The 57671-nt window shown below is 47.3% G+C and carries 48 protein-coding genes and 1 pseudogene (1 of these 49 running past the window's edge); 41 read left to right on the top strand and 8 right to left on the bottom strand.

What is annotated here, in order from left to right; genetic code table 11:
• The 11 genes from V8Q34_RS24890 to V8Q34_RS24840 form a co-directional block, all read left to right on the top strand.
• A protein-coding gene (locus V8Q34_RS24890) for an EAL domain-containing protein (protein WP_335836520.1) crosses the window boundary here: on the top strand, window positions 1-663 show its 3' end. The gene continues 1503 nt to the left of window position 1, outside the view; 663 of the gene's 2166 nt are visible here — the last part of the coding sequence; the start codon falls outside the window, past its left edge; it ends in the stop codon at window positions 661-663.
• Complete coding sequence (locus tag V8Q34_RS24885; protein WP_335836519.1) at window positions 650-1831, top strand: GGDEF domain-containing protein; 1182 nt, start codon at window positions 650-652, stop codon at window positions 1829-1831. The genes V8Q34_RS24890 and V8Q34_RS24885 overlap by 14 nt, the downstream gene beginning before the upstream one ends.
• Window positions 1828-2499: a response regulator transcription factor gene (locus V8Q34_RS24880; RefSeq protein ID WP_335836517.1), complete on the top strand. Its 672-nt coding sequence runs from the start codon at window positions 1828-1830 to the stop codon at window positions 2497-2499. Before V8Q34_RS24885 ends, V8Q34_RS24880 begins: the two co-directional genes overlap by 4 nt.
• On the top strand, window positions 2499-3407 hold the full coding sequence (locus V8Q34_RS24875; protein ID WP_103731031.1) for a sensor histidine kinase: 909 nt from the start codon (window positions 2499-2501) through the stop codon (window positions 3405-3407). Before V8Q34_RS24880 ends, V8Q34_RS24875 begins: the two co-directional genes overlap by 1 nt.
• 77 nt (window positions 3408-3484) lie before the next feature.
• On the top strand, window positions 3485-4201 hold the full coding sequence (locus V8Q34_RS24870) for an ABC transporter ATP-binding protein (RefSeq protein WP_227210287.1): 717 nt from the start codon (window positions 3485-3487) through the stop codon (window positions 4199-4201).
• Complete coding sequence (locus V8Q34_RS24865) at window positions 4198-6813, top strand: ABC transporter permease (RefSeq protein WP_335836516.1); 2616 nt, start codon at window positions 4198-4200, stop codon at window positions 6811-6813. Before V8Q34_RS24870 ends, V8Q34_RS24865 begins: the two co-directional genes overlap by 4 nt.
• A gap of 287 nt (window positions 6814-7100) precedes the next feature.
• A complete protein-coding gene (locus tag V8Q34_RS24860) occupies window positions 7101-8792 on the top strand; it encodes a methyl-accepting chemotaxis protein (protein ID WP_227210289.1) in 1692 nt (563 codons plus the stop codon).
• Between the two features lie 106 nt (window positions 8793-8898).
• Entirely contained in the window at window positions 8899-9930 is a 1032-nt protein-coding gene (locus V8Q34_RS24855) for an ArsR/SmtB family transcription factor (protein ID WP_335836515.1), read from the top strand.
• A 277-nt stretch (window positions 9931-10207) separates the two neighbouring features.
• The gene (locus V8Q34_RS24850) at window positions 10208-11836 is read left to right on the top strand and encodes an ABC transporter ATP-binding protein (RefSeq protein WP_335836514.1); all 1629 of its coding nucleotides are present in this window, start codon (window positions 10208-10210) and stop codon (window positions 11834-11836) included.
• 142 nt (window positions 11837-11978) lie between these two features.
• Window positions 11979-12659, top strand: a complete 681-nt coding sequence (tsaA, locus tag V8Q34_RS24845; RefSeq protein ID WP_227210291.1) for a tRNA (N6-threonylcarbamoyladenosine(37)-N6)-methyltransferase TrmO — start codon at window positions 11979-11981, stop codon at window positions 12657-12659.
• The gene (locus V8Q34_RS24840; protein WP_335836513.1) at window positions 12656-13291 is read left to right on the top strand and encodes a hypothetical protein; all 636 of its coding nucleotides are present in this window, start codon (window positions 12656-12658) and stop codon (window positions 13289-13291) included. Before tsaA ends, V8Q34_RS24840 begins: the two co-directional genes overlap by 4 nt.
• 21 nt (window positions 13292-13312) lie before the next feature.
• Here V8Q34_RS24840 and asnB read toward each other — a convergent pair whose 3' ends face one another.
• The 4 genes from asnB to V8Q34_RS24820 all read right to left on the bottom strand — a co-directional run bounded on the left by asnB (window position 13313) and on the right by V8Q34_RS24820 (window position 17684).
• Window positions 13313-15163 carry an asparagine synthase (glutamine-hydrolyzing) gene (gene asnB / locus V8Q34_RS24835; protein WP_103731026.1) on the bottom strand — a complete coding sequence of 617 codons (1851 nt, stop codon included), beginning with the start codon at window positions 15161-15163 and terminating at the stop codon, window positions 13313-13315.
• A gap of 127 nt (window positions 15164-15290) precedes the next feature.
• On the bottom strand, window positions 15291-15869 hold the full coding sequence (locus V8Q34_RS24830) for a dipicolinate synthase subunit B (protein ID WP_033143586.1): 579 nt from the start codon (window positions 15867-15869) through the stop codon (window positions 15291-15293).
• Between the two features lie 17 nt (window positions 15870-15886).
• Window positions 15887-16744 carry a dipicolinate synthase subunit DpsA gene (locus tag V8Q34_RS24825; protein WP_148393054.1) on the bottom strand — a complete coding sequence of 286 codons (858 nt, stop codon included), beginning with the start codon at window positions 16742-16744 and terminating at the stop codon, window positions 15887-15889.
• A gap of 94 nt (window positions 16745-16838) precedes the next feature.
• Complete coding sequence (locus V8Q34_RS24820) at window positions 16839-17684, bottom strand: AraC family transcriptional regulator (protein ID WP_148393053.1); 846 nt, start codon at window positions 17682-17684, stop codon at window positions 16839-16841.
• Between the two features lie 238 nt (window positions 17685-17922).
• On the opposite strand from V8Q34_RS24820, the gene dapF reads away from it, so the two are divergent.
• From dapF to V8Q34_RS24745, 15 genes are all read left to right on the top strand, one after another.
• On the top strand, window positions 17923-18768 hold the full coding sequence (dapF, locus tag V8Q34_RS24815) for a diaminopimelate epimerase (protein WP_033143613.1): 846 nt from the start codon (window positions 17923-17925) through the stop codon (window positions 18766-18768).
• Between the two features lie 122 nt (window positions 18769-18890).
• Window positions 18891-19067, top strand: coding sequence for a hypothetical protein (locus V8Q34_RS24810; protein ID WP_156120902.1), 177 nt, complete (start codon window positions 18891-18893; stop codon window positions 19065-19067).
• Between the two features lie 471 nt (window positions 19068-19538).
• A complete protein-coding gene (locus tag V8Q34_RS24805; RefSeq protein ID WP_033143583.1) occupies window positions 19539-20471 on the top strand; it encodes a helix-turn-helix domain-containing protein in 933 nt (310 codons plus the stop codon).
• Between the two features lie 214 nt (window positions 20472-20685).
• A complete protein-coding gene (locus tag V8Q34_RS24800) occupies window positions 20686-22062 on the top strand; it encodes an ABC transporter substrate-binding protein (RefSeq protein WP_033143582.1) in 1377 nt (458 codons plus the stop codon).
• Window positions 22063-22219: 157 nt separating this feature from the next.
• On the top strand, window positions 22220-23107 hold the full coding sequence (locus V8Q34_RS24795) for a carbohydrate ABC transporter permease (protein WP_103731023.1): 888 nt from the start codon (window positions 22220-22222) through the stop codon (window positions 23105-23107).
• A complete protein-coding gene (locus tag V8Q34_RS24790) occupies window positions 23104-23910 on the top strand; it encodes a carbohydrate ABC transporter permease (protein WP_033143580.1) in 807 nt (268 codons plus the stop codon). Before V8Q34_RS24795 ends, V8Q34_RS24790 begins: the two co-directional genes overlap by 4 nt.
• Window positions 23911-24064: 154 nt before the next feature.
• Window positions 24065-27091, top strand: coding sequence for a glycoside hydrolase family 2 TIM barrel-domain containing protein (locus tag V8Q34_RS24785; protein ID WP_335836512.1), 3027 nt, complete (start codon window positions 24065-24067; stop codon window positions 27089-27091).
• A 62-nt stretch (window positions 27092-27153) separates the two neighbouring features.
• Entirely contained in the window at window positions 27154-29181 is a 2028-nt protein-coding gene (locus V8Q34_RS24780) for a beta-galactosidase (protein WP_335836511.1), read from the top strand.
• A 240-nt stretch (window positions 29182-29421) separates the two neighbouring features.
• A complete protein-coding gene (locus V8Q34_RS24775) occupies window positions 29422-29793 on the top strand; it encodes a CidA/LrgA family protein (protein ID WP_033143577.1) in 372 nt (123 codons plus the stop codon).
• Complete coding sequence (locus V8Q34_RS24770; RefSeq protein ID WP_033143576.1) at window positions 29774-30466, top strand: LrgB family protein; 693 nt, start codon at window positions 29774-29776, stop codon at window positions 30464-30466. The genes V8Q34_RS24775 and V8Q34_RS24770 overlap by 20 nt, the downstream gene beginning before the upstream one ends.
• An 18-nt stretch (window positions 30467-30484) precedes the next feature.
• Window positions 30485-31063, top strand: coding sequence for a cytidylate kinase-like family protein (locus V8Q34_RS24765; protein ID WP_244806031.1), 579 nt, complete (start codon window positions 30485-30487; stop codon window positions 31061-31063).
• Between the two features lie 126 nt (window positions 31064-31189).
• Window positions 31190-31777 carry a CDP-alcohol phosphatidyltransferase family protein gene (locus tag V8Q34_RS24760; RefSeq protein WP_054350935.1) on the top strand — a complete coding sequence of 196 codons (588 nt, stop codon included), beginning with the start codon at window positions 31190-31192 and terminating at the stop codon, window positions 31775-31777.
• A 79-nt stretch (window positions 31778-31856) separates the two neighbouring features.
• Window positions 31857-32888: a LacI family DNA-binding transcriptional regulator gene (locus tag V8Q34_RS24755; RefSeq protein ID WP_335836510.1), complete on the top strand. Its 1032-nt coding sequence runs from the start codon at window positions 31857-31859 to the stop codon at window positions 32886-32888.
• A complete protein-coding gene (locus V8Q34_RS24750) occupies window positions 32878-33873 on the top strand; it encodes a LacI family DNA-binding transcriptional regulator (RefSeq protein ID WP_033143572.1) in 996 nt (331 codons plus the stop codon). Before V8Q34_RS24755 ends, V8Q34_RS24750 begins: the two co-directional genes overlap by 11 nt.
• 19 nt (window positions 33874-33892) lie before the next feature.
• Window positions 33893-34183 carry a hypothetical protein gene (locus V8Q34_RS24745; RefSeq protein WP_244806033.1) on the top strand — a complete coding sequence of 97 codons (291 nt, stop codon included), beginning with the start codon at window positions 33893-33895 and terminating at the stop codon, window positions 34181-34183.
• On the opposite strand, the gene V8Q34_RS24740 is transcribed toward V8Q34_RS24745, so the two are convergent.
• The gene (locus V8Q34_RS24740) at window positions 34163-34630 is read right to left on the bottom strand and encodes a GNAT family N-acetyltransferase (protein ID WP_118593825.1); all 468 of its coding nucleotides are present in this window, start codon (window positions 34628-34630) and stop codon (window positions 34163-34165) included. The genes V8Q34_RS24745 and V8Q34_RS24740 overlap by 21 nt on opposite strands.
• A gap of 414 nt (window positions 34631-35044) precedes the next feature.
• Here V8Q34_RS24740 and V8Q34_RS24735 point away from each other — a divergent pair, with 414 nt between their 5' ends.
• The 9 genes from V8Q34_RS24735 to V8Q34_RS24695 all read left to right on the top strand — a co-directional run bounded on the left by V8Q34_RS24735 (window position 35045) and on the right by V8Q34_RS24695 (window position 45421).
• Window positions 35045-36343, top strand: a complete 1299-nt coding sequence (locus V8Q34_RS24735) for an ABC transporter substrate-binding protein (RefSeq protein WP_335836509.1) — start codon at window positions 35045-35047, stop codon at window positions 36341-36343.
• Between the two features lie 98 nt (window positions 36344-36441).
• Complete coding sequence (locus tag V8Q34_RS24730; RefSeq protein ID WP_052099703.1) at window positions 36442-37323, top strand: carbohydrate ABC transporter permease; 882 nt, start codon at window positions 36442-36444, stop codon at window positions 37321-37323.
• 15 nt (window positions 37324-37338) lie between these two features.
• On the top strand, window positions 37339-38178 hold the full coding sequence (locus V8Q34_RS24725) for a carbohydrate ABC transporter permease (RefSeq protein ID WP_052099702.1): 840 nt from the start codon (window positions 37339-37341) through the stop codon (window positions 38176-38178).
• Window positions 38179-38209: 31 nt separating this feature from the next.
• Window positions 38210-39748 (top strand): DUF5605 domain-containing protein, encoded by a 1539-nt coding sequence (locus tag V8Q34_RS24720; protein ID WP_335836508.1) that lies wholly within the window; start codon window positions 38210-38212, stop codon window positions 39746-39748.
• Window positions 39749-39769: 21 nt separating this feature from the next.
• A complete protein-coding gene (locus V8Q34_RS24715; protein WP_033143569.1) occupies window positions 39770-40774 on the top strand; it encodes a LacI family DNA-binding transcriptional regulator in 1005 nt (334 codons plus the stop codon).
• 18 nt (window positions 40775-40792) lie between these two features.
• Window positions 40793-42193 carry an L-fucose/L-arabinose isomerase family protein gene (locus V8Q34_RS24710; protein ID WP_227210303.1) on the top strand — a complete coding sequence of 467 codons (1401 nt, stop codon included), beginning with the start codon at window positions 40793-40795 and terminating at the stop codon, window positions 42191-42193.
• Window position 42194: 1 nt separating this feature from the next.
• Window positions 42195-43025, top strand: a complete 831-nt coding sequence (locus V8Q34_RS24705; protein ID WP_033143567.1) for a transketolase — start codon at window positions 42195-42197, stop codon at window positions 43023-43025.
• Entirely contained in the window at window positions 43018-43947 is a 930-nt protein-coding gene (locus tag V8Q34_RS24700) for a transketolase family protein (RefSeq protein WP_033143566.1), read from the top strand. Before V8Q34_RS24705 ends, V8Q34_RS24700 begins: the two co-directional genes overlap by 8 nt.
• 1 nt (window position 43948) lies before the next feature.
• Window positions 43949-45421, top strand: a complete 1473-nt coding sequence (locus V8Q34_RS24695; protein ID WP_148393044.1) for an FGGY-family carbohydrate kinase — start codon at window positions 43949-43951, stop codon at window positions 45419-45421.
• A 132-nt stretch (window positions 45422-45553) separates the two neighbouring features.
• Here the strand turns inward: V8Q34_RS24695 and V8Q34_RS24690 are convergent, their stop codons facing one another.
• Window positions 45554-47056 carry a GntR family transcriptional regulator gene (locus V8Q34_RS24690; RefSeq protein WP_244806038.1) on the bottom strand — a complete coding sequence of 501 codons (1503 nt, stop codon included), beginning with the start codon at window positions 47054-47056 and terminating at the stop codon, window positions 45554-45556.
• Between the two features lie 162 nt (window positions 47057-47218).
• Between V8Q34_RS24690 and V8Q34_RS24685 the strand changes: the two are divergent.
• The 4 genes and pseudogenes from V8Q34_RS24685 to V8Q34_RS24670 all read left to right on the top strand — a co-directional run.
• Window positions 47219-48253 (top strand): annotated as a pseudogene (locus tag V8Q34_RS24685) (HD-GYP domain-containing protein); the annotation flags it as partial.
• Between the two features lie 62 nt (window positions 48254-48315).
• A complete protein-coding gene (locus V8Q34_RS24680; protein WP_335836507.1) occupies window positions 48316-50880 on the top strand; it encodes a hybrid sensor histidine kinase/response regulator in 2565 nt (854 codons plus the stop codon).
• A gap of 237 nt (window positions 50881-51117) precedes the next feature.
• A complete protein-coding gene (locus V8Q34_RS24675) occupies window positions 51118-51336 on the top strand; it encodes a hypothetical protein (RefSeq protein WP_033143563.1) in 219 nt (72 codons plus the stop codon).
• Complete coding sequence (locus V8Q34_RS24670; protein ID WP_148393041.1) at window positions 51333-52295, top strand: DMT family transporter; 963 nt, start codon at window positions 51333-51335, stop codon at window positions 52293-52295. Before V8Q34_RS24675 ends, V8Q34_RS24670 begins: the two co-directional genes overlap by 4 nt.
• A gap of 74 nt (window positions 52296-52369) precedes the next feature.
• Here V8Q34_RS24670 and V8Q34_RS24665 read toward each other — a convergent pair whose 3' ends face one another.
• Window positions 52370-53236 carry an AraC family transcriptional regulator gene (locus tag V8Q34_RS24665; RefSeq protein ID WP_033143561.1) on the bottom strand — a complete coding sequence of 289 codons (867 nt, stop codon included), beginning with the start codon at window positions 53234-53236 and terminating at the stop codon, window positions 52370-52372.
• A 49-nt stretch (window positions 53237-53285) separates the two neighbouring features.
• Entirely contained in the window at window positions 53286-53870 is a 585-nt protein-coding gene (locus tag V8Q34_RS24660; RefSeq protein ID WP_033143560.1) for a GNAT family N-acetyltransferase, read from the bottom strand.
• 134 nt (window positions 53871-54004) lie between these two features.
• Between V8Q34_RS24660 and V8Q34_RS24655 the strand changes: the two genes are divergently transcribed.
• Together V8Q34_RS24655 and V8Q34_RS24650 are read left to right on the top strand one after the other, a co-directional pair.
• The gene (locus V8Q34_RS24655; RefSeq protein ID WP_335836506.1) at window positions 54005-55786 is read left to right on the top strand and encodes an ABC transporter ATP-binding protein; all 1782 of its coding nucleotides are present in this window, start codon (window positions 54005-54007) and stop codon (window positions 55784-55786) included.
• Window position 55787: 1 nt separating this feature from the next.
• Window positions 55788-57629 carry an ABC transporter ATP-binding protein gene (locus V8Q34_RS24650; RefSeq protein WP_033143558.1) on the top strand — a complete coding sequence of 614 codons (1842 nt, stop codon included), beginning with the start codon at window positions 55788-55790 and terminating at the stop codon, window positions 57627-57629.
• Window positions 57630-57671: the final 42 nt, after the last annotated feature.

Raw genomic sequence — 57671 nt, 5'->3', positions numbered from 1 at the left:
CTGATGGATGAATACTGGATGAATAAGAGCGGCCATGTGGATGTGATGCGGGACATTCTGCCTGAGGACAGGGAGAAAATGACAGATGCGCTTTCCAGGGCAAAAGAGAGCAAAGAGAAGGAAGGCGCTGAGGTATTTGTGAGAAAGAGAAGAGGAAATACGGTTCTATGGCTCCGAATCCGCTTTTTCTGCCTGACTTCCCAATACGGAAACGATATCTTTTATGCGGCTCTCTCCGATGAGACAGTCCGTATGAACAGCATTGAGAGCCTCCGCATCAGTGAGGAACGTTTCCGTCTGGCTATGGAGGCCACCAACACGGTAATCTTTGAACTGGATACGGAGACGCGGACTGCATATTATTCGGAATATGCGCAGAAAGCCTTCGGCCTGGACGCCACGGTTGCCAATGCCCCGGAGGGATTTATTGAACAGGGCACCGTGTGTGAGGGATATGAGGAGACTTTTCGCGAAATATACCGCGCCATTTACCGGGGGGAGGACAAGGCATCCTGTGTGGTCAGGGCAAAAATGGGGGATGGAAGTACGGTACTCAACCGCATTACACTCACTGCGATCAGGGATAAGGAAGGCAGTACGGTGAAGGCGGTGGGAATGGTGGAAAACGTATCCTGCAGTGAGGTGGAAGATGAAGAAAAATAATACGGCACCCGGCTCTTTTAAGAGAATATACAGGGTAGATTTACAGGTTTTCCTTATGACTGCCATCATTGTGGTCATCTCATGCGGGCTTACCTTTGGAGTGAGCTACCGTCTCTCCTATAACGGCATGATACGGGCACTCAGTGTCAGGGCCAACAGTATCTATGAGTATGCGGACGGCAGACTGGATGTAGAGACATTTAAGAGGCTGAACAGCAGGGCTGACGGTACGTCTTATCTTTATCAGGAAGCCAAAAAGACGCTGGAAAATGTGAGAACAGCTACAGGTGTCAGATATCTCTATACAGCAAAGGAAAAGGAGGACGGTACCTTTATCTATCTGGTGGATGGGCTGCCGGTCACGAATAGAGATTTCCGCTGCATAGGGGATATGATTGAAAAAGAATGTATTCCGGATATGAAAAAGGCCATGGCGGGTCAGGTTGTACTTCCAAAAGATATTAACCATACAAGATGGGGAAATGTCTTCATCGCCTATTTTCCCATGCATGAAAAAGATGAAGTAGTAGGTGTGCTGGGAATAGAATTCGATGCCTCCGGACAGTATCATACCTTCAGTAATATGAAACTGGCGGCACCTGCCATCATCTGCATTTTCTGCATCATCGCAGCCATTATCGCTGTGGTTCTGTTCCGCAGAATTTCCAATCCTGCCTATAAGGACATGGCCAATACGGACCTGCTCACAGGCCTGAAAAACAGAAATGCCTTTGAGGTGGATATGCATAACCTGGAGACCATGAAGGTAAAAAGCGGTTTTGCCTTTGTCTCTGTGGATCTGGATGGATTAAAACATATAAATGATACCTTTGGCCATACAGCAGGGGATACATATATCCAGGCAGGCTGCAGAATACTCAGATCCTGTCTTCCGAAACGGGCCGCTCTGTACCGGACAGGAGGAGATGAATTTACAGTCATTCTCCACGAAGTCCCCCGTGAACGCATTTTGGAAATGATAGAAAAATCCTGCAGGAGAAGACGCGTGGAGGGTCTGCCCGCGGATGCGGAGATTCAGATGTCTGCAGGATATGCCTATTATGACGATAAGACAGATACCTCCCTGGAAGACACTTATAAAAGGGCGGACGCGCAGATGTATGTACAGAAAAAGGAAAAACACGGGGAGACGGAGCGGCAGATATGACAAAGATATTGATCGTGGAGGATGACCGGGAACTGCAGGAGGGGCTGGTATTTGCCCTGGAAGGAGAAGGGTACAGCACCAGGGCTGTCTCAGGAAAAGAGGAGGCAGTGCGCGCCGCGGCTTTGGACAATTATTCTCTTATGATTTTAGACTGTAATCTTCCTGACGGCACAGGGTATGAGGTGTGCAGGGAAGTGAGAAAATTTTCCGGCATGTCCATTCTTATGCTGACAGCCCGGGATACCGAACTGGATGAGGTGAAAGCCCTGCAGATGGGAGTGGATGATTATATGTCAAAGCCCTTTTCCCTGGCAGTTTTGAAAGCCAGAATGGGGAATCTGCTGAGAAGGGGAAAAGTGCAGGATATTTTGTGTTCCAATGGGATAACCCTTGACAGGATATCCTGCAGGGCATACCGGCAGGATAAGGAGATCCTATGCAGCTCAGTAGAATTCCGACTGCTGCAGTATTTTATGGAAAACAGGGGACAGGTTTTGTCAAAAGAACAGATTCTGGAGCGGCTGTGGGATAATCAGGGAAAATTCGTGGATGACAATACAGTGTCCGTGAATATCCGCAGACTCCGCATGAAAATTGAGGAGGACCCTTCCAGCCCTCGTTTGATCAGGACAGTGCACGGTCTGGGATATATTTGGAGGGAGGACTAATGACGGGAATACTAGCGGTATTTTGTGCGGTTATGGGAGGCCTTGCAGTCCTTTACAGAAAAAAGTACAAAAATCTGTATCAGACCATAGATACCATGCTGGAGGAGGTGCTGAGTGAAAGAAAAATCACACAGTCTGCCCTCCGGGAAGGGGAAAAGTCTGCGCTGGCAGGCAAGATGCTGCGGCTGCAGGAAAAACTGGATTTGGAAATCAGCCATGCCCAAATGGAGAAGGAGCAGGTGAAAAGTCTGATCTCCAATATGTCCCACCAATTGAAAACACCCCTTGCCAATGTGGTTATGTACGAAGAAATCCTGGAAGCAGGGGTTGAGGAGGCAGAAACACAAAGAGAATTTCAAAGGCGGCTGAAGGAGCAGACAAGGAAACTGGACTGGATTCTTCAGTCCCTTTTTAAAATGGTGAAGCTGGAACAGGGAGTGCTCTCTTTTGAGGCGGAGAATCTGGGCATCAAGGATACCATCCGAAATGCGGTCTCCGGCGTATACGAGAAGGCTGAGAAAAAGGGGATGGAGATTTGTACGGAATCCTTTGAGGACAGATACCTCTATCACAACCGCCCCTGGACAGCGGAGGCCATTGAGAATATTCTGGAAAATGCAGTGAAATATTCGCCTGAGAACAGTAAGATAAGAATTACCCTGGAAGGATTTGAAATGTATACAAGGATAGGGATACAGGACCAGGGGATGGGAATACCGAAAAAGGAGCAGAGCAGGATCTTCCACCGTTTTTACAGGGGGAAGAATGCGGAAAACTTTGAAGGATCCGGTATTGGGCTGTATCTGACACGCCTGATCCTGGAGATGGAGAAGGGATATATCACTGTGGAATCAGCGCCGGGAAAGGGAAGCACGTTTTTCCTTTACTTACAGAACTGTAAGAACTGAATGTCTTTTTGTAGCATTTCCGTAAGAGGCGGGAGTTATGATAATGCCAATAAGACATAACAGGGAGGACAGGGACAATGAAGATATTGGAACTAAAGCATGTATCCAAAGTTTACGGCGCAGGGGAAAATGCAGTGGAGGCACTGAGAGATGTGAGCCTGACAGTGGAAGCGGGAGAGTTTACTGCCCTTGTGGGAACTTCAGGGTCGGGGAAAACCACGCTTCTGAACATGATAGGAGGCCTTGATGTTCCTACAGAAGGGGAGGTCATTATCAGAAACCACAACATTGCCAGTCTGAAACGCAGAGAGCTGACTATTTTCAGACGGCGCAATCTGGGATTTGTTTTCCAGAACTACAGCCTGATGCCCGTACTTAATGTATATGACAATGTGGCGCTTCCGGTGAGCTTTGATAAGGGGAAGCATATAGATCATGACTATATCAAAAGACTGCTTCAGGATCTGGGGCTGTGGGATAAGCGGAGAAAATACCCGGAAGAACTCTCCGGGGGCCAGCAGCAGAGAACAGCAATAGCAAGGGCGCTGGCAAACAAACCGGCTGTGATCCTGGCGGATGAACCCACAGGCAACCTGGATTCCAGAACAACAGCAGACGTCATGGGAGTCCTGCGGGAGAGCAGCCGGAAATATAACCAGACCATATTGATGGTCACGCACAACGAAATTCTGGCCCAGTCCTGCCAGCGCCTCATACATATGGAGGACGGACAGATTGTGGGGGAAGAATTTGAGGAAACGCCGGCAGGGAGATGGGATGGTGAGACCGTATGAGGAATATTATCAGGCTGTCCCTGCATTATATCCGTCATTATAAAAAGCAGGCTGTGACTATTTTATTCAGCATCATACTGTCCATGGCGCTTGTTACTGGCATCAGCTCTTTATTGTACAGCAAAGAGCAGAGCAGCCTGGAAAAGGCCAGGGAACAGTATGGGAGCTGGCATTTCCTTCTGCCCATGACCCCGGAAGCAGAACCGCTTGTCAAAAATCCCCGCGGCAGGGGATATGAGGTGGAGAAAAGCGGCATGGCAGTGGTCAAAGATATGATCTCTGACCCTTATGCCATCCGATTTGTTTATGCGGACACAGGGTATCTGGAACTCCGAAATCGGACCGTGGAGGAGGGGAATTATCCGGAATCTTCTGATGAGATTGCCATGAGCCGGTATGCGCTCAATAATATAAGGGCAGAAGTGCATATAGGGGAATCAATCCATTTGGGAGGAAGAGAATATACACTGAGCGGCATTTTAACAGAGCAGTGGGCATCAGAACAGGATGGAAACGCCATAGAGGCTTTCGTGTGCAGAGATTTTCCGTCTGAATCATCAGAGGAATATTTGTATTTGGAATTTGATGAAAACAGGGATGTGGTCTCACAGATGAAAGCATGTATGAAAGCGTATCATCTGAAGGAGGCACAGATTAAAAACAACAGTGAGGTGGTCCGATATCTGACGAATGGTGATATCAGGGTGATACCACACATTATCAGAACAGGTCTTCTGCTCCCGGAAGGGAAATTCACTTATATTCTGGCGAATTTATATCAGGAGTTTCATTTGGAGATTCACGGGACTATCTTCCTTCTGGGTATATTCAGTATTTTCATTATCTACAGTATTTTTAATGTGTCTGTGACAAAGCGGATCTCCCAGTACGGCATATTAAGGACACTGGGAATTGGAGACGGGGGTATTGCAGGCCTTGTGGTCACAGAGCTTTGGAGTTTATTTTTCATTGGGTATCCTCTGGGATGTCTGCTGGGAAATGGAGCGGCGTGGTTTCTATACGGAAAATACGGGCGGCTGTTCACAGAAGCGGATGCCGCTGTGGGCGGCTTTGTGATCCACTGGAAGGCTATTGCGGATATTGCGGTTTATGTGCTGGTTTTGATGGTGTTTTCTGCTTTTTTGATACTACGGCGGATCAGGAAACTGACCATTATCCAGATGATGAAAAAAGAGAGCAGGAAAAGAAAAAAGCGTTCTGTGATATACAGTCTGCACACATCCGGCCTTACAGGAGTTCTGACTAAGAAATTTATGTTTTCCAGAAAAGGGGCGTTTGCCGGGATACTGGTCTCGCTTTCCCTTGGAGGAATCATCTTCCTTGGGACAACATATGTTGTGCGGAATACGAAAATAAACAATGAGCTGACTATGAAATCAGATGACGGCCTGGCATCGGATTATCGGATTTATGAGGAATCGTCCAGACTTGATGATGTGATTCCTGAATCTGCGGCCGCTTTAATAAAAGAAATAGGCGGGCTGTCAAATGTCTTTCCGGTCAGCTACATGCTGGGGGAAATTCCGCTTGAGGAAGACCGGCTTAAATGGAAAACTATTTATGCGGAACTGGACTATGAAGATGAGAGTCACAGACCTGACCCTGTTGTCATAGAGCGTTATAACGGGGAGGCAGACGGCAGTTACAAAATAAAAACCAATGTTTACGGCTATGACGATGGGATGCTCTCAGGGCTGAACGAGTACATATTGGACGGCGCCATTTCGCCAAAAGAGATGAAAGAGAAAAATACCGTGGCTGTGCAGATGCTCATGGACGGACAGGGAAACTACAATGGGATGGATCTCCATGTGGGCGGCACAGTCCGGGTGAAGGTGCCTGTCTCCCAGGATGTTCCGGATGAAGTGCTGAGATTTCAGGAGGGCGAGGAATGGTATCAGGAGAAAGAATTTACGATTTCTGCGCTGGTCAGCCGTTCCATGGGAAAAAACCAATATTTCATCGGAGACAGTGATGGGGCAAATCTGGGGATCATCATGAGTAATGAGCAGATGCAGCAAAATTTTGGAGTACAGGGTTATACCAGTATCAGTGCGGATAAGAAAGAAGGGGCAGACGGGGAAGCGGTGAAAAAAGAGATTCTCCGATGTACATCCGGCATACCCAGATGCCTTCTGCAGGATTATACCACGGCAATTGACAGACAGAATCGATTCCTGGAGCAGAAAATGGTTTTCTTTTACGGCATTGCAGTCATACTTCTGCTTATCAGCCTGTTTCACATCATGAACAGTATCAGCTATCTGGTTATATCACGAAGACGTGAATTTGGAATCCTGAGGGCCATGGGGATAACGGACAGCGGATTTATGAAAATGATGGTCAGGGAAGGGGTTCGCTACGGCATCTATGCCAATCTTTTTATGCTTCTTATGTATGTGGCTGTGAGAAAAATACTGCTGTATTTTATGGTCCATATCAATCTGTTTCTCAGTCCTCACGAAGAGGTTCCGTTTTCTGTTCTGGCAGTTGTCCTGGCAGTCAATTTACTGGTGAGCCTGACAGCAGTGATCCTGCCGGCGAGAACCATCGTGCTTGGAAATGTGATTGAGGAAATCGGAGAACAGTAAAAACCTATCAACTGTGAGGGAGAAACGGGAGCTGCTGCAAAGACAGAGAAATAATCTGTCGGAGCAGCAGCTCCGTTCTTATTTTGACGGTTTTGACCATAATATGCGTAGGTATCTATTGCATGCTTATACAAAGGATGGTACAATTTAATCAGTACCCAATATGAACAGGGGTATTTTAGAATCAGCCTTCTGATTGCAGAAAATCGAATCATGCCATGCAGAATGGAAGGCACGTGACGGGATTGGTTAAGACAGCGGTAAAATTATCGCTGCAGGAGGGGATTATGTCAGCAAATATACGTAATATGAAACTAAAGTCCAGGATGTCGTTGTCCTATGTGATGATAATAGGAATCTGTATGATCGCCAGTATCGCCGCGTTATTTATGCTGAATAAAATCGGTGACAACCTGTCCTCCTTTTATACGAACAATTATACGGTCACAGTCAATGTGTGGCGTGCTAAAAGGGAAATGCAGGCCGCGCGCGCAGATATTCTGCACGCCATATTAGAACCGGATGCCGATGAGACGAGGGAGTCCTTGGAAGAGGCGAAGGACAGCCTTGCAAATATGCGCGCAGCGTTCCCTGTGATACGTGAATCCTTTAAGGGAGATATTGCATTGGTTGACCAGGTGGATTCCCTTTTGCAGCGGGCAATTGTATACCGGGACCAGGTGTTTGAGCTGATAGAGGCCGGGAAACAGGATGATGCCTATCAGGTCATGAAATCTGATTATATCTCGCTTTTGGACCAGATGGCAGATGCCCTGCAGAAAATAGCAGATACCGCGGGACAGAACGCGCAGCTTATGGTGGAAGAAGGAAAAGAGGCACAGAAATCTGCGGCGCTTGTTATTCTTGCAATTATGGCATTGAGTATTGTGTCTGCAATATGGTTAGGTGTTTATATTTCTAACGGTATCCGCAGACCGGTAAATGAGATTCAGGATGCAGCGCAGAAGCTGGCAAAGGGCGAGCTGGACAATGCGTCGGTAGCCTATACATCGAAAGATGAATTGGGTAAGATGTCAGACAGCATCCGCGATCTGATCGATTATCAGAAGACGATCATTGAAGACATCAGCCGTATACTAGGTTCCATGGCAGAGGGAGACTTCAGGGTCAAATCAGCTGTAAAAGAATATTACCGGGGCCAGTATTACCGTGTCCTGACATCCATGAGAGGACTTCGCGACAAACTCAGCAGCATCCTTCTGCAGATCAGCCAGTCAGCACAACTGGTTGCGGACGGCAGTGAACAGATCTCTTCAAGGGCCCAGGCACTTGCATTGGGAGCGTCAGAGCAGGCAAGTTCGGTGGAAGAATTGGCAACGGCTGTAAATAACATATCGAAACATGTAAAAGCTACAGAGGAAAACGCAGTGGATGCACGTGCGCAGACGAATCAGGCCGGCACACGGGTCACCATGAGCAACCGGCAGATGCAGGAAATGATCGAGGCAATGAAGGGAATCAGCGAAAAGTCCAATCAGATCGGTGAGATCATAAAGACCATAGAGGATATTGCGTTTCAGACGAATATCTTGGCTTTGAATGCTTCTGTAGAAGCTGCAAGAGCAGGGGAAGCCGGAGTGGGATTTGGTGTGGTCGCAAAAGAGATACGCAGTCTGGCTGACAGAACATCTGTATCCTCTAAAAATACGTCTGCATTGATTCAGGAAACGATGGAGGCTGTTGAAAAAGGGGATAAAGCTGCCCACGCAACGGCAGATTCCCTGTCCGATGTAGCAGAAATGACAAAGCAGGTGGTCATGGCCGTGGATAAGATAGCCTCCGCGTCCGAATATCAAAGTGATTCCATCTCACAGATCACAGCCGAGGTGGACCAGATATCTGATGTGGTCCAGAACAATTCCGCAACATCAGAGGAACTGGCGGCCGCCAGTGAAGAATTATCCACGCAGGCGCAGGTACTGGAAAGTCTCATCAGCCAGTTTCAATTACACGAATAGGCACTGCAGACAGGTAAATATTATTTGGGATCATGAGAATCCGGGATTTCTTTTTCATGGATTTTGTGATATTCTATGTACATAGAATATACGGCGGAGGAATTTTATGAGTATCATATTGAAAAGGGAACTGGATCCAATCTATGAAACCCTTGCTTTGCTCAGCATTGAGAATCCTGATAAATGGAGGGAAGAAGTCATCCGGGAACTTGGAAGCTGTGGGCTGGGGGGAGAGATTTTTTATCAGAAGCATTTCACGGTCATTGAAAAATATATCAGGACCTTTCTGAAATATAAAGTGAAGACACCGCAGGAAGAATTTTTTTACAAAGACAAATCCAATGACATGTTTTTCTGGATCACTGCGCTTGCTGTGGAAAACCGTGAATATGTGGAACACCCCGAAACGGCGAATCCTGTAAAGCTGCGCAGAAAAATGGCGTATTATCTTGTGGACACAGAGAAAAACCAGGAAATAAAAACAGAGGACGACCTGCCTGACATTTCGGAGGACGAGGCACTTCTGGATTTTATGGATACCCTGAACATTAAGAGCGAAGAGATGTGGTATGTGCTGAGTTGGCTGAGAAAACCTGTCTGCCGGCTGCAGCAGCTCAGTGATATGCTGAAATGCAACCTTCCGGCATTTGAAAAAGCCAGGGAATCCGTTAAAAAACCTCTGGAAAAGCTTATGCAGAAAAAAGTTGACCCGGAAGAGAACGGATATTCAAAAATCGCGGAATCCTGCGGAAAAGACCATCTTGTCTATATGTCTCTGGGGATACCACTGGCACAGATTATTATGGAAGGACGCGGTTATCAGGGAGTCCTCCTGGGATATCTGAACGCAGGAAAGCGCTCCGGAAATGACGCCAGGGAGATTGTCATCCGCCAGGCAAAGTCACTCAGCGATAAGAGCAAGCTGGATATCCTGTGTGACCTGAAGCGGTCAAAAAAATTCAACTTGGAGCTGGCTGAGAGCCTGGGCCTGTCTCCGTCAACGGTTTCACACCATATGAATTCTTTGTTGATATGTGATTTTGTCACAGTGGAAAAGCGGGATGGGAAAGTATATTATTGTTTACAGGAGGAGTCCATACGGGAATTTTTAAAAAATGTGGAGGAGATGCTTTTATAGTGTCTCCTCCACTTTTTCTATTCCTTCCCGGGAACCATGTTACAGGCCGGTCTGCATTTCATAAAAGGCGTGTGTCTGCAGGCTGCCGGCGTCATGGATGCCGGTTAAGGACGGGAAAAGATAACAGGGGAGGAGTAAGACGTTTTATTTTTTTATATTTGATAAATGTGAAATGTATTTGACAAATATAAAATTGTATGATATTTTATGTGTATGAAATATATTTCAAATACATGAAATGATATTGCTGTAAGATGTAATATCCGAAAGGAACCATATGAAACTGTATAAAACGAAGGACCGTCTGCTCCTGGGCGGAACTATTTTGTTTGGAGGACTGTCCTCGCTGCTGGTGGCGTTTGCCTCTATTTTGATGCAGCAGGTAATAGACGTGGCTGTTGCCGGGGATGTGAAGGGATTTTACAGGGTACTGGCTGTGATGCTGGTTTACCTGGCGGCATTAGGGGGCATCAGTCTGCTGGAAGCTATCATGGGGAAAATTCTTATCAGGAATGTTACCAGGCATCTGCGGGACAGGATTTTTAAAGGTGTGATGAAGCAGAAACCGGTGCGGTTTTCATCAAGAAATACGGCTGATTACCTGTCTGCCCTTGTGAATGATGTAAAGCTGGTAGAGGAAAACTATCTGCTTCCGTTGCTGCTCTGTTTCCAGATGATCGTGCTTTTTCTGGCTACGCTGGGAATCCTGTTTTATCTGAGTCCGCTGGTGACTGTTATTCTGCTGGGATTTCTGGTACTTTTGTTTGCAGTGCCTGCGCTTATGGGGAGAAAGCTCCAGGAGCGGCAGGATGCCTATTCAGAGCAGCTTTCTGTGTTCACAGCGGCAGCAAAGGATTTTCTTAACGGTTATGAAGTGATACGGGGATATTCTGCTTTTCGTTGTATTTTTGGCAGATACCTGAAGGTGAATAAAGAAACCGCAGAGAAAAAGTTTGCGTCAGACAGACTGATGGCAGTAAACGAGAGTTTTTCAGATATCCTCTCTTCTCTTATCACAATTGTGATCGTATTTGTGGCGGCCTGGCAGATGATGCGGGGAACAGTGACGATGGGGACACTTCTGGCTTTGATACAGCTAAGCGGAACCTTTGTCATACCGGTGGTAATGATTCTGCAGAATTTCCCTAAAATTCAGGGGATTCGGCCGGTCATGGAACATTTGGGGGAATGGATGGAGTATGAGGAAGAAGAGGCCGGGGAGACGATTGACAGACCGGAAAATTCCGGTATACCGGGGCAGAAGCGTGGAATATGCTGTTCGGATCTTACATTTGCCTATACGGAAAAGCAGCCTGTGCTGGAGCATGAAAACATGCTGTTTGAGGCAGGTAAGAAATATGCTGTCACAGGCCGGAGCGGATGTGGGAAATCCACGCTGATCAAACTCCTAACCGGATATTCCGGAGATTTTGAAGGGCAGATATACATAGACGGAATTTCTGTCAAAGAGATGACGCAGCAGGAGATTAACAGATGTATAGCAGTCATCCATCAGAATGTATTTCTGTTTGACACGGATATCAAGGATAATATCTGTCTGGGAGAGGATTACACGGAGGAGGAGATACAGGCAGCGCTGAAAGAAAGCGGAATATGGGATTATCTCTCAGGCCTGGAAAACGGGATTTATACAAAAGTAGGGGAAGACGGCCACCTTCTGTCCGGCGGCCAGAGACAGCGGATCGCAGTGGCCCGGGCACTGATCAGAAAAACACCGGTTCTCATATTGGATGAAGGAACATCTGCGATTGATCGGGAAACCGCGTTTGAAATCGAAAAAAATCTGCTGGAAAAAAAGAATCTTACGGTTATCACCATAACGCACCATATGGATGAACGTCTGGCCGGTCAGTACGATGCCGTTGTAAGACTGGGGGCTGCATAGGCGGAAGAAAAATGGCGGATGCAGGTATCTTGATTGTTAACGCAAACTGCTGTATTCTGTACTTGAGTTATTATCCCTGCGGCCGGTCCGGAGCGTGTTTGGCAAAAGGCAGCAGGACAAAGGAAGAAACGGAGAGAAGTTCATGAAGATAAACAGAATCGCCTGCATCCATACAGATTTTCCCACAAAATTCGGCATTCCCCGCCAGAGCGGCCTGGTGAAAGAGCTTGCCGGAACCATTATATTTGAGCCAAAGTACAGAAATCCCGACGCATTCCGGGGATTGGAGGAATTTTCTCATATCTGGCTTATTTGGGAGTTTTCCGAATCAGCCAGGGATACCTGGTCGCCTATGGTGCGTCCGCCAAGACTGGGAGGCAATACGAGAAAAGGCGTGTTTGCCACGCGTTCCCCCTTCCGCCCGAACCCCATAGGCCTGTCCTGTGTCTGTCTGGAAGAGATTGAAATACATCCGGAATATGGCCCCGTACTCCATGTGACAGGGGCGGATTTAATGGACAAGACCCCCATTCTGGATATCAAGCCGTATATTCCCCACGCTGACAGCCACCCGGAAGCGGAAGGCGGATTTGCCTCCAGGCACAAGGAGGACAGGCTGGAGGTAGAGTTTCCGGAGGAGCTGGAGGAAAAGGTGCCGGAAAGCAAGAGAACAGCCCTTAGAGGCGTTCTGGCAAATGACCCGAGACCTGCATATCAAAATGATCCAAAGCGCGTCTACGGATTCGGGTTTGCGGGTCTGGAGGTCCGATTTACCGTCAGGGACGGGTGTCTCACTGTCTGTGAGGTGGTGCCGGAGATATGACACTTCTGGGCATTGACAAGGTTCTGCATCTGTATGAATATGAAGATCTGCCACAGGAGCTTGTATATCAAAAAAACGATGATGAGCTGTCCAGCGGCACTCTTATTCCCGCACCGGTCACCTATGGGCAGCGGCAGATCGCTCTTCCCATTCCCAATCTGATTCAGGGAAAGCTGTGGGCAGACAGGCCGGGGGAACGTTTGAGCGTGGGAATCGGAAAATACGGTACAAAGAAAGACGGCGGCATATACATGTGTGTACTTTTGGATATGTATGACCAGAAGCCGGTCTCCTGTTCCTACGGTGTGTATTACGGTCCGCAGCTTGTACAGAAGGCCCTGGAAATCTATTTTTTCCTTCTGGAGCAGGAAGGACTCGGAAGGCGTAAAAGGAATCCCATTCTCCACAGCAGCCGTAATCCTGTATTCAGAAACAGGACTTACTGCGGCATACTGGGCCGTTTCCCGGTCAGGCCGTCCATGACATTGCCGGGAGAGAGAGGCGGTATTGCCAATATCAGCACTTATTTTTCATGTCTGAAACGGAGGCTGGGTGGCTGCATTTTTGAGGACTGGCAGGATGCGGTAGACTGGCTGGAGAATGACAGGGAGAGACATTCCCAGCCTTTTTGAACATCTGCCGCGCCTGCATATTTATAAAATACGGATTTTATATTTTTCCAGCCAGTAATTCACCTGCAGCATGTAGGCCAGCATCTGCGGGCCTGCCATGAGCTGGCCATAGAAAGGTTTTCCGTAGTCTGAGGGACTTTCCAGAAAAGCATGAACCTTTTTCGTGTCCAGAATCTGCCGGACGGGAGCATTGGGGTCAGCCAGAACTTCTTTTAAGCGGTCACCCAGGAGCTTTTCGTAAGCTGGGTCATAGGTTTTTGGATATGGGCTCTTTTTTCGCCAGAGAATCTCTCTGGGGAGATGACCTTCCCCGGCGTGGCGGAGCAGGCCTTTGACGATACCGTCCGGGCATTTCATGCTCCAGGGGACATTGAAGACATATTCCACGATCCGATGGTCTGCAAACGGAACCCTGGCTTCCAGGCCGGAGTACATGCTGGTGCGGTCCATACGGTCCAGAAGAGTCACCATGAACCACCGCAGGTTCAGATAGGAGATTTCCCGGCGGCGTTTTTCATGGGCATCCTCACCGGGCAGAACAGGGGTTTCCCGGATGGTCTTTTCATAGGCTGCATGGGCGTATTCCTCCATGCCGAGAGAATCGGCAAAGTCATCAGAAAGCAGGATTTTTCTTGGCTCCATGCTCGTGGACCAGGGGAAATGATCACCTTCAAACGCTTCCTTTTTATGGAACCACGGATATCCTCCGAAAATCTCATCCGCGCATTCCCCTGTAAGGGTCACTTTGTTGTGCTCTACTACCTGGGAACAGAAATAGAGCATGGAGGATTCCACATCCGCCATACAGGGCAGATCTCTGGCATCTACAGCCTTGAACAGACAATCCACCTGCGCCTTATTGTCACATTCCAGAAAACGGTGGTTTGTACCTGCATACTCTGCCATTTTTTCCACCCAGGGGCGGTCCTGGCTGGGCTGGAAGGCGTTGGATTTGAAGTATTTATTGTTGTCTTTGAAATCAAAGGAAAAGGTATTCAGAACTTTCCCCTGTTTTTTCAGTTCCCTGGCGCAGATGGATGTGACCAGGCTGCTGTCCACTCCGCCGGAGAGGAAGGTACTTATGGGAATATCGGAGAGCATCTGCTTTTTCACGGCATCCTCCACAAGCCAGGCTGTCTTTTCCACTGTCTTTTCAAAAGAATCCGTATGGGGGCGGCTTTCCAGTTTCCAGTACGCATGTTCAGAGACGCCGTCTTTGCCCAGGGTCAGGCAGTGCCCGGGAAGAATCTCCTGAATCCCTTTGAAGACGCCCTTTCCATAGCTTTTGGCAGGCCCCAGAGCGAATACCTCGCACAGTCCGTCCCGGTCCAGTTCGGGTGTTACGCCCGGATAAGCGAACAGCCCTTTGAGCTCTGAGGAGAATACAAGTGTTGTGTCAGCCCAGGTATAGAAGAGGGGTTTGACTCCCAGACGGTCCCGGATAAGGCGAAGTTGTTTTTTACCGGAATCCCAGAGAGCTATGGCAAAAATTCCGTTTAGTTTCTTGATATATTCCTCCCCGTGCAGCATAAAACCATGGAGGATCACTTCTGTATCGCTGGTGGTCTGAAAGACAACACCTTCCTTTTCCAGCTCTTTTTTCAGTTCAGGCATGTTATAGATCTCACCATTGTAGACAATGGCGTATGTCCCGGAGGCGTTTTTTTGTACCATGGGCTGATGGCCTGTGACAAGGTCGATGATCTCCAGTCTTACGTGGGATAGGCCGCAGCCGCTGTCCAGGTAAGTTCCCTGGTCATCAGGCCCCCGGCGTTTCTGCGTTTGGTTCATTTTGTCCAGAATGTGATTCCATTTCCCTTTCTCCTCAGAAAAATTTCTTTTCGGATTACAAAATCCTGCAATTCCACACATGATAATTCCCCTTTCTGCTATTGGCCCGGCAGGACATTTACCCCACGGCCGGTTACTATTCACAGCCGTGCAGAAAAAGCCCCGCCGGATAAATGATCAGGCTGCGATTTGCGGCAGCAGCGGTTATTTACTGTATAACCGGCTGATATTGTTTTCCGTTTAAAGCTGCCTCAATAGAAGGTATGAGAAGTTCTGTGCGGGCAATCATGGAGTTGGGCTTTTTTTCCGGGTTATCCTGGCCAAAGGGAACAAAATAGATATTCTTGGCATTCAAAAGCAAGCCGATATTTTTCATATTCATTCCCAGCGCGTCATTGGTGGAGATGGATATGAGCAGCGGTTTATCGTTTCTGAGATGTGCCTTGGCTGCCATGAGGGCAGGTGTATCTGTGATGCCGTTGGCAAGTTTGGCTATGGTATTGCCTGTGCAGGGCAGGATAACAAGAATATCCAGCAGGCTCTTAGGACCGATCGGTTCCGCCTGGGGGATGGTGAGCATGGGCTCTTTGCCTGTGATACTGCGGGCTTTTGCCACAAAGTCCTCCGCATTGCCGAAACGGCTGTCAATACTTTTGGCGGCATCGGAAAATATGGTCTGTATTTCGGCGCCTTCGTCCGCCAGCTTCTGTAATTCATCAAACACTTTTTTATATGTGCAGAAGGAGCCGGTAAAGGCCACTCCCACTTTCCTTCCTTTTAACGACATAATTCTTCTCCTTTTATTTATGACGACATATCATTAAATTCCTTTAATATACGAAAAACAGCTTCCGCTATGGCATGGGCGGAGGAACGAGGGGCATATCTCCCCGGAAGTCCCGGGCAGAGATATGCGGATATCCCCAGGTCCCTGGCCGCGGCAAAATCCACGCCGCCGGGAGCAGAAGCGATATCAATAATAAGAGCCTGTTTTCGGAGGCTCTTTAAAAGTGACCTGTCTAGAATCGGCGCGGGAATCGTGTTGAAGATAAAATCAAAACTGTCCGCGTGTTCTTTCAGTGCTTCCGGGGCGATGGCCTTTCCTGTCAGGGTTTCGGCTTCTGCCCGTATACCGGGTCTTCTGGCACATACAGTTACATGACAGAACATGCCTGTAAGATACGAGACCAAGGTTTTTCCGCAGGTTCCGTATCCCAATACGAGACAGCGGCTCCCGTGTAGATTGCGGCTGCTTTTCTGAATGGCTTCCGCAATGGCACCCTCAGCGGTTGCGATACTGTTTTTTACTGTGAGAATCTCATCCTTCATCAGATCAGAGACAAAGATTCCTTTTGAAAAAACTTTTTCCTGAAAGTCTCTGGGTATGCATCCTGCAAAAAAGGACTGGCCCTCCCGGAGCATATCCGGCAGAAGGGACAGGGGAATCTCTTTGCTTTTATTTATGGGAATCGGCGCAAGGACAGTCTCCGCGTTAGAAACTGCTTCCGAAAGAGAGGAGGCAGCATAACAGGAAGAGTCCGGAATATCTGCGCAGAGTGCATATTTACAAACCCTGCAGCCGCATTCCAGGAGATACTCTGCCAGGTAGACCTGGCGCATATCTCCCCCGATCACTGCAAAATCAAATTTTAAGTGACTCATTGCCTGGCTCCTGAATGTCTGAACTCTTATTTACTATATGTAAGAGGAAAAAAAGATGTGCCCCGGTATGGGGGCGGACAGAGGGGAACGCCGTTTATGACGGATTCCGTTCCCCTCTGGCGGAAGTGTGGAACAGCTTTTTATAAGCTCTGGAAAAGGAAGAATAGTTTTTAAATCCGCACTGGTAACAGGCATCTGTGACGGACATACCGTTTTGAATCAGTGCCCTGGCCCGCAGCAGACGTTTGGTAGAGATATAGCTGGCTACACTGTATCCTGTCTCCTGTTTGAACAGGTGCATGAGATAATAACGGCTCATATAGAACCTGGACGCCAGCAGGTCGATGGAAATGTCCTCAGCCAGATGTTCTCCGATATAATCCAGCACAGGAAGGATTTTGGAATTACAGCGGCTGTTTTCTATATACGTGCCTGTGTAGGCATCCATGGAGAAGCGGTTTAAAAGGATCAGAAATTCCAGAAAAAGGGCCTTCTGGTACAGGGCGGCTGCAAAGGCATCCCCGCCAAAGGATTTCTCCAGCTCCTGCAGAACCTGATACAGCCGGCTCTGGCTGAACAGCTCTACGCGCAGTACATTGGAGCGGCTGGTCTGGGCCTGCACAAAGCACCGGTTCAGGGAATCTGCCCCGTCCCGGCAGGCATCCATAAATGCAGGCGAGATATAGAGGATCATGCGTTCATAGACAGATCTGCTGTTGATGACCGGTTTGTGGATCTCACCGGCATTTACAAGGACAATGTCATAGGGCTTCAGGTCAAAAGACTTACCTTCAATATGATATGTGACATCACCGCGTATGAAGATCAGTATTTTATAAAAGTCATGATAGTGGTAGGAAAAGCTGTGTTCCTCCTCATCGGTAATGTGAAAAAGGCGGAAATCGTCTTTCAGATAACCGGTTTTGCTGTAAGAATCCAATTTGGGTCCCTCCTGTGGGCTGATTTTTTTGGTTCAGCATATTTTGCAATGTTTTTAACACGATGCTTATATTATAACATAAAAGTGTCTGATAAACTAGATACAGACTCTAAGACCGATGCTTAAAATTGTTTTGAGCCGCAGAGGTATCTGGGACGGCACTGTGGGCTGTGACATAAAATAGGGTATGGCGCGTCAGATTCTGCAGACGCATCGCAGCAGGAAAGGAAAGAGAGCAGTGAAATTTGAAAAATATCATGGAATAGGAAATGATTATCTGGTATATGACTGTCAGAAAAATACGGAGGAGCTGGATGCTGATAAAATCCGTAAAATCTGTGACAGGAATTTCGGGGTTGGTTCAGACGGTATTCTGGCAGGCCCTTATATAGAAGATGGAGAATTTGCCGTCCGTGTGTTCAATCCGGACGGCAGTGAGGCAAAAAGAGCAGGAAACGGTATCCGTATCTTTGCAAAATATCTGAAGGATGCCGGATATACTTTGAGTGAACGGCTGACGATCCGGACAAAAGGCGGGAAAGTGCAGGTGCGTTTTCTCAATGCGGACGGCACGCGGATTCAGGCGGATATGGGAAAGCTGTCCTTTTCCAGCAAAGACGCGGGACTTGCGGGGGAGGCCAGGGAAGCGCTCAGAGAGAAGATGGTATTCGGGCAGAAGGAATATGACTGTTCCTGCGCATCCATGGGCAATACCCACTGTGTGATCCCCATGGCGGAGATATCCAGGGAGAAGGTCTGCACAATAGGTGCTTTTTCTGAGCGCTCTGCATACTTTGGTGACCGGGTGAATACACAGATCATGAAGGTTTTGGATAAAAATAACATTCAGATAGAGATATTTGAGCGGGGTGTGGGATATACGCTGGCTTCCGGCACCAGCAGCTGCGCAGCGGCAGGGGTGGCCTACAAGCTGGGGATGATCGATTCGGATGTGATGGTACACATGCCCGGCGGCAAGCTCTGGATCCAGATCGATGAGGACTGGCATGTGATGATGACCGGCAGTGTACAGAGTGTGTGCCGGGTTGAAATGACCGAGGATTTCCTTCGGTTTGAGCCGTAGGTCCTCAGGTTGAGTAAAAACCCGTTAATGCGTCCAAACGGTGCTTTTCACTGCGCGGTACCTGCGTTAAAATGAATCTGTGTAAAGAGGAACGGATTCATTGGCAGCAAAGGGAGAGGAAGATGCAGATGGATGAGAGGACCTTCCGTGTGACTGTGAGTTCACAGCAATATCATACCTGGCAGGGAGTTCTGGAATATGAGAATCGGACATATTCTTTTCTCAGCGAGCTGGACCTGGTAAGGATGATGGATGATTTTTTGAGAGACAACAAAGAAAAAACAGATACTGAGGAATAAAAAGAGCAGAAAGGCTTCCGCGCAGCATACAGGCTGAGCGGGAGCCTTTCTGTCTGTTCTGCTGCCGCTGCCTGTAAAACTGCCGGTTTTTCCGCTTTGTTGGGCAGTTTTTTGGGGCTGAGTTTACAACAAACCTGGCATTTGATACAAAAACAATGAGGCAAAGTTGCTAAAAATGATTGAAAATGCAAAAAAACGAATCGATTATGAGTAAAATAACCGGATATATGATGGTATAATTGATGAAAACCAAGGGGCAAAAGCCGAGGTGATTAGGCCGATTGACAACAGGGATCGGAGAAAAATCCTGGACAAGGGGGAATTTCTTATAAGAAAAGTCTGAGAGAGTCCGTGATAACGGAAGTTGTACGTTTTTTTTCAACAGGTTCTTAAAAATTTGACGAAGCCTAAGGGGCTATGATAAGCTAAAGTATAAAGTTATGAGTTTATTATGGAAACGAGGGCTTACAGATGAAGAAGAGAGAAAAAGAATATGTGGAATTCCGATATTATGAGATTCCGCAGCGTGTGCCTCTGATCGCACTCATGGGCGAACGCTGGGTAACAAGGTATGGAAGTGATCCTATGCATTTCCATAACTATATGGAGATAGGCTACTGCTGTTATGGCGAGGGTGTCATGCACCTGGGAAAAGAGGACGTCAGGTACGGGGAAGGCACTGTCACAGTGATCCCCAAGAATTTTCCCCACCACACAACGGGAAGGGACGACGTCTTTGACAGCTGGGAATACCTTTTTATAGATACGGAGCGTTTTTTAAAGAATGTATATGCAGATAAACCTGTGTATGCCAACACGGTGCTTGAACGGCTTCACAGCCGCATGTTTCTGACCAGCAGGGAAGAAGCACCGGAAATCGATGCGCTTGTACGTGTCATTCTGAATGAGATGCGGAACAAAGAGGAGTTTTATCTGGAGAGCGTGCAGGGATGCCTGCTCACACTGCTCCTCAAAATAGCCAGAATGAATCCGGCAGACAGCGTGCCGGAGGCTAAGGTCATAGATGACGGAAGCCTGAACAGTATTCTGGCAGTTCTGAATTACATAGAAAAGCATTATCAGGAAGAGATCAAGGTAGGACAGCTGGCACAGATATGCCATATGAGCGAGACACATTTCAGGAGAGTGTTTACGGAATACATGAATACCTCTCCGGCAGAATATGTGAATCTTGTGCGGATCGAACGGGCCTGTGAATATCTGGCCAAGTCAGATGAACGTCTGGAAGACATTGCCGTTAAGGTTGGTTTCCAGGCATCCGCCACATTCATCCGTAACTTCAAGAAGATTGTGGGAACTGCTCCACACCAGTGGAGAAGTGCGGCAAGGGGAAAAGAAGACAACCCCTCCAACTATAATGTATCGGTTTTAAAGGGCTGGTAAGGCCACGAATACGGGTAAATATCAGAAAAAAATAGGGAATGTACAAATTAGACAAATAAATTATTGGCATATGCGGCGAAGTGATGTAATATACATATATGCTGGACCGTGAAAAAACGGAAATGTGGTCATATTACACAAACAATTTGTCGAATAATAGGACCGTATGTACATTCATGTGTTTGATGCTAATAATTAAAGGGAGGCATTTATTATGAGAAAAAAAATTGTTGCAGCTATGCTGGCTTCTATGATGGTTGTTTCACTTGCAGCCTGCGGAGGCGGAGATGACGGAAGCGGAAGTACCGGCGGAGATACCAAAAAGGAAGAGACTACCGGAACAGACGAGAAAAAAGATGACGCGGCAGATGACGCCGTAGCAGCTACAGATGATGAGAATACCCTGACCGTATGGTGCTGGGACCCGAACTTCAACATCTATGCGATCAATAAAGCAGCTGAGATTTACGCAAAAGATCATGAAGGATTTAACGTTAAAGTTACTGAGATCCAGTCAGATGATATCGAGACAAAACTGACAACTGCTATGTCAGCAGGTGATTTAAGTACATTACCTGACATCTTCCTGATGCAGGACAACTCCTTCCAGAAATATGCTACAAACTACCCGGATATCTTCGTTGACTTAACGGACAAGGGTATTGACTATACACAGTTCTCCGAAGCTAAAGTAGCTTATTCTACCTTAGACGGCAAGAACTACGGCGTTCCGTTTGATAACGGTGCTGCAATCAGCTGCTACAGAACAGATATGCTGGAGCAGGCAGGATATACTGTAGATGACTTTACAGATATCACATGGGATGACTTTATGGAAAAAGCTAAAGTTGTCAAAGAAAAAACAGGACAGCCTCTGCTGACACAGCAGGCAGGTTCTACTGATATTATCATGATGATGATCCAGTCTGTGGGAGCTTCCTGCTTCACAGAAGACGGAAAAGCAAACATCGTTGATAATGAAGCTGTTAAGAAAGCTGTTGAGATTTATTCTCAGATGGTAAAAGACGGCACATTACTTGAAGTAACTGACTGGGATCAGTATGTTGCATCCATCAACAACGGTACCGTTGCAGGCGTTATCAACGGATGCTGGATCATGGCTACTGTTACAGCACAGGAAGATCAGTCCGGTAAATGGGCAGTTACAAACATGCCTAAGATGGAAGGCGTTGGCGAAGCAAGCAACTACTCCAACAACGGTGGTTCTTCATGGGCAGTTACATCTAACTGTAAGAAACCGGACGTTGCTGTAGATTTCCTGAAATCCACATTCGGCGGAAGCACAGAACTGTATGATGACCTGATCGCTAAGGGCGCTCTGGCAACATGGGCACCGGCTGGTGATTCTGATGTTTACAATCAGGAAGTTCCGTTCTTCTCAAATGACAAAGTATATGCTAAGATCGTAGATTTTGCTACAAAGACACCTTCCAACGTTACAGGACCGTTCTACTATGACGCTCGTGATGCTATCGGTGTTGCACTTTCCCAGATCACACAGCAGGGTATTGACATCGGAACCGCACTTCAGGAAGCTCAGGATACTGTAGACTTCACAATGGGCGGCTGATAAATAACAGACCCCTGAATTGATTCTTTATTTCTAAGAAATGAAAGGTCTGCTGCTGCTCATCAAAAGCAGCGGCAGACCTTTTTGAATCGGGTACAGAGGCGGAAAGCGCACTGTATCTGTTCACAATTAAAAATGAAAAGGAGGGTGCATATTTATGAGTGGTCCTAATAAAAAAGGGATGTCTCTGGAAAAGAAACATAATGTGACAGGCTGGGTCTTCCTGATTCCGGCAACAGCCCTGATCTGCTGGATGAGTTTTTATCCCATGATCAAAGCGTTCATTATGTCAATGCAGACAGGTATTGGTATTAATTTAACCTTCGGAGGTGCTGCGAACTATCTCCGTATTCTGAAAGACCCTACATTCAAACAGTGTTTGTTCAACACATTCTTCTACCTGATCATTCAGGTACCGGTCATGCTGGTATTGGCGCTGGCACTGGCTTCTATGCTGAACAACAAGCATCTGCGGTTCAAAGGACTGTTCCGTACAGCGATTTTCCTTCCCTGTGCAACATCCCTTGTATCCTATGCTATGATTTTCCGTTCCATGTTTGCAAATGATGGTTTTATCAACACAGTCTTAAGAGGCTTTGGCATGAACCCTATTATGTGGTTTGCAAATGCATGGACCGCAAGAGCAGTTATCATTATCGCCCTGATCTGGAGATGGACAGGATACAACATGGTATTCTATCTGTCAGGCCTGCAGAATATTGAATATTCCGTTTACGAGGCTGCCAAGATTGACGGTGCTTCACCGGTACAGTCTTTCTTCAAAATTACAGTACCGCTTTTGAAACCAACGATTCTTCTGACAACTATCATGTCCACAAATGGTACACTGCAGTTGTTCGATGAGTCCCTGAACCTGACAAACGGCGGACCGGGTAAATCAACAATGACTCTGTCCCACTACATATACAATACGTCCTTTGTACAGAGCCCGAATTTCGGCTATGCGGCTGCAATGTCCATCATTGTACTGATCATGGTTGCGATTCTGGCAGTTATTCAGATGAAAGTAGGTGATGAACGATGAATAAAGGCCAAAAAATATTCCAGTATGTATTCCTGACGATCGTTTCCCTGTTATCTGTATTTCCGCTGTACTACATGTTCTGCGGAGCAACAAATAAAAGTACAGACGTAGTTGCCGGCAAGCTGATTCCCGGAGGTTATGTTGCAGAAAACTTCAAAGCCCTTCTGGCAAATCAGGATCTGGCAAGAGCTATGTGGAACTCCTTCAGAAATGCTGTTATCCTTACAGCTTTGGCTCTGCTGGTATGTTCCATCGCAGGCTACGGCTTTGAGATTTACCATGACAAAGGCAAGGATGTGGTTATGACACTCCTTCTGACAGCTATGATGATTCCTTTCGCAGCGATCATGATTCCTTTGTTCAAGATGTTCTCCACTTTGAAAATGGTTAACAGCATGGCAGCCTTCATGCTGCCCACCATATCGACACCGTTTTTGATCATGTTGTTCAGGCAGAGCGCGCGTTCGTTCCCACATGATATCATCGAGGCAGCACGTCTTGATGGTTTGAGTGAGACAGGAATTTTCTTCCGCATGTTCTTCCCGACCATGCGCTCCACTTATGCGGCAGCCATGACCATCACTTTCATGAACGCATGGAACAACTATCTGTGGCCAAAGGTAATCTTACAGACAGACAGCTCCATCACCATGCCTATGCTGGTAGCCAACCTGTTAGGTGGTTATACGGTTGATTATGGTATGCTGATGCTCGGTGTACTTATCTGTACCTTGCCTACCGCAATTGTATTCTTCTGTCTGCAGAAGAGCTTTGCCGAAGGTATCACAGGTGCTGTTAAATAAAAAAGAGACAGTATTCGGTCTTGTGCCGGGCTGTTGAAAATAAGTAATTTACAGGCGGATATTTTGTTTTCATGAGATATCCGCCTTATTTTTTAATCATACGGCAGATAAAAAATAAAGGATTGTCCGCCGGATAACGAACAGGAGGTAAAAAATGAAAGCATTTCAGTACGAGAAAGTAAAAGACCCTGCCTGGTTCCAGGAAAACAGGGCAGCGGCCCATTCGGACCACAGATATTATGGTTCCATGGAAGAGATGGAGCAGAAGCAGGAGAATTTCAGGTACAGCCTGAATGGTCTGTGGAAATTCCACTATGCAAATAATTACCACAGCACAATTCCGGGGTTTGAGTCCATGGATTACTGCTGCAGGTCCTGGGATGACATCCATGTGCCGGCTCACATCCAGATGGAGGGATATGACCGTCCTCAGTATGCCAATGTGCAGTACCCCTGGGAGGGCTGGGAAGAGCTGGAGCCAGGTCAGATCCCTACACGGTTTAATCCTGTGGCAAGTTACGTGAAATATTTTGAAGTACCTGAGAACATGAAAGGAAAACGTGTGTTTATTTCCTTCCAGGGTGCCGAGAGCGGCATTGCAGTCTGGCTGAACGGCAGTTATGTGGGATACAGTGAGGACACATTTACACCGTCCGAGTTTGAACTGACACCATACCTGCAGGAGGGAGAGAATAAACTGGCAGCCCAGGTCTTCAAATTCACAAGCAGCAGCTGGTGTGAGGACCAGGATTTCTTCCGCTTTTCAGGTATTTACAGAGACGTCTATCTCTATGCGGTGCCTGAGGTACATGTGGAGGACATGAGGATCCGTACTCTGCTGGATGACACCTTTACAAAGGCAGATCTGGAGATTGTGCTCAAGGCCACAGCAAAGGGCAGCGTAAAGATTGCTCTGTCAAAGGATGGAAATGTGCTGATGACAGAGGAAAGTGCTCTGGGCAGTGACACAAGACTGGTGATGAAAGTGGATAACCCCGCGCTTTGGAGTGCGGAGTCACCGGTGCTTTATGACCTGCTTTTCCAGGTGTTTGACAATGCAGGTACTCTGACGGAAGTGATTCCTTACAGGGTAGGCTTCCGCAGATTCGAGATGAAAGACAATATTATGATGCTGAACGGCAGAAGAATCGTGTTCAAGGGCGTGAACCGTCATGAATTCAGCTCTGTAAGCGGCCGTCATGTGTCGAGAGAAGAGCTGGTGAAAGATATTGTCACCATGAAGAGAAACAACATCAATGCCATCCGTACCTGCCATTATCCGGACGGTTCAGATATCTATGATCTGTGTGATGAGTACGGGCTCTATATGATCGCAGAGAACAATCTGGAATCACACGGCTCCTGGGATTCCCAGGCGGAGAAGAAGGAACCGGATCTGAACAAGGTAGTGCCTTGTGACCATCCGGAATGGCTGGGCATGATGCTGGACCGCGTAAATTCCATGTATCAGAGGGACAAAAACCATACGGCTATCCTGATCTGGTCCTGCGGAAATGAATCCTTCGGCGGCAAAGACATCTATGAGATGTCAGAGTTCTACCGCAAAGAGGACCCCACAAGGCTGGTGCACTATGAGGGGGTATTCTGGGACCGCAGATATAACGGATCCAGTGATATGGAAAGCCAGATGTATCCTTCTGTGGAGAGCATCAAGGCATTTCTGGAGAAAGACAGGAGCAAACCGTTTATCTGTTGTGAATACACGCATGCCATGGGAAATTCCTGTGGTGCCATGCACAAATACACAGATCTGACAGATACAGAGCCATTGTATCAGGGCGGATTTATCTGGGATTATATTGATCAGTCCATTTATAAAAAAGACCGTTACGGAAAAGAATTTCTGGCATACGGCGGAGATTTTGATGACCGCCCCTGCGATTACAATTTCAGCGGCAACGGTATTGCATACGGCGGAGACCGCATGCCATCCCCGAAGATGCAGGAAGTAAAGTTCAATTACCAGAACATTACGGCTGTTGTGGAGAAGGATAAGGTGCGGGTGGTCAATAAAAATCTGTTTGTAAATACAGACAGCTTTGACTGTGTTGTTCTGGTGGAAAAGGACGGACATCTGCTGAGAGAGGCAGGCCTGGAAACACATGTGGCACCTCTTTCTGAGGAAGTCTACGAGCTGCCGGTCAGTGTCCAGACTCTGCCGGGAGAGTATGCCGTCACGGTATCTTTCCGTCTTAGAGAGGATACACTCTGGGCCAAGAGAGGGCATGAGGTTGCCTTCGGACAGGGTGTGTATGAGGTTCCGGCACCTGCTGCACTGCACAGGGGAAAGATGGAGATCGTAAAGAGCGTACATAATATCGGCATTCACGGAGATGGATTCCGTATACTCTTTTCCTATCTGAACGGCGGCCTCGTGTCCTATGTGTACGGCGGTGTGGAGATGATCAAGGCAATACCGAAACCGAACTTCTGGAGGGCACCTACAGACAATGACTGCGGCAATCTGATGCCCATGCGCTACGGACAGTGGAAGCTGGCCAGCATGTATCTGAACCACAAAGACCCCCAGGGCGGATACCGCATTCCGAAGCTGGAAGTCCTGGAAGACAGTGCTGTGATCACATACACATATTATATGCCGTCCATTCCTTCCGCAGAGTGCAGCCTTGCTTACAGGGTATACGGTGACGGGACCGTGGAGACCACATTGTCTTATGACCCGGTAAAGGAACTGGGCGATATGCCGGAGTTCGGCGTGATGTTCAAGTTCGACGCGGATTACGACAATGTGGCATGGTACGGCATGGGGCCGGAGGAGACCTATGTGGACCGCTGCCTCGGTGCAAAGCTGGGAATCTACAAAAATAAAGTGGCTGACAACATGGCAGAGTACCTGGTTCCGCAGGAATGCGGCAATAAGGTGGGCGTACGCTGGGCCAGCGTCACAGACAGAAAGGGCAGGGGAATGCTCTTTACAGGAGATAAGATGGAATTCTCCGCACTTCCCTATACGCCGCATGAGATTGAAAACGCTATGCATCCCTTTGAGCTTCCGGAAGTACACTACACGGTTGTCAGGGTATCTGCAAAACAGATGGGTGTTGCGGGAGATGACAGCTGGGGTTCCAAAACCCATCCGGAATATCTTCTGAACACAGACGGCAGAATGGAATTTACATTCAGCTTTAAAGGGGTATAAGATTACAGAATAGTTTAAGAACAGGGCCGGCCTGCCACAGACCGGCCCATTGGAGGACAGATATGGGCAAAGACGTAAATTTCGGTAAAATGATTCACGGCGGGGACTACAATCCGGAACAGTGGCTGGATTCCCCGGATATCCTGGAAAAAGACATCGAGTATTTTAAGAAAGCAAAAATCAATGAAGTTTCCCTGGGGATTTTCTCCTGGGCAGTTCTGGAACCCCGTGAAGGGGAGTACCATTTCGGCTGGATGGAAGATATCATAAACCGTCTCTGGGAAAACGGTATCTCCACAATCCTGGCTACTCCTTCCGGTGCCCGCCCAAAATGGATGGCAGACAAATATCCCGAGGTCCTGCGGGTGGACGCGGACAGGCACAGAAACCTGTTTGGCGGCAGACATAACCACTGCTATACCTCCCCTGTATACAGAGATAAAGTACGCCGGATGAATATGGCTTTGTCCGAAAAATTCGGAAAGCATCCCGGTGTCATTGGCTGGCATCTGTCCAACGAGTACGGCGGAGAATGCCACTGTCCCCTCTGCCAGGAAGCGTTCCGCAGTTGGCTGAAGGAAAAATACGGGACTATTGAGGCGCTGAACAAAGCCTGGGCGACAACCTTCTGGAGCCATATATACAATGATTTTTCACAGGTGGAAAGCCCGTCCCCGAGAGGGGAATCCGGACTTCACGGGTTAAACCTGGACTGGAAACGTTTTGTTACGGACCGGACCGTGGATTTTGTACGCCACGAGGCACAGGCTGTGAAAGACGGCGGCTCAGACCTTCCGGTCATGATCAATATGATGTATAACTACGAAGGCCTGAATTACCACAAATTCAAGGATGTGGTGGATATCGTCACATGGGACAATTACCCCACATGGCATAAGGGGCCGGAATCCCACACTGCCATGGATACGGGAATGCAGCATGATATTATGAGGAGCATTCTGAAAAAGCCGTTCCTCCTCATGGAATCATGTCCTTCAGCCACCAACTGGCAGAGTGTGAGCAAGCTGAAAAAGCCGGGGATGCTGCGGGCAGCGTCTCTGCAGGCAGTGGCACACGGCTCAGACAGCGTGCAGTATTTCCAGCTCCGCCAGAGCCGTGGTTCCAGCGAGAAATTCCACGGCGCTGTCATTGACCACTACGGCGGGGATGACACCAGAGTGTTCGGTGAAGTCACAGAAGTGGGAGAAGCGCTGGAAGCTCTTGGTGAAATGGCGGGCAGCCGTACTATAGCCCGGGCGGCAGTCATCTATGACTGGGAAAACCGCTGGGCCATGGAGGACGCGGCAGGTCCGAGAAATAAAAACCTGTATTATAAAGAGGCAGTGGAGAAATCCTACTATGCATTCCGTAAGCTCGGACTGGATGTGGATGTCATTGACATGGAACAGGATCTGGAAGGTTATAAGATAGCGGCGGCTCCCATGCTTTATATGTTCCGGGCCGGGTTTGAGGAGAAGGCAAGGAAGTTTGTGGAAGCAGGCGGTAAGCTGATCCTTACATACTGGTCAGGGATTGTGGATGACACGGACCTCTGTTTCCTGGGCGGAACACCTCACGGACTTATGGACGTGTGCGGTCTGCGCAGTACGGAGATTGACGGACTCTATGACGGAGAGACCAACAGCGGTGTTCCCGTGGAAGGAAATACCCTGTGCATGACAAAGAGCTACACCTGTGAACATCTCTGTGACCTGGTGAAAACAGACGGCGCGGAGGTTCTTATGACCTTTGGCAGTGATTTTTACGCGGGAATGCCGGCACTTACCTGCAACGCTTACGGTGAGGGGAAAGCTTACTATGTGTGTGCGGATTTTGAGCAGGGCTTCTATGATGAATTATACAGGAAGCTGGTAAAAGAATGCGGTATCAAACGCTACATTCATCATATTCCCGCCGGAATCGAAGTGACATCCAGGGAGACAGAGGATGCGCTCTACCTGATCGTACAGAACTTCAACCGGGAAAGCACAGAGGTGCGCCTGCCCAAAGAGCCGTTTTCAGTCTGGTATGGGGAATATGACGGTACGGTGAAGGGCTTTGACATGGTGGTTCTCAAAAAAAGAAAATAGACAGGAACCGTATGAGCTGAGATACTGAATAACAGTTAAGAGGATATAAATGCAGACAAAGAAGTCTTACGGACTCTTTGCCTGCATTTTTCATGGAGAAAAGGGGATGGACAGATTTTTGCAGGGGCTGCATCCGACAGTGGTTGTTAAGGAATTTCCAGGTATACATTGACTTTTCTTTCTGAGGGGGTATAATTTTTAAGGTATATTGACAACGTTGAAAAGACAGAAGGAGGAGCTATGAAGTATTTGAGACAATTCTGTATTATTTTACTTTTTTCATTTCTGGGAGAAGGGCTTCATATTATCCTGCCGCTTCCCGTGCCTGCCAGTGTCTATGGTCTTGTTCTGATGCTGGCCGCGCTTCAGACAGGGATTCTGAAGACGCGTCAGGTGAGGGAAACGGCGGGTTTTTTGATTGAGATCATGCCTGTGATGTTCATACCCGCTGCCGCGGGGCTGCTGAATTCATGGGGCGTGCTGAAACCTGTCTTCGTTCCGGTTGCAGTTATAACTGCGGTCACCACGGTTTTCGTCATGGCAGTGACAGGACTTGTGACCCAGGGGATTATACGGAAGGGGAAAAAGAAAAATGAAAGCATTTCTGAGTGATTCTGTTTTCTGGGGAGCTGTTTTAAGCCTGCTTGGGTATGAAGCGGGGCTGCTTCTCAAGAGAAAATTTAAAATGGCAGTCTTTAACCCACTGCTTATAGGTGTTATCTGTGTGATGGGTGTGCTGGCAGTGGGGCATATTGATTATGACAGTTATTATGAAGGCGGCAGGTATATCAGCTACCTTCTGACACCGGCAACGGTATGCCTTGCAGTGCCTTTGTATGAACAGATGGGGCTGTTGAAGAAAAATCTGAAGGCTGTGGCAGCAGGGCTGATTTCCGGCGTGCTTGCCAGCCTTGTCAGTGTATTTCTTCTGGCAAAGCTTTTCGGCCTGAACCATGCCCAGTATGTGACGCTGCTTCCAAAGTCCATTACAACAGCGATCGGTATGGGTGTGTCTGAGGAATTGGGCGGAATTGTCACAATTACCGTGGCAGTTATCATTATTACCGGGATATTGGGCAACATGATAGGAGAAGTGATATTTAAGATTTTCCGTATTCAGGAGCCTGTGGCAAAAGGACTGTCCCTGGGGGCCGCGTCCCATGCCATCGGAACGGCAAAAGCTATGGAGCTTGGTCCGGTGGAGGGCGCCATGAGCAGTCTGGCAATCGCGGTAGCAGGTCTGTTGACTGTGATCGGTGCCTCAGTGTTTGCAGGGTTTATGTAGCGGAAGGGAGCGGTTGAGATGGAAAAAGGAATCATTACCATAGGAAGACAGTACGGAAGCCAGGGGAGGGCAGTGGGGAAGATGCTTGCGCAGCGCCTGGGCTGTGCCTTTTATGACAAAGAAGAGCTTGCCAGGATCGCCAGGGGAAGAGATTATGAGGAAGTAAGGGAATTTTATGAGGAACAGCCTGTAGACAGCCTTTTGTATGCCATTGCCATGAACAATGAGGAGGGAGAAGTGGGAAGGATACCCTTTGCCCGTATCCGGGAATTGTGCGGCAATGGTCCCTGTGTACTCATTGGCCGGTGCGGAAATGAGATCTTCCGGAAAAAACAGGATGCCGTAAGCATTTTTATACACGGGGATATGGAAAAGAGGGTTCAATATGTGACGGAGACAGAAGGGCTTTCCGCACACGGTGCCAAAAAGAAAATAGACAGAGTGGATGAGGAGCGGGCATCTTTCCACAGGTATTATACCCACAGAGAATGGGGAAGGGCGGATGCCTATGAGCTGTGTCTTGACAGCAGTGTTCTGGGGGCGGATAAGTGTGCAGAGGTGATATTTGATTATCTTAAGATCAGGGGGCTGTTTTAAGGCCTTTGGGGTTGATATTTCCGTCCATTATGATTATCATTATAAGCAGTAAGGTGCTTAAGAAGTTTAAGGATTTCCGGGTTGTGCAGGATGCGTTTTACGGCCTGCGCCCGGCGGAGGATTTGTATGGCATTTTTTGAAAAACCATTGACCAGGAAAGAGATTTTTTCCATTCCGAACATCATGGGGTATTTCCGGATTCTTTTGATCCCGGTCTATGTCCTTTTGTATTATCATGCGGAGTCGGTGAGGGAGTATTATATTGCCGCTGTGCTGGTGGGGATTTCCGGGATCACGGATATGCTGGACGGCAAAGTGGCGAGGCATTTTCATATGATCACAGAGCTGGGGAAAGCCCTGGACCCGGTGGCGGATAAGCTGACTTTGGGTGCTATGATCCTATGTCTGGCTTTCCGGTATGAAAATATGCGCTGGCTGGTGGGGCTGTTTATATTGAAAGAGGGCTTCATGGGAATCATGGGGCTTTTGCTGTCACATTACCGGGGCAGAAAGCTGGATGGGGCAAAATGGTATGGGAAGGTCTGTACTGCGTTTTCTTATGTGGTGATGTTTGTGCTGTTTTTCTTCCTGCGGCTGCCCTTATCCCTGGTAAATGCCCTGATTGTGTGCTGCGGCGTGCTCATGGCTGTGACCTGGGTGCTGTATGTGCCGGTGTTTGTGAAGATGTGGAAAGAAAAAGGACAGGCTTATTGAAAATATTTAAACTTTTTGATAAAATATTTATATGTAAATTTTATATGCAAAAAGTCTGGATAAAGGGATAGGTCGGAATATGAAAGTAAGTATAAAAGATATCAGTGAGCGCACAGGATTCTCGCCTGCTACGGTTTCCAATGCACTGAACCACAAAAAAGGGGTCAATGCAGATACGGCAGCCGAGATTTTCCGTGTGGCGAAAGAGATGGGGTATATCAGTGAATCGCGTATCGGGAAAATCAAATTCGTTATCTTCAAGAGAAATGGTTTGATCATAGACGATACGCCTTTTTTTTCACTTCTGATTGACGGAATCGAGAAAGAGTGCCGGGCATCGGGGATGGAGAGGGTGCTGTGCCGCCTGAATTATGAGGACGAGGACTACGAGGAACAGGTGAACTGGCTGATACATGACAATTCTTCCGCGGTGATCATGCTGGGAACAGAGCTGATGGAGGAGGATGTGGCTCTCTATAAGAATGCGTCCTGCCCCTTTCTCATGCTGGACTACTGGAGCTGGGACATGAGCTTTAACGGCGTTCTGATCAACAACGCGGATTCTGCCCGTATGGCAACAGAATATCTGCTGCAAAAGGGGCATAGAAGGATTGGTTATCTGAGAGGGGAATTCAGGATCAAAGCATTCCGCTCCAGAGCCGTCGGGTATGCGACTGCCCTCAATAAAGCGGGGCTGGTTCCGGAGAAGAGATATACTGTTACGCTGTCCACCACTATCAATGGCGCTTATGAGGATATGAAGGCATATCTGAAGACCGGGCCTGAGCTTCCCACAGCCTATTTCGCGGATAATGATATGGTGGCTCTGGGGGCAATCCGGGCGCTGCAGGAAAAGGGGTATCAGGTGCCGGAAGATATCTCTGTGGTGGGATTTGATGATCTGCCGTTCTGTGAGATCGCCAATCCTCCGCTTACGACTCTGCGGGTTCCGAAGCAGGAGATGGGGCGTGTGGCGGTCAGAAGGATTCTGGAAGTGATAAACGGTACCGATAAGATCAAGACCAAGACCCAGGTATGCACAATCTTTGTGGAGCGCGACAGTGTCAGGGATCTGAAGGACAGAAACGGCGGTGACGGCGATGAAGGTTAAATCAAAAGAGGTGGCAGAGGCCCTGGGTGTGTCCACCGCCACGGTATCCCTTGCCATCAACGGCAAACCGGGGGTAAATGAGGAGACAAGGAAGCGGATACTGGAATATATCAGCGGCCAGCAGGGAAAAGATGTGACGAAAGGAACCTTTGTGAAACTGATCATCTTTGAAAATTCTCCCCGTGTACTGTCAGGGGGGATGGGGTCGTTCTTCAGGATCACCTATGTGGAGAGCGTGGAGCGCCTTCAGAGGGACAAGCTGGAGGTCAGGCTTGTGTATGCTTACGGCTATGAGGAACTGAAGGAGGCGCTGCTGAAAAGCAATACGGACGGGACCAGGGGCATACTGCTGCGGGCGGATGAATTCGGTGAGAAGGATTATGAACTGATCTCCCTGTGCAGGGTTCCCCTTGTCATGAGTGACTGCGGATCCGGGGAGGCCGGCTGGAATATGGTGAACTTTAACAACCGTCAGGCTGTCTTTCAGGGGATGGAATATCTGAAAGCCCATGGCTGCAGAAGGATAGTATATTTTCAGAACGCGGAGGCCATCTATAATTTCAGGGCAAGAAGAGAGGCTTTTTTGGAGTATCTCAACAGAAATCCTGAGATTTCAGGCAGCTTTTGGGAGACAGGGAACGAGAGGGAGGAGATAGAGCGGAGGGCAGAGGAATACTTTACCCGCTGTGATGTGCTGCCGGACGCGGTGTTTCTGGAAAACTTTCTGGTTTCCGTGGGGACGGCCCAGTCCCTTATGAAGCTGGGCATATCCGTGCCGGATCAGATATCTCTTCTGGGAATTGACGCCATTCCCGACACGGTACTGCTGCCCTATAAACTGACCCACTTTGAAGTACCTCATAAAAAGAGGAGTGTACTTATGGCTGAGCTCCTTTTGGAACTTATGAACCGCCCGGATGACGGCTTTGGGCGGATGGTGCTGGTGAATGAAAAAATGGCGGAGGGCAACAGTGTAAAGGGGTAGGCGGGAAGGCAGAAGTATCTTGATTTTCGGTTTGTTTTTGAAACAGCAGATTGTGACCTTCTCAGTGATCCAGATTTCATCATTCCGGATTTCCAGGGAATATCCGTCTGTCACGTCTTTGGGAAACCGGCTCATAACAGTATCAAAATCCGGAGCCGGTTCCCAGATCCAGGATTTTCATTTCGGCATTCCGTCAACGCCTGCGACCAGACTGTGGATTACCGTATCCTTAATGCATTTTACGCTGAATCCCCTGTTTGATACAGGAATGATACTGGATTATATTTTATCATTTTTGATAAAAAACTAAAGTCATTTTGTCATTTACCTTTTCGGTTTTCCCAGTGCTTTTGAATCCCATTTTTTCATACAAATAGCAATTTCCTTTTTCCGATAAAATTGTATCTAATTCCCAATTATCATTGCCGTGTATGCGTTCCGCTTCGATAATTGCCGCCTGCGCAATTCCCATATTTCTATATTTTTTCAAAATAAATATAGGCGAGATACGTTTCGCACTTCCTTTTTCCTTTTTGTCCACGACACGTAATGCCCCGACGATATTTTTATCAACTTCTATTATGTAATAATAGGTAAAGCATTGCCGGAGGCGAGATAAAATTTTTTCAAGTGGTTCAGTTGCAGGACTGGTATCAGTGTCCTGATATTTTTCGTATAAGTCAGAAAACGCTTCAATCTGCATTTTCCAAATAAGTTCTGCGTCTTCGCAAGTTGCCCTTTTTAAAATAAGTTCCATAAATATTACCCCACTAAAGTCTAATTTGCCTCATTATACAATATCCCAGGTCAGAAGTATAGCAGTGCAGTTTTCTTTTTTGTTAAGGTTCGGTATGAAAACAAAATAATTTTAGTTTTATATAAAATATATCCTAATTTTTTTATATAAAAATTTATATAAAACTTTATCTAAACACTAAAATGCAGGTGAGGATATAGATTTAAATGACAACTTTATGTGCAATATATATAAAAAAAGAATGTAAATATTATGAAAATGAGCAAAAAGCAAAAACACACTTGAAAAATATATAAACAAATGCTAAAATGAATTTAAATAAAGAGCAAGAAAATTTAAATAAACGACGTCGATATTTAAATGAAAGCAAAAATGATTTAAACAATGTGTTTAAAATTTCAGGGAGGATTCAAAATGAAAATTAAAAAAGTAATGGCATTGACAATGGCATCAGCAATGGTGATCTCTATGGCACTTTCAGGATGCGGAAGCGACGGCGGTTCCGAGACAAAAGAAAGCAGTACCCAAGGGGAAGGCGCCAAGAGTGGAGCTACGGAAGTTACCTTCTGGACACTGAACACAAGGCAGAATGCAGTGGATCCCATTGTGGAGGAGTTCAACAAACAAAATGAAGATGTCCATGTAACCGTTTCCTATTATGATACAGACGGAATCAAGGATGCCTGCAAAGTTGCCGCCTCTTCAAAAACCCTTCCGAATATGTGGTTCAACTGGGGCGGAAGCCTGGGAGGCTTCTATGCAGAGAACGGCCTTACATATGACCTGACAGATTATGCAAAAGAAAACAAATGGGATGAAAAATTTACACAGACATCCATGGACCTTTGTACATTAGACGGAAAACTTTCCGGCTATCCTACAAGCTACAATGTTCTGGGGGTTTATTACAGAAAAGATATCTTTGAGGAGAACGGCATAGCAGTACCCACTACTTTCGAGGAGTTTGAGGCAGCCTGTGCAAAATTAAAGGAAAACGGCATCACTCCCATATCCACAGCGGGTCTCAACGGCTGGCACACCATGCGTTTTGTGGAACTGCTCATTGAACACTATGCAGGTTCTGAACTCCATGACAAGATGAACACATTTGATGAGAGCTATGACAACGACGCAGTGGTACAGGCTCTTGCAAAATACCAGGAGTTCTGTGAGAAAGGCTATTTCCCGGACGGATTCCTGACCCAGGACCCTAATGACACTCTGATCGGTATGGCAAACGGACAGTGCGCAATGGATATCCAGGGACAGTGGCAGGATGGCAAGATCATACAGGAAGGTCTTGATATGGACCAGTACGGTGTCTTTGCATTCCCAAGTGGTGAGACAAACAGAATGTCAGCATTTGCAGAGATGACACAGTTCAATGTGGACAATACAGAGGAAGAGCTGGATGCCTGCATGCGTTTTACAGATTACTATTATAATGAAGAAAACACAGTAAAATATGCGGAGTATTACAACCTTCCGCTGCCGGTAGTAGGCGCAGAAATGCCGGAAGGACAGCCGAACGTACCTGTACTGTTAGAGACATCTGAGAAAAACGGCATCTTCACCATCACAGACCAGGCATTCCCCACAGAGGTTGCGGATGTACTGTTCGATGCGCAGGATGCCATTGCCAATGGTCAGATGACACCGGAAGACGGAGCGAAGAGCATTCAGGAGGCAATTGAGGCTTACAATAACAAATAACAGAGAAAAGACATGTAATATAAGAATGCGGAGGGGTGAAGGCCACTCCTCCGTTTTTTGAAAACCACTGCACTGACCAAACAGATTGGAGTGAAACCATGAAAAAAAAGAAAAATTATACCAGGACGGACAAAGCCGCGTATTTCTTCCTGCTCCCGGCGGCGGTCATCTATTTATCCGTGATCGTGGCACCTGTGTGCTATTCCTTCTTTATCAGCCTGTTCAAATGGAACGGTATCGGCGAGAAACAGTTTGTTGGCTTATCTAATTACATAAATCTTTTTAAAGGCGATAAAATCTTTCATACGGCAATTATCAACAACCTGATCTGGATTGTTTTGACTATATTTGTGACCATGACCATTGCACTGCTCTTTGCAGTGATACTGAGCAAGCAGTTTAGAGGACGTACCTTCTTCAGAGGCTTTTTCTATTTCCCATGTGTCATCGCACCCATTGCGGTGGCTATTATCTGGAGATGGATCTACAACCCCAACATTGGATTTATCAATGAATTTTTCAAAGCACTGGGGATCAATTTTACCCAGGGATGGATATCGGACCCCAATGTCAGTCTCTATGCCGTATTCGCGGCAGCTCTGTGGCAGGCGATCGGACAGCCCATGATCCTGTTTCTGGCAGGTCTGCAGGCTATCTCACCGGATGTTCTGGAGGCGGCGACCATTGACGGTGCCAACGGAATTGAGCAGTTTTTCCTGATCAAAGTACCGCTCCTTAAGGATACCTTTGTCATTGTTATTGCAACACTGATCGTTGCAGCCATGAAGGTTTACGATGTGGTGCAGGGGCTTACCGGCGGCGGTCCAAACAATGCCACCCAGATGCTTTCCACCTATATGTATTCACAGGTGTTCCAGTACAACAACGTGGGATACGGAACAGCAGTTGCCTGTATTATGGTACTGATGATGATGATCGTTATCATTCCTTATGTATCCTTTACAGCAAAAGAAGATTAGCGGGGAGGGATTATCGTGGAAGGAAAAACAAAGAAAATCACAAAAAAAGCAGTATTATATCTTGTTCTGATCATCCTGGCGCTTATCTGGGTGGTACCCATGTTCACACTGGTGGCAACTGCGATCAAGAGTAAATCTGATTTCTACAGCGGCGCGGGATTGTTCAGTATGCCGGCACACGTTGCCTGGGACAACTTTGTCAATGCCATTACAAAAGGCCGGCTGTTCACTTATATGAAAAACGACCTGATTGTATCCTGTTTAAAAGTGCCTCTGGGAATTTTCATTGAGGCACTGGCAGCTTTTGCCCTGACCAGACTGGAAATCAGGCATAAAACGGGAACTTTTATCTTCTTTCTCATTGGAATGATGCTTCCCATGCAGACAGCCCTGGTACCGATCAATGTGATCTACAGCAAACTGGGCCTGCTGAACTCTTACTTTGGACTGTTCTATGTATATGTGGGTTTCGGTATCTCCTTTGGTATTCTTATCCTGCGGGGCTTTTTCAACGGTGTCCCCAGGGAGCTTGACGAGGCGGCATACATTGACGGATGCAACAAATGGCAGTTGTTTTATAAAATTATCTTCCCGGTGGCAAAGCCTGCTGTGGCAACACTGATCATCACAGACTTTTTGTCCACATGGAATGAGTATCTGCTGGCAAGCGTTATTATCAATGATAATATGAAGAAAACCGTTCCGGTAGGTATCATGACCTTCGTGGGCGAGCATGGAACAGATTACGGCTATCTGTGCGCGGGTGTGCTGATCTCCGTTATTCCGGTGCTGATCGTGTATCTGATTTTCCAGAGACATTTCGTGGAAGGTATGGCCGGTGCTGTAAAAGCCTGACCGTTTAAAGAAAAAGACTTGGAGGTAGAGTATGGAGACAATGAAATATAAAAAGCAGGTGGAGAAATGGGATGTCTTTGAGGTGGAGTTCCAGGGTCCTGCAACGGGAAATCCATTCACGGACTATGAAGTGACAGGAACCTTTGAGAGCAAAAATGAGTGCACAGAAGCCGACGGCTTTTACGACGGGGAAGGCATCTATAAATTGCGGTTTATGCCCTCTTTTGAGGAGGAATATACCTTCAGGATCCACGCGGGATTCTTAGACTCTGACCTGGAGGGAAGTTTTACAGCGACAGCTCCCGGACAGGACAATCACGGTCCTGTGAGAGTGGCGAATACATACCATTTTGCGTACGAGGACGGCACACCCTATTACTCTGTGGGAACGACCTGCTATGTGTGGGACCTGCAGTCCGACGAACTGATTGGGAAGACACTTAAAACATTAAAGGCGAGCGCTTTTAATAAGATACGTTTCTGCGTTTTCCCGAAACATTATGACTATAACCTGGGGGAACCGCGCTCCTATCCTTACCAGGGAACACCTATGGATTCCAGTGTGCTCACAAAGGAGAACTTCCAGGAATACACAGGAAGAAGTGAGGGGAATAACTGGGATTTTACCAGATTCAACACGGAACATTTCAGACATATTGAGAAATGCATTGAGGCTCTCAGAGACTTAGGTATTGAGGCGGATCTGATCGTCATGCATCCTTATGACCGCTGGGGATTTTCCTGTATGAAGCCTGAGGAGGATGACCTTTACTGGAAGTATGTGATCGCCCGGTTCGCAGCCTACAGAAATATCTGGTGGTCTCTGGCAAATGAATTTGACCTGTTTGAGGAAAAAAATGTGGAAGACTGGGAGCGTTACGCAAAAATCATCTGCGAAAAAGACCCATACAAACATCTGCGCTCCATTCACAACTGCAGAAATTTCTACGACCATAACCGCCCATGGATCACGCACTGCAGCATCCAGAGGCAGGATTTGTACAAATCTTCAGAGCTGGTGAATGAATGGCGGGAGAAGTACAAAAAACCTGTTGTACTGGATGAGATCGCCTATGAGGGAAATATCCAGCACGGCTGGGGCAATATAAGCGGAGAGGAGATGCTGCGCAGATTCTGGGAGGCCGCTGTGCGGGGCGGGTATCCGGGACACGGAGAGACATATATGCATCCCCAGGATATCCTCTGGTGGTCGCACGGCGGGGAGCTTCACGGGGAGAGCCACAAGCGTTTCGGATTTCTTCTGGATATCATGAAGGAGACGCCGGGCATTGGACTTATGCCCTATGAAAAATGCGGCTGGGATGAAGTGTGTGCCGTACCTGAGGAGAGTACATCCCAGATCAAGGCTGTAAAAGAGTATTATCTGTTTTATTACAGCTTCATGCGCCCATCCTTCCGGGATTTTTACTTTGACGATGAGACTGCGTTTGAAGTCCGCGTGCTGGATACCTGGAATATGACTGTGGAGAACAGGGGCATCCATAAAGGGAAATTCAGAGTTGAGCTGCCGGGAAAACAGTACATGGCAGTGCAGATAAAAAAAGCATAAGATTGCGTTGGAGGTGAGACGGTGAAAGTAAATATAAGGACCATATCAGAATATACAGGATTTTCTCCGGCTACCGTATCCAATGCTTTGAACCATAAAAAAGGTGTGAATAAGGACACCGCGTCAGAAATTCTCCGTGCAGCCAAGGAACTGGGCTATATCGGGGAGATGGGGATCACGAAGATCAAGCTTGTCATCTATAAGGACAAGGGCCTGATCGTGGATGACAATCCCTTCTTTTCCCTGGTAGTGGACGGATTTGAAAAGGAATGCAGGGAGGCCGGCTATGAGATGGCGCTCTGTTATCTGGACCGGCAGACAGAGGATTATAAAAGACAGGTGGAAAACCTGTGCCTGGACCGGGCTTCCGCCATTGTGCTTCTGGGCACAGAGCTTACAGACGAGGAGGCAGCGGTGTTCAGGGGCATGAAGGTACCTTTTCTGGTGCTGGATTACTGGAACCACGATATGTCGTTTGACGGGGTGTTTATCAACAACGCGGACGCGGCCAGAATGGCCGGGGAGTATCTGATCCAGAAAGGCCATACCAGAATCGGATATCTGCGGGGCAGTTACCGGATCAAGGCGTTCGGCTCCAGGGCTTCCGGATTTCAGATTGCTCTCAATAAGCACAATCTGAGGCTGGAGAACAGGTACACGGTGACCATCGGCGTTACTATGGAGGCTGCCCACCAAGACATGCTGCGGTATCTGGAAGGAAAACCGGAGCTGCCCACCGCCTTTTTTGCGGATAATGACAATCTGGCTCTGGGAGCCATGAAAGCGCTGCAGGAATCCGGCTACCGGGTGCCGCAGGATGTGTCGATCATCGGATTTGATGACCTCCCCTTCTGTGAGATCGCAGTGCCCAGGCTGACAAGCCTCAGGGTGCCCAAGCAGGAGATGGGAAGGCTGGCAGTGCGCCGCATTGTGGAAATGATGCAGGAGAGGAGCACAGCCAAGACAAAGATTCAGATCTGTACGGAATTTATTGAGCGGGACAGTGTCCTTGAACTTAAAAATTAGAAAGCAGGGTGTGTGAGTTTGAATAAGATAAAATTAGGGTTCGCCCCAACACGAAGGAGCATTTTCAGTGCTCCGGATGCTATTAAATATGCGGATTTGACAAGGGAAAGACTGGGTGAACTGGACGTTTCCTTTGTGGATATTAAGGATATCAATGAGGAAGGACTTCTGTACAACGAGGCAGACAGAATAAAGATCGCGGAAAAATTCAAGGCGGAGAAGGTGGACGGCCTCTTCTTCCCCCACGGCAATTTCGGCACAGAGTATGAAGTCGCAAGACTGGCCAAGGAACTGAATGTTCCGGTGCTTTTATGGGGACCCAGGGATGAGCGCCCGGATGAGAACGGCGTCCGTCTCCGTGACAGCCAGTGCGGGCTTTTTGCCACAGGCAAGGTTCTGAGAAGGTTTCAGGTACCGTTTACCTACATGACAAACTGCAGGCTTACAGACCCGGAGTTCGAGCGGGGAATCCGGGATTTCCTGGCTGTGTGCAATGTGGTGAAGGTGTTCAGAAATACAAGAATCCTGCAGATCGGGCCGCGCCCGTTTGACTTCTGGAGTACCATGTGCAACGAGGGAGAACTGCTGGAAAGATTCAATATCCAGCTTTCACCCATACCGATTCCGGAACTGACAAAAGAGATGAAAAAGGTAAAGGAAGAGGGCACCGAGGTGGCAAAGATCATGGCATACTGCCATGACAATATGTGTGTCAAAATCAGGGAAAACGAGCTGGAAAACGTGGCTGCTCTGAAAGCTGCCATGAAGAATCTGGCAGAAAAATACGGCTGTAATGCCATTGCCATCCAGTGCTGGAATGCCCTTCAGGGAGAGATCGGAATTATGCCCTGCGCGGCCAATTCCCTGCTGAATGAGGAGGGAATCCCGGTCGTCTGTGAGACGGATATACACGGCGCCGTCACAGCACTTCTTATGGAAGCGGCAGGCATGGATGAGGCCAGAACCTTCTTTGCAGACTGGACGGTACGTCACCCTGACAATGAAAACGGTGAGCTTTTGCAGCACTGCGGCCCCTGGCCTGTCTCTGTGGCAAAGGAAAAGCCGTCCATCGGTTATCCCCTGGCCTTTGACCATCCCGGAGCTGTGGAGGCTGAGGCAAAACACGGGGATATGACCCTGTGCCGTTTTGACGGAGACAACGGAGAATACTCCCTGCTTCTGGGGCACGCGAAAGGTGTGGAAGGACCGTATACCAAGGGAACCTATGTCTGGGTCGAGGTGGAGAATCTTAAGCGCCTGGAGGCAAAGCTGGTGGAAGGGCCATACATCCATCACTGTGTGGGTATCCACAAGGATGTGGTGCCCGTGCTCTACGAGGCCTGCAAGTATATAGGTGTAAAACCGGATCTGTATGATCCGATCGAGGAACAGGTTAAGGCATATTTGAGAGGTGAATGAGATGGATGATCTGAAAGCGAAAGTGTTTGATTTGCGCAGGGATACGGTTGATATTATTGTTGCCGGAAAGGGAGGTCATATCGGCGGTGATATGAGTGTTATGGAAATCCTGGCCGCTCTGTATTTCCGTGTTATGAATGTTTCTCCAAAACGGGCAGATGACCCGGACAGGGACCGGTTTGTCCTCAGCAAGGGGCATTCCATGGAGGCTTATTATGCGGTGCTGTGTGCTAAAGGATTCCTTGATCTGGAAGAGGTAAAAGAAAAGTTTTCAAAGTTCGGTTCCTCTTACATCGGACATCCAAACAATAAACTGCCGGGAATCGAGATGAATTCCGGATCCCTCGGACACGGCCTTCCCGTATGCGTGGGAATGGCTTTGGCAGGAAAGATGAACAAAAAGGAATACCGGGTATATACGGTTATGGGAGACGGTGAGCTGGCAGAAGGTTCTGTCTGGGAGGGAGCCATGGCTGCCAACCAGTATCATTTGGATAACCTCTGTGCAGTGGTGGACAGAAACAGGCTGCAGATTTCCGGCTGTACGGAAGATGTGATGGGACATGATGATCTGGCAGAGAGATTTTCCTCCTTCGGATGGCATGTGATCAGTGTGCGGGGAAACGATTTGGATGAACTTCTGCAGGCATTTTCAGAGGCGTCACAGACGAAGGGAAAACCAAGTGTCATCATAGCAAATACCACAAAAGGGTATGGTTCCCCTGTTATGGAAAATAAGGCAAACTGGCATCACAAGGTGCCCACACAGGAGGAATATAATCAGATTATCAGTGATTTCGCCGCAGGGAAGGAGGCTGCTCTTCATGAATAAGATAGCAAATAAGCAGGTGATCTGCCAGGTACTGATGGAGAAAGCAAAGACAGATAAAGACGTTGTGGTGCTGTGCAGTGACTCCCGCGGTTCCGCATCCATGACACCTTTTGCAGAGAATTACCCGGAACAGTTTGTGGAGGTGGGCATTGCGGAACAGAATCTGGTGAGTATTTCCGCGGGCCTTGCAAAATGTGGTAAGAAAGCCTACGCAGTATCCCCTGCCTGCTTTTTATCTACCAGAAGCTACGAGCAGGCAAAGGTGGATGTGGCCTATTCCAATACCAATGTGAAGCTGATCGGCATCAGCGGCGGCATCAGCTACGGTGCCCTGGGCATGAGCCACCACTCTGCCCAGGATATCGCTGCCATGTCAGCGGTTCCGAACATGAGGGTTTACATACCAAGTGATAAAAATCAGACGAAGTGCCTGACAGAAGCGCTGCTCGGAGATGAAAAACCTGCCTATATCCGTGTGGGGAGAAACGCGGTGGAGGATGTCTATGAAGAAGGAAATTGTCCTTTTGAAATGGATAAAGCCACTGTGGTGAAAGAGGGAAATGACGTGGCGATCGTAGCGTGCGGAGAGATGGTAAAGCCTTCTCTTGACGCAGCGAAGCTGCTGGAAAAGGAAGGCATCAGTGCAGCAGTCTTGGATATGTACTGTGTAAAGCCTTTTGACAAAGAGACTCTGCTCCGGATGGTATCCGGTGTGAAGGCTGTGATCACAGCGGAGGAGCACGCTCCCTTCGGCGGACTTGGCAGTATGGTAAGCCAGGCAGTGGGAAGCGAATGCCCGAAAAAGGTTGTGAACCTGTCCCTGCCGGATGCGCCGGTCATCACAGGAACCTCAAAGGAGGTATTTGATTACTACGGATTAAACGCAGAAGGAATCGCAGCAAAAGCCAGGGAGTTAGTCTGATATGGAGAGATACATACTGGGAATTGACCAGAGCACGCAGGGGACAAAAGCACTGCTTTTTGACAGACAGGGAGCCCTGATTGCCCGTGCGGACCTTTCCCACAGGCAGATCATAGATAACAACGGCTGGGTGGAGCATGACCCGGAGGAGATCTACAGGAACACCATTCAGACGGTTAAGAATGTGGTGGAAAAGGCCGGTATCGATAAGAACCTGATAGCAGGCGCGGGCATCAGCAACCAGAGGGAGACTGCCCTTGCCTGGAAAAAGGATGGCAGACCGGTATATAACGCCGTGGTATGGCAGTGTGCCAGGGGAGAGGAGATCTGCAGCAGGATCACAGACAGTGCGGGTATGATAAGAGAACGGACAGGGCTTAAGCTCTCCCCCTACTTTTCAGCGGCAAAGATTGCCTGGATACTGGAAAATGTGGAGGGCGCCCGGGAAAGAGCCGAAAAAGGTGATCTGTGTTATGGAACCATGGACAGTTTCCTGGTATACCGGCTCACAGGCGGCAGATCCTTTCTTACGGATTATTCCAACGCATCCAGAACCCAGCTCTTCAACATCAAGACACTTGCCTGGGATGAGGAAATCTGCAGGGTCTTTAAAATCCCGGCGGAAAATCTGCCCCGGGTTTCGGACTCCAATGGTTACTATGGGGAGACGGATTTTGAAGGATTTCTGGATAAACCGGTTTCCATACACGGAGTGCTGGGAGATTCCCACGGCGCTCTCTTCGGGCAGGGATGCCTGGAGGAGGGAATGGTGAAAGCCACTTACGGCACCGGCTCCTCTGTGATGATGAATGTGGGAAAAACACCGGTATTTGGCAGCCACGGTTTAGTTTCTTCCCTGGCCTGGGGGATGGACGGGCAGGTAAATTATGTGCTGGAAGGCAATATCAATTATACGGGTGCAGTGATAAGCTGGATGCAGAAGGACCTTCAGATGGTTGCGTCCGCAGCGGAGACAGAGCGGCTTGCAAGGGAGGCGGCGCCGGAGGACAGGACATATTTTGTACCCGCATTTACCGGCCTTGGTGCCCCCTACTGGGACAGTTCAGCCACCGGGATTCTCTGTGGGATCACCAGGACCACAGGGAAAGCGGAAATGGTGCGCGCAGGACTTGACTGCATTGCGTACCAGATCACGGACATTTTAAAAGCCATGGAGGAGGATGCCGAGATACCGATCCGGGAACTGCGGGTAGACGGCGGTCCCACAAAAAATGCCTATCTCATGCAGTTCCAAAGCGATATGGCCGGCATACCGGTACAGGTGCCAGAAGCTGAGGAACTGTCCGGGATCGGGGCCGCGTATGCTGCAGGTATTGGACTTGGCATCTACAAAAAGGAAGAACTTTTTGCGAAAATGAAGAGGACTTCTTTTGAACCGCAGATGGAAAAAAGCCTTGTGGATAAGAAATATTCCGGGTGGAAAAAGGCTGTGGAAATGGTACTCGGAAAGTGAATTGTGAAGAGGAAAGACAAGGCGTACTTCGTTTAAGCGAATGTCGTTAGGAAACTGACAAAACAAACAAATAATGGCAGACAGCTAAATGGGCAAAGGGACACGGTTATGAAACGGTGTCCCTTTGCCCATTTAGCTGTCTGCCGTCCGGAAGAAACCATTGCCTGCTGTCTGGTATTTTTCCGGAACCCGAATATTAGCTACGTTATGAAACCTATATTTCTCTGCCATATGCTTCTTCATACAAACCAAATTATAACGGTAACAATCTGCTATGCCATCTGCAAAAGAGACAGCATTACCGTCCCTTAACTGCTGAAAGGCCAGAATGACTTTCTTATTGAGATGTGTGAGTGTATGTTTCTTGGACGGATAATAGGCGAAATGGTGCCCCCATTCAAGAAGATGATTGGTTTCAGATAATATAACATATAGAGGTTCTAACGTGGTATGTTTCATTATGAATTCTAAAATATCCGTTAAATAAATAGAGCCGGGAGAAGTAAATCTGTTTGCTAACTCGTCCAGTTCTGCTTTAGTAAAATGCGGAGCTGCAGCTAATGATGCCGGGTGAATAATCAATACCATAAGTTGTAAGGCATGAAGGTAACGTAATGCCTTTTCAACATACCCGGAATTAAGAGCCAGCTGATGAAGTTTAGTATCATCCGGTTCTATAACTATAGTGCCTTTACCATTTAACGTTTTTACGAAACCTCTCTGTTCCAGTTCTGCCAATGCCCTTCTGACTGTCGATAAAGAGACATCATACTGGCCAGCCAGCTGCTTTTCATATGGAAGATACATTCCGACAGAGTATTCTCCAAGGCCGATTTTCAGATTTATGTCATCAACAATTTTTGAGTAATAATAATCCTGGCCACGCATGGGATTCCACGAAAACTTCAAACCCGTTTGCACAGGACATTCTGGCGTTGTCTCTAATAGGTAATTTAACGTTTTTTCAATAGAATCCGTAAGTTCTTGATACATATGGGATAACCGGTTGTACTTTGTGAGCGGATCATTGCCCTTTAGTGTATCTATAATAACACTGGTTACAGATGCAGTCCTCTGTAAAAAGTACTCAGAGAAATAAGGACAATTTTCTGCAAAAAATGCAAGTTTATTATAAAGGCCAAATGTAGAATAGAGTTCGCTGAATAGGGAATTACCACCTATTTTTAGTATATCATATACTAATTTGGAAGGAGCATCCCATCCACCTGAGGAATATCCCAAACGTAATACTTTCATAGCCTGTTTATAGTGGGGCATTATCTCCACATCACACCCTTGCAAAGAAAAAACCATAAGTGAAGGCAGTATTAGAGCAAAAGTCTGATATACCTGTAAGATACCTTCCCTTTGTTTTAAAATCTCGAAAACAGTATTTGATGAATTACAAGTATCTTTTTTTGAAACAACAATTGGTGCAAGCCGAGGCTGAATATCAACCAGTCCTTCTGCCCGTAATGCGTCAAAGACACGGTTGATCGTATATCTGCTTACATGAAATTGCTCGCAGTACATCCTTGAGGACGGCAGGGAATTTCCGGGCGGTATTTGGCCCTCTAAAATACACTGCCTGATTTCATTATAAACAAATGTAAATTTTGTTTCTTGTGGTTTCATAACTTGCCTCCTATCTATCTGGATTATACCATGACAAACCAATTTTGTCAGTATCAAAAGGCATAAACCTATTTGTACACCTGACCAAAATGGGTGTTGCTAATAGGTAAGCAAAATAGTTATAATAAAAACGTATTATTATTAAGAAAGAGATTTGGAACCATGGAAAAGCAAAAAATCTTAATTGCAGACGATTCAGAAATGAATCGCGCGCTTTTGGCAGAGATCCTGAAAGAGCAATATGATGTAGCTGAGGCTGAAAATGGTGCAGAAGCAATTTCTCTTCTTTCAAAGCAAAGAGCAGATTTTTCCCTTCTGCTGCTGGATATTGTGATGCCGGAAATGGATGGCCTTGAAGTGTTAGCCTGCATCAACAAATATCACTGGAACGACACCCTGGCTGTTATTATGATTTCTGCTGACGATTCCCCTGCAAATATAAAGCGGGCTTATGATTTGGGGGCTTTTGACTATATCAGCCGTCCTTTTGATCTGACCATAGTCCAGCGCCGAATTTCTAATACGATGTTTCTCTATGCGCGGCAGCAGCGTCTTGAGAAAATTATCGCAGAACAGTTACAGGAACAGGAAAAAAATAATGAGTTGATGATCTCAATCCTGTCTCACATTGTGGAATTCCGCAATGGAGAGAGCGGATTACATATATTGCGTGTAAATACTATTACAAAATATTTGCTGAAGCAGTTGGTTCAGCGTACAGATCAATACTTTTTGTCCAAAGCAGATATTTCATTAATAAGCACTGCTTCCGCGCTGCATGATATTGGAAAGATATCAATTCCGGATACAATATTGAACAAACCAGGACGTCTTACGGCAGAGGAGTTTGAAGTAATAAAAACTCACGCAATGGTCGGCGCTGATATGCTGTCAGACCTGCCCATTGAACAACAGGAAGCCCCGCTTGTCAAAGTAGCCTCTGAGATTTGCCGATGGCACCACGAAAGGTATGATGGCAATGGTTATCCGGATGGATTAAAGGGAGAAGAAATACCAATATCTGCCCAGGTTGTTGCTCTGGCTGATGTATACGATGCTTTGACCAGTGAGCGCTGCTATAAGAAAGCTTATTCACATGAAGAATCTTTGAAAATGATTTTGGAAGGACAATGTGGTGCATTTAATCCTGCCCTTTTACTGTGTCTGGAAGAAATTGCTGATCTGCTTGAAAGTGAGTTCAGTTTTTTTGACAAGAATAAGGACAGCACGGCATCATCTGAAAGAGAGGAATAGCATCAATGGGAAACAGTAAAAAGAGGAATTCTGCAACGCGTTTTCTGATATGCAGTTTCATTGGTCTTTTGATCTTTAGTATTATTATTTTCAGTCTGCTTGGAATCTATATGAGCCGGAAAAGTAAAAAGACTGTTTATGAAATTGGAAATATTTACATGTCCGGAATGAATGAACAAATGTCCAGGCACTTTGAAACTGTGATTAAATTGCGTTTTGATCAGGTCAGCGGCGTTGTTTCTGTTGTCTCAACAGATAACAAAGATAGGAAGAATTTATATGAGGAACTCATTTACAGGGCGCAGGTCAGGGGGTTTGACTATTTGGCGCTTTGTTCTGCGGAGGGGGATTTTCAGACACTTTATGGACAATCCATACAGCCACTTAATCCGGAACCTTTTACAGAAGCATTGTTAAAGGGGGAGCAGCGAGTCGCTGTAGGTGTTGATTCTGCCGGAAATGAAGTGGTATTGTTTGGCGTTGACGCTGCTTATCCGATGCACAATGGCCATAAGAGCACTGGTCTGATTGCTGCCATTCCTCTGGAATATATTACCGATTTTCTTTCCTTGGAGGATGACGGGCAGCTGATGTATTATCATATTATCAGGCCGGACGGCAGTTTTGTAATACAGAACCCCAACACGGAGTTGTGGTATTTCTTTGAACAGCTGCAAAAGCAGCTTGATGCTGCACCCAATGAGTTATCTGTAGAAAATGCAATTAAAGAATTTGGTGCTGCACTAAAAAATCATGAAGAATATGCTACAACATTTGAAGTAAATGGTGAAGAACGACAAATATACGGTATATCGTTACCCTATTCTGAGTGGTATTTAGTATCGGTAATGCCTTATAGTATACTGGATGATGCCATAAACAATCTGAGCGGCCAGCGTATGTTCATGACATTATTGTCCTGTGCCTCTGTTTTGATTATTTTAACCTTGATTTTTCTTCGGTATTTCTCCATAACCCGTTCTCAGGTGCATGAATTAGAGAAAGCACGGCAGGAGGCTCTTGAAGCGAACAGAGCTAAAAGCGAATTTTTGGCAAATATGAGCCATGATATCCGTACACCCATGAATGCAATCGTAGGCATGACCACGATTGCCACAGCTCACATAGATGACCGGAAACAGGTACAGAACTGCCTCAGAAAAATTACATTATCGAGTAAACATCTGTTAGGGCTGATCAATGATGTTTTGGATATGTCTAAAATTGAAAGCGGAAAATTAACTTTAACAACAGAACAAATTTCATTAAAAGAAGTTGTTGAAGGAATTGTTAACATTATGCAGCCGCAGGTTAAGACTAAAAACCAAACCTTTGACATACATGTTGAGAATATTCTAGCAGAGAATGTGTGGTGCGATGGTGTCCGTTTGAATCAGATTTTGTTAAATCTCTTATCAAATGCAACAAAGTATACTCCCGAAGGCGGTTCAATACAATTATCCCTTTCTGAAGAAAAATCTCCGAAAGCAGAAAACTATATCCGAATTCATATCAAGGTCAGGGATAACGGAATCGGTATGTCGCCGGATTTTCTCAAAAAAATATATGAATCCTATAGCCGTGCAGATGAAACCAGAATACATAAAACGGAAGGGGCCGGTTTGGGAATGGCCATAACGAAGTACATTGTGGATGCAATGAAGGGAACCATTGATATAAAAAGTGAACCGGATCAAGGTACCGAATTTCATCTCACGTTTGATTTTGAAAAAGCGGATGCAGTAGAAATGGATATGGATATGGCTCTTCCCCCCTGGAATATGCTGGTGGTTGATGATGATGAATTATTATGTAAGACAGTTATGGACACACTGGAAGACATGGGAATAAAAGCTGAATGGACATTAAGCGGAGAAAAAGCAGTAGAGCTGGTAATCCAACACCACCGAAGAAGAGACGATTATCAAATCATTCTATTAGATTGGAAACTACCCGGTATAAATGGGGTTCAGGCTGCAAAAGAAATCCGGCGTAATCTGGGAGATGAAGTACCGATCCTGCTGATTTCTGCATACGACTGGAGTGAATTTGAGGCGGAGGCCCGTGAAGCAGGTATTAGTGGTTTTATTTCAAAACCACTATTTAAATCTACGCTGTATCATGCTTTACGTCAGTATATGGAAATGGAAACAGAACATGGCTCAAAATGGGACCAAAATACGGATCTGTCCGGATGCCGTATCCTGCTTGCCGAGGATAATGAGCTTAACTGGGAGGTTGCAAGTGAATTATTGTCTGACTTGGGTGCAGAACTGGATTGGGCAGAAGATGGTCAGATATGTCTGGACAAGTTTCAAAAATCACCGGCGGGGTATTACGATGCCATTCTTATGGATATAAGGATGCCGCATATGACAGGGTATGAGGCTGCTAAGGCAATTCGCCGAATAAGTCACCCGGATGCCTTATCTATCCCAATCATTGCTATGAGTGCAGATGCCTTTTCTGATGACATACAGCATTGTATGGAGTCCGGTATGAATGCTCATATAGCAAAGCCTATCGATATTATAGAATTGACCCGTTTATTAAAGAGATATTTAATATAAAGAATTGGAATGGCAGCACAAATGGATTACGAATATTGGACTGAGACTGCAGAGGAAGGAGAGCAGGAAAATTATTCGGCGGGGAGGGAACAATATAGTCACTGAATAGTTAATAATATTTTGTTTGCCAAATGATGCAATATCCTCTATACTGAATAATATATCTTGTTAATTTTTCCGGGCAGATATGTATCGGAGAAACCGTCTTTTACATATGAAGGAAAGCGAGGAGGAACTATGCAGGCGCATGACGAACAGGAAGACAGCCGGGAGCTCGAAGAAGAAAAAAGGCTGGAGACTATAATACCTGCAATGCTGGAGACTTGCAGACAGTTAAAAGCAGCCAGAGAGCTGGTCAAAGAAAGCCTTATAGAGGAGTTTCATGTGAAGGAAGAATTCGCGGATGTGATTTTGAAGGATTACCGTGTATCAGAAGAGGAGAGCACGGAGAAATGAATACATGTAAAAAACCAATGCTGGAAAAGGCCTGGGTGGTCTGCGGGCTTGCCGTTCTGTGCAATGCACTCTGGGGAAGCGCGTTTCCAAGTATAAAAATCGGATACAAACTGTTTGAGATACCGGGGGACAGCCCGGCGTCGCAGATTTTATTTGCCGGTATGCGTTTTGCCCTGGCGGGGCTGCTGGCTGTGGTATTCGGCAGCATTCTTCAGAGAAAGGTGCTGGTGCCAAAGAGAAGGTCATGGGGTAAGATCGTGAAGCTCTCCATGTTTCAGACAATCCTGCAGTATGTGTTTTTCTATCTGGGGCTGGCCCATACCACGGGGGTGAAAGGCTCTATTATAACGGCATCCAATACATTTTTAAGCATACTGGTTGCCAGCCTGATCTTTCACCAGGAGAAACTGACAGGGAAGAAGATTGCGGCCTGTATCGTGGGATTTGCCGGAGTCGTGCTGGTGAATCTAAACGGCAGCGGCATGGGGGCAGGGCTTAAAATAAACGGCGAAGGATTCCTGCTGGTATCTGTCACTGCCTACGCCTTTGCGTCCAGTCTGCTGAAAATATATTCACGGGATGAGGACCCTGTGGTTTTAAGCGGATATCAGTTTATGATCGGCGGTCTGGTCATGATGGTATGCGGTTTTGGCCTTGGAGGGCGCATTCATACGGTTTCCATGCAGGGAGTGGTTATGCTGGTGTATCTGGCACTGATCTCTTCTGTGGCATTTTCCGTGTGGGGGATTTTGCTGAAGCACCATCCGGTGTCCAGAATCGCTATTTTCGGATTTACCAATCCCGTGTTTGGGGTTATCCTCTCCTCGGTCTTTCTGCACGAGCAGAATCAGGCGGAAGGGTGGAAGATCGTCACGGCGCTGCTGCTGGTATGCGCAGGTATTTTCCTGCTGAATTACCAGAAGGCGGAGAAGCTGGAAGTAAAAGCATCGGCCAATTGACCGGGAGATACAGGCACATCTGTATGCAGCAGGATTTGCTGTGTACAGATGTGCCTGTTGTAACTGCTGAGGAATCAGGTCATGTCCCGGGATTCTTTTCGGTACTGGCGGGCGCTTTTATTGTAATATTTCCGGAATGCTGCGGAGAAATGTTCCACGGAGGAATAGCCCAGTTCTTCCGCGATGGAGGAAATGCTGCGGTCTGAATAGGTGAGCAGGATAGAGGCAGCCGACATGCGGGCGTCTCCTTTTTTCTGCAGAAATGTTTTGCCGTAGATGTCCTGCATAAGCCGTTCTGTCTGCCGGCATCCAAGTCCCAGCCGTTCGGCAAGCTGTTCCAGTGTGAGAACCGGATAGTCGTACAGAAAGGATTCCTCTATGATAAAATCCTGGGCTTCCGCCGGTGTTGCGGGCTTAAAGTGGTGGAGGGCTTTTTTTCCGCCCTGGTAGTTGCGTATCATCTGTACGATCAACTGCCGCAGCAGTGTTTCCACGTAGACGGTATACCCGGTTTTCTGCTCCTTTAATTCACGGAAAAGCAGCTCCAGTGTGTTTTTTATCTGACAGTTATCCTGGCCGATCCAGAAGGTTTTCTCTGTAAACAGGCGGTCCAGGTCATCTGTTTTTTTCTCTCCGGATGAAGTGCGGCGCAGCCTCAGGTAAATACAGTAATCCACCATGGGATCTCCCTGTACGGAAATCTGGGCATGGGCCACGTGGGGGCCGGCCATGTACAGGGTGTTGGGGGTGATCTCGTATGTCTTTTCCCCTACTGTTATGTATCCGCGGCCGGATGCCACATAGTGGATCTCATAGCTGTTGTCCCCGTGGCTGTGGCTGGGAATGATGCGGTGCAGGTGCTCGTAAGCGATGTTAAGCGTGCGGAACCGGGTGCTGCCTATGGTGAAGTTGATATCCAGATTATTGTATTGGATAAACATATTTTTCTCTCCTGTATGAAAGCTTCTGACAATTTAGCTGACGGAATCGTTACAGGTCCTCTATAAAATGGACGGGATACTGTTCCCAGTATTTTTTATAAACACGGTCATTTTGTCCGTCAAAATTAAGCTGATACATGCGGAAGGTAACAGGGATATTTTTTGGCTGCCACTGTTCCTCGTAGGAATACTGATATATCATTCCCAGTTTTTTCATGACCTCCCCGCTCCTGGGATTTTTTATGTCATGGGTTGCGGTGATGAAAGGCATGCCGGAATTCCTCAGTTCTTCCACTACCGCCCGGCCGGCTTCTGTTATGATGCCCTTATGCCAGAAGTCTTTTCGCAGGCCATAGCCGAAATCATGGCTTTCGCTGCTGCTTACCTGGACATAACCGATGGGAATGTGATCAGTCTTTAAGCAGACTGCATACCGGTACCCAAAGGGTTCCTGATATGTGTCCAGGTACTGCTTCTGTATATAGGCATTGGCCTCCTCCATGGTTTTCAGCGGGAACATGGGAAGAAAGGTATTTACCTCCTCATCACTTAGGATTTGATAAAGTGCCCGGGCATCATCCTGGGTAAATCTTCGGAGAATCAGCCGCTGAGTTTCAATTGTGGGAGTATTCATCCAAATGTCCTCCTTTAATAACTGTTACGCAATTATATCACGCATGGAGGAAAAATGATATAGATATTGAATATATCAGAAATTCAGATTATTATATATAATAAAAAAACTACTGAGACAGGCAAAGGAGGATTATGAGAACGAAACATAGAAAGGCAGACCTGGTATTACGGTTTTTCCAGGGCTCCAAAAAGTATTTTCTGGTGGCAGTGCTGGCCTCGCTGGTCACGACCGGATTAAATTCCCTGACACCACAGATTTTCCGGTTTACCGTGGACTCTGTGCTGGGCGGGGATAAATATAAATATTTGTCCAAGCATCTGTGGATCATGGCGCTGATGCTGGTGGGAGTGGCACTTTTCTCCGGAGCGGCACTTTTTTTGAGCCGTGCGTATACCGCGAAGGCGGGAGAAAATTTTGCGAAGAACATGAGAGACGCGCTGTTTTCCCATGTACAGAGACTTCCGATGGAATGGCATGACAGACACCAGACAGGAGATATCATACAGCGCTGCACCTCAGATGTGGAGGTGATCCGTAACTTTGTGGTAACACAGCTTTTGGAAGTGTTCCGTACGGTTTTCCTGGTGACAGTTTCCTTTGGGATGATGTTTTCCATGAATGTGAAGCTGTCCCTGGTAGTTCTGTGCTTTGTGCCTGTGGTTGCACTGTACTCCACCATTTTTTACCGCCTGATCGCCGGCCGTTTTACAACAGCAGACGAGGCGGAAGGGGAGCTCTCCACAGTGGTGCAGGAGAATGCCACGGGAGTCCGGGTGGTAAGGGCTTTCGGAAGAGAAAAGTTCGAGATGGAACGCTTTTATGAGAAGAATAATGCATTTGCAGATCTGTGGATCAAGCTGGGAACACTGTCCGGGCTTTACTGGGGAATCGGTGACCTGATCACCGGTCTGCAGGTGGTTGCCGTGATCGTGCTGGGGGCTGCGGAGGCTGTGCATGGCAATATCTCCGTAGGTGAATTTATTGCATTCGCTTCCTACAATACGACACTTGTCTGGCCTATCCGCGGGCTGGGCCGTATCCTTTCTGATATGAGCAAGGCAGGGGTTTCCTTTGAGCGTGTGGACTATATCATACGGGCAGAGGAAGAGGAGTATCAGGATAGAAAAGCCTATGAAAACCAGCATGAAAATCAGAGATTTGATATTGTATTTTCCCACGTAAATTATGGTTACAAGGATGGAAAAGAAGTGCTGTCGGATGTGACATTCTCTGTTCCACAGGGCAGTACACTGGGCATCCTGGGTGGAACCGGAAGCGGAAAATCCACGATCATGCAGTTGTTAAACCGGCTGTATGAGCTGGAGGAAGGGCAGGGAAATATCACTCTGGGCGGTAAAAATATCAGGGAAATCCCCCTGGAATGGATAAGAAAGAATGTGGGAATGGTACTTCAGGAGCCGTTCCTTTATTCCAGGACGATCAAAGAAAATATAGCGGCTTCTGTGCCGGAGGCCTCCTTTGAGGAGATCAGGCAGGCAGCCAGGATTGCCTGTATTGATGACGCCATTATGAATTTTCCGGACGGATACGATACGCTGGTCGGTGAGCGGGGCGTAACCCTGTCTGGAGGCCAGCGGCAGAGGATCGCTATAGCCAGAATGCTCCTGCAGAAGGCGCCTGTCATGATATTTGATGACTCTCTTTCCGCAGTTGACTCCCAGACAGACTCCAGGATCAGGAAGGCGCTTCTGGATAACAGAAGAGATGCCACGGTGATCCTCATCTCCCACAGGGTGACGACATTGATGAGCGCTGACAGGATCATGGTGCTTAATCAGGGAAAAATTGAGGAGATGGGAACGCATCAGGAGCTGATCGGACAGCAGGGGATTTACAGAAAGATTTATGACATTCAGATGAGCCAGGATGACAGAATGCAGATGGAGGTGTAAAATGGCGGCTTACGAAGAACAGGATTATAACAAACCCTTCAGCTTTAAAACATGGGCTAAAATGCTGCCCTTTTTTAAGCCTTATACGAAATTTTTTGCCATTACCATTGGCCTGAACCTGATTCTTGCAGGGATAGATGTGCTGGTTCCTCTGTTTCAAAGTTATGCGATTGACCATTTTATCGCGCTGAACACGTTAAAGGGACTGCATATCTTTGCTTTGGTCTATACAGCCATGATCGTGACCCAGACGGTATCCGTGTATATCTCTGTCCACGCGGCCACCACCATTGAGATGAATGTGGGGAAGGACTTGAAAAAGGCGCAGTTTGAGCATCTGCAGACATTGTCCTTTTCCTATTATAATACAACTCCGGTGGGATATATCCATGCCAGGGTCATGAGTGATACCCTGAAGATTGCGGGCATGATCGCCTGGGGACTGGTGGATATGTTCTGGGCGTTTATCTATGTGATCAGTGTGTTTGTGATCATGTTTATGCTCAACTGGAAACTGGCGCTGATCATTATGCTGATCGTGCCCTGCATTGCGGTTCTGACTGTTTATTTCCAGAATAAGATCCTTCACTGGAACAGGCGGGTGCGGAAGGTCAATTCCCAGATCACCAGCGCGTACAACGAAGGGATCACAGGGGTAAGGACTTCCAAAAGTATGGTGATCGAGGAGGATAACCAGAAAAATTTCCGCAGCATTACCAGGAATATGCACCAGGCGGCGACCAAATCTGCCATGTTAAACGCGGTGTATATTCCTACCATATTATTCTTCAGTTCTGTTGCCGCGGCTATTGTGCTGGCAAGAGGAGGATATATGGTGCAGAGCCAGGTGATGCAGCTTGGAACCCTTTCCGTATTTATATCCTATGCGGTGGTTATTTTTGAGCCTATCCAGCAGCTCGCCCGTCTTCTGGCAGATCTGATATCCTGTCAGGCCAGTATTGAACGTGTGATGGATCTGTTAGAACAGCAGCCCAACGTGACGGATACGCCTGAGGTAGAGGAAAAATACGGGGATATGTTCCACGCAAAGAAAGAGAACTGGGAGAGGATAGAAGGGGATATTGTCTTTGAAGATGTATCTTTCCGGTATCCGGACGGAAAAGAATATGTGCTGGAACATTTTAATCTGCATGTGCCTGCAGGCATGAATGTAGCGATCGTGGGGGAAACAGGGGCAGGAAAATCCACGCTGGTAAATCTGCTTGGCAGGTTTTTTGAACCCACAAAAGGGCGTATCCTCATTGACGGGAAGGATTACAGGGAGCGGTCTCAGCTCTGGCTCCACAGCCAGATCGGCTATGTGCTGCAGAACCCCCATCTGTTTTCCGGCACGCTCTACGACAATATCCGGTACGGGCGCCTGGAGGCCACAGACGAGGAGGTCAGGGAGGCAGCCAGGAAGGTTTCGGCTGATATTGTTGCAGGAAAACTGGAAAAAGGATACGAGAGCGATGTGGGGGAGAGCGGAGGCAGACTGTCCACAGGCGAGAAACAGCTTATATCGTTTGCCCGGGCAATCCTGGCAAACCCAAGTATATTTGTACTGGATGAGGCCACATCCTCCATTGACACTCAGACGGAACAGTTGATACAGGAGGCCACAGACCAGCTTCTGAAGGGCCACACTTCCTTTGTCATTGCCCACAGGCTTTCCACCATCCGCCAGGCGGATCTGATCCTGGTGGTGAAGGACGGTAAGATCATTGAGGAGGGCAGCCACAGAGAACTGCTGAGGCAGAAAGGGTATTATTATGACCTGTACTCCAGGCAGTTTGAGGAGGAATCAGCCATGCAGATTTTGGCTGGGGAAAAAGGAATTTGATAGAAATCCCGCCGGCTTGTATAGTAAAAGCCGGCGGGTATT

The organism is Blautia sp. JLR.GB0024 (assembly GCF_037000545.1).
GTDB classification, from domain to species: Bacteria; Bacillota; Clostridia; order Lachnospirales; family Lachnospiraceae; genus Blautia; species Blautia celeris.
This window is presented reverse-complemented; position numbering and strand designations above follow the sequence as displayed.

Excerpts from the sequence above, each read along its gene's own strand:
- V8Q34_RS24885 (WP_335836519.1), top strand. The coding sequence starts at position 650 with ATGAAGAAAAATAATACGGCACCCGGCTCTTTTAAGAGAATATACAGG.
- V8Q34_RS24880 (WP_335836517.1), top strand. The coding sequence starts at position 1,828 with ATGACAAAGATATTGATCGTGGAGGATGACCGGGAACTGCAGGAGGGG.
- V8Q34_RS24875 (WP_103731031.1), top strand. The coding sequence starts at position 2,499 with ATGACGGGAATACTAGCGGTATTTTGTGCGGTTATGGGAGGCCTTGCA.
- V8Q34_RS24870 (WP_227210287.1), top strand. The coding sequence starts at position 3,485 with ATGAAGATATTGGAACTAAAGCATGTATCCAAAGTTTACGGCGCAGGG.
- V8Q34_RS24865 (WP_335836516.1), top strand. The coding sequence starts at position 4,198 with ATGAGGAATATTATCAGGCTGTCCCTGCATTATATCCGTCATTATAAA.
- V8Q34_RS24860 (WP_227210289.1), top strand. The coding sequence starts at position 7,101 with ATGTCAGCAAATATACGTAATATGAAACTAAAGTCCAGGATGTCGTTG.
- V8Q34_RS24855 (WP_335836515.1), top strand. The coding sequence starts at position 8,899 with ATGAGTATCATATTGAAAAGGGAACTGGATCCAATCTATGAAACCCTT.
- V8Q34_RS24850 (WP_335836514.1), top strand. The coding sequence starts at position 10,208 with ATGAAACTGTATAAAACGAAGGACCGTCTGCTCCTGGGCGGAACTATT.
- tsaA (WP_227210291.1), top strand. The coding sequence starts at position 11,979 with ATGAAGATAAACAGAATCGCCTGCATCCATACAGATTTTCCCACAAAA.
- V8Q34_RS24840 (WP_335836513.1), top strand. The coding sequence starts at position 12,656 with ATGACACTTCTGGGCATTGACAAGGTTCTGCATCTGTATGAATATGAA.
- asnB (WP_103731026.1), bottom strand. The coding sequence starts at position 15,163 with ATGTGTGGAATTGCAGGATTTTGTAATCCGAAAAGAAATTTTTCTGAG.
- V8Q34_RS24830 (WP_033143586.1), bottom strand. The coding sequence starts at position 15,869 with ATGTCGTTAAAAGGAAGGAAAGTGGGAGTGGCCTTTACCGGCTCCTTC.
- V8Q34_RS24825 (WP_148393054.1), bottom strand. The coding sequence starts at position 16,744 with ATGAGTCACTTAAAATTTGATTTTGCAGTGATCGGGGGAGATATGCGC.
- V8Q34_RS24810 (WP_156120902.1), top strand. The coding sequence starts at position 18,891 with ATGCAGATGGATGAGAGGACCTTCCGTGTGACTGTGAGTTCACAGCAA.
- V8Q34_RS24805 (WP_033143583.1), top strand. The coding sequence starts at position 19,539 with ATGAAGAAGAGAGAAAAAGAATATGTGGAATTCCGATATTATGAGATT.
- V8Q34_RS24800 (WP_033143582.1), top strand. The coding sequence starts at position 20,686 with ATGAGAAAAAAAATTGTTGCAGCTATGCTGGCTTCTATGATGGTTGTT.
- V8Q34_RS24795 (WP_103731023.1), top strand. The coding sequence starts at position 22,220 with ATGAGTGGTCCTAATAAAAAAGGGATGTCTCTGGAAAAGAAACATAAT.
- V8Q34_RS24790 (WP_033143580.1), top strand. The coding sequence starts at position 23,104 with ATGAATAAAGGCCAAAAAATATTCCAGTATGTATTCCTGACGATCGTT.
- V8Q34_RS24785 (WP_335836512.1), top strand. The coding sequence starts at position 24,065 with ATGAAAGCATTTCAGTACGAGAAAGTAAAAGACCCTGCCTGGTTCCAG.
- V8Q34_RS24780 (WP_335836511.1), top strand. The coding sequence starts at position 27,154 with ATGGGCAAAGACGTAAATTTCGGTAAAATGATTCACGGCGGGGACTAC.
- V8Q34_RS24775 (WP_033143577.1), top strand. The coding sequence starts at position 29,422 with ATGAAGTATTTGAGACAATTCTGTATTATTTTACTTTTTTCATTTCTG.
- V8Q34_RS24770 (WP_033143576.1), top strand. The coding sequence starts at position 29,774 with ATGAAAGCATTTCTGAGTGATTCTGTTTTCTGGGGAGCTGTTTTAAGC.
- V8Q34_RS24765 (WP_244806031.1), top strand. The coding sequence starts at position 30,485 with ATGGAAAAAGGAATCATTACCATAGGAAGACAGTACGGAAGCCAGGGG.
- V8Q34_RS24760 (WP_054350935.1), top strand. The coding sequence starts at position 31,190 with ATGGCATTTTTTGAAAAACCATTGACCAGGAAAGAGATTTTTTCCATT.
- V8Q34_RS24755 (WP_335836510.1), top strand. The coding sequence starts at position 31,857 with ATGAAAGTAAGTATAAAAGATATCAGTGAGCGCACAGGATTCTCGCCT.
- V8Q34_RS24750 (WP_033143572.1), top strand. The coding sequence starts at position 32,878 with ATGAAGGTTAAATCAAAAGAGGTGGCAGAGGCCCTGGGTGTGTCCACC.
- V8Q34_RS24740 (WP_118593825.1), bottom strand. The coding sequence starts at position 34,630 with ATGGAACTTATTTTAAAAAGGGCAACTTGCGAAGACGCAGAACTTATT.
- V8Q34_RS24735 (WP_335836509.1), top strand. The coding sequence starts at position 35,045 with ATGAAAATTAAAAAAGTAATGGCATTGACAATGGCATCAGCAATGGTG.
- V8Q34_RS24730 (WP_052099703.1), top strand. The coding sequence starts at position 36,442 with ATGAAAAAAAAGAAAAATTATACCAGGACGGACAAAGCCGCGTATTTC.
- V8Q34_RS24720 (WP_335836508.1), top strand. The coding sequence starts at position 38,210 with ATGGAGACAATGAAATATAAAAAGCAGGTGGAGAAATGGGATGTCTTT.
- V8Q34_RS24705 (WP_033143567.1), top strand. The coding sequence starts at position 42,195 with ATGGATGATCTGAAAGCGAAAGTGTTTGATTTGCGCAGGGATACGGTT.
- V8Q34_RS24700 (WP_033143566.1), top strand. The coding sequence starts at position 43,018 with ATGAATAAGATAGCAAATAAGCAGGTGATCTGCCAGGTACTGATGGAG.
- V8Q34_RS24695 (WP_148393044.1), top strand. The coding sequence starts at position 43,949 with ATGGAGAGATACATACTGGGAATTGACCAGAGCACGCAGGGGACAAAA.
- V8Q34_RS24690 (WP_244806038.1), bottom strand. The coding sequence starts at position 47,056 with ATGAAACCACAAGAAACAAAATTTACATTTGTTTATAATGAAATCAGG.
- V8Q34_RS24680 (WP_335836507.1), top strand. The coding sequence starts at position 48,316 with ATGGGAAACAGTAAAAAGAGGAATTCTGCAACGCGTTTTCTGATATGC.
- V8Q34_RS24675 (WP_033143563.1), top strand. The coding sequence starts at position 51,118 with ATGCAGGCGCATGACGAACAGGAAGACAGCCGGGAGCTCGAAGAAGAA.
- V8Q34_RS24670 (WP_148393041.1), top strand. The coding sequence starts at position 51,333 with ATGAATACATGTAAAAAACCAATGCTGGAAAAGGCCTGGGTGGTCTGC.
- V8Q34_RS24665 (WP_033143561.1), bottom strand. The coding sequence starts at position 53,236 with ATGTTTATCCAATACAATAATCTGGATATCAACTTCACCATAGGCAGC.
- V8Q34_RS24660 (WP_033143560.1), bottom strand. The coding sequence starts at position 53,870 with ATGAATACTCCCACAATTGAAACTCAGCGGCTGATTCTCCGAAGATTT.
- V8Q34_RS24655 (WP_335836506.1), top strand. The coding sequence starts at position 54,005 with ATGAGAACGAAACATAGAAAGGCAGACCTGGTATTACGGTTTTTCCAG.
- V8Q34_RS24650 (WP_033143558.1), top strand. The coding sequence starts at position 55,788 with ATGGCGGCTTACGAAGAACAGGATTATAACAAACCCTTCAGCTTTAAA.